The sequence below is a fragment of the Enterobacter sp. Tr-810 genome (assembly GCF_011752765.1).
GTDB lineage: Bacteria > Pseudomonadota > Gammaproteobacteria > Enterobacterales > Enterobacteriaceae > Enterobacter > Enterobacter soli.
On record NZ_VWWW01000002.1, the window covers coordinates 625,848 to 683,518 of the forward strand.

Annotated in this window: 43 protein-coding genes (2 of these 43 cut by a window edge); 19 read left to right on the forward strand and 24 right to left on the reverse strand. The window is 53.8% G+C overall.

Annotated elements, in window-relative coordinates; genetic code table 11:
• The 7 genes from F3J30_RS09565 to F3J30_RS09595 form a co-directional block, all read right to left on the reverse strand.
• A protein-coding gene (locus F3J30_RS09565) for a ComEC family protein (RefSeq protein ID WP_166717077.1) crosses the window boundary here: on the reverse strand, positions 1–2,208 show its 5' portion. 57 nt of this gene lie to the left of the window's left edge; the window shows 2,208 of its 2,265 coding nt (coding positions 1–2,208); its start codon is at positions 2,206–2,208; its stop codon lies off the left edge, out of view.
• Between the two features lie 212 nt (positions 2,209–2,420).
• Positions 2,421–2,708, reverse strand: a complete 288-nt coding sequence (gene ihfB / locus F3J30_RS09570) for an integration host factor subunit beta (protein WP_014069584.1) — start codon at positions 2,706–2,708, stop codon at positions 2,421–2,423.
• 169 nt (positions 2,709–2,877) lie between these two features.
• The gene (gene rpsA / locus F3J30_RS09575; protein ID WP_014069583.1) at positions 2,878–4,551 is read right to left on the reverse strand and encodes a 30S ribosomal protein S1; all 1,674 of its coding nucleotides are present in this window, start codon (positions 4,549–4,551) and stop codon (positions 2,878–2,880) included.
• A 112-nt stretch (positions 4,552–4,663) separates the two neighbouring features.
• A complete protein-coding gene (gene cmk, locus F3J30_RS09580) occupies positions 4,664–5,347 on the reverse strand; it encodes a (d)CMP kinase (RefSeq protein ID WP_014069582.1) in 684 nt (227 codons plus the stop codon).
• A 185-nt stretch (positions 5,348–5,532) separates the two neighbouring features.
• Positions 5,533–6,816 carry a 3-phosphoshikimate 1-carboxyvinyltransferase gene (gene aroA, locus F3J30_RS09585; RefSeq protein WP_166717078.1) on the reverse strand — a complete coding sequence of 428 codons (1,284 nt, stop codon included), beginning with the start codon at positions 6,814–6,816 and terminating at the stop codon, positions 5,533–5,535.
• 69 nt (positions 6,817–6,885) lie between these two features.
• On the reverse strand, positions 6,886–7,974 hold the full coding sequence (gene serC, locus F3J30_RS09590; protein ID WP_166717079.1) for a 3-phosphoserine/phosphohydroxythreonine transaminase: 1,089 nt from the start codon (positions 7,972–7,974) through the stop codon (positions 6,886–6,888).
• Between the two features lie 161 nt (positions 7,975–8,135).
• Positions 8,136–8,828, reverse strand: a complete 693-nt coding sequence (locus F3J30_RS09595) for a DUF421 domain-containing protein (protein WP_166717080.1) — start codon at positions 8,826–8,828, stop codon at positions 8,136–8,138.
• Positions 8,829–8,955: 127 nt separating this feature from the next.
• Between F3J30_RS09595 and ycaO the strand changes: the two genes are divergently transcribed.
• The 4 genes from ycaO to pflA all read left to right on the forward strand — a co-directional run bounded on the left by ycaO (position 8,956) and on the right by pflA (position 15,256).
• Entirely contained in the window at positions 8,956–10,716 is a 1,761-nt protein-coding gene (ycaO, locus tag F3J30_RS09600; RefSeq protein ID WP_166717081.1) for a 30S ribosomal protein S12 methylthiotransferase accessory factor YcaO, read from the forward strand.
• 406 nt (positions 10,717–11,122) lie between these two features.
• Positions 11,123–11,980 carry a formate transporter FocA gene (gene focA / locus F3J30_RS09605; protein WP_014069576.1) on the forward strand — a complete coding sequence of 286 codons (858 nt, stop codon included), beginning with the start codon at positions 11,123–11,125 and terminating at the stop codon, positions 11,978–11,980.
• A 51-nt stretch (positions 11,981–12,031) separates the two neighbouring features.
• Positions 12,032–14,314, forward strand: a complete 2,283-nt coding sequence (gene pflB / locus F3J30_RS09610; protein ID WP_014069575.1) for a formate C-acetyltransferase — start codon at positions 12,032–12,034, stop codon at positions 14,312–14,314.
• A gap of 201 nt (positions 14,315–14,515) precedes the next feature.
• Positions 14,516–15,256: a pyruvate formate lyase 1-activating protein gene (gene pflA / locus F3J30_RS09615; RefSeq protein WP_014069574.1), complete on the forward strand. Its 741-nt coding sequence runs from the start codon at positions 14,516–14,518 to the stop codon at positions 15,254–15,256.
• A gap of 33 nt (positions 15,257–15,289) precedes the next feature.
• Here the strand turns inward: pflA and F3J30_RS09620 are convergent, their stop codons facing one another.
• The 9 genes from F3J30_RS09620 to lrp all read right to left on the reverse strand — a co-directional run bounded on the left by F3J30_RS09620 (position 15,290) and on the right by lrp (position 28,659).
• Positions 15,290–16,438: an MFS transporter gene (locus F3J30_RS09620; protein ID WP_166717082.1), complete on the reverse strand. Its 1,149-nt coding sequence runs from the start codon at positions 16,436–16,438 to the stop codon at positions 15,290–15,292.
• Between the two features lie 274 nt (positions 16,439–16,712).
• Positions 16,713–17,576: a dimethyl sulfoxide reductase anchor subunit family protein gene (locus F3J30_RS09625; RefSeq protein WP_166717083.1), complete on the reverse strand. Its 864-nt coding sequence runs from the start codon at positions 17,574–17,576 to the stop codon at positions 16,713–16,715.
• A 1-nt stretch (position 17,577) separates the two neighbouring features.
• A complete protein-coding gene (locus tag F3J30_RS09630; protein WP_166716714.1) occupies positions 17,578–18,195 on the reverse strand; it encodes a DMSO/selenate family reductase complex B subunit in 618 nt (205 codons plus the stop codon).
• 10 nt (positions 18,196–18,205) lie between these two features.
• Positions 18,206–20,650 (reverse strand): dimethylsulfoxide reductase subunit A, encoded by a 2,445-nt coding sequence (dmsA, locus tag F3J30_RS09635; protein WP_014069570.1) that lies wholly within the window; start codon positions 20,648–20,650, stop codon positions 18,206–18,208.
• Positions 20,651–20,858: 208 nt separating this feature from the next.
• Complete coding sequence (gene serS, locus F3J30_RS09640) at positions 20,859–22,151, reverse strand: serine--tRNA ligase (RefSeq protein WP_014069569.1); 1,293 nt, start codon at positions 22,149–22,151, stop codon at positions 20,859–20,861.
• Between the two features lie 92 nt (positions 22,152–22,243).
• The gene (gene rarA / locus F3J30_RS09645) at positions 22,244–23,587 is read right to left on the reverse strand and encodes a replication-associated recombination protein RarA (protein WP_014069568.1); all 1,344 of its coding nucleotides are present in this window, start codon (positions 23,585–23,587) and stop codon (positions 22,244–22,246) included.
• Between the two features lie 9 nt (positions 23,588–23,596).
• Positions 23,597–24,211: an outer membrane lipoprotein chaperone LolA gene (lolA, locus tag F3J30_RS09650; RefSeq protein WP_014069567.1), complete on the reverse strand. Its 615-nt coding sequence runs from the start codon at positions 24,209–24,211 to the stop codon at positions 23,597–23,599.
• A 128-nt stretch (positions 24,212–24,339) separates the two neighbouring features.
• On the reverse strand, positions 24,340–28,029 hold the full coding sequence (locus tag F3J30_RS09655; RefSeq protein ID WP_166717084.1) for a DNA translocase FtsK 4TM domain-containing protein: 3,690 nt from the start codon (positions 28,027–28,029) through the stop codon (positions 24,340–24,342).
• Positions 28,030–28,164: 135 nt separating this feature from the next.
• Positions 28,165–28,659, reverse strand: coding sequence for a leucine-responsive transcriptional regulator Lrp (gene lrp / locus F3J30_RS09660; RefSeq protein ID WP_000228469.1), 495 nt, complete (start codon positions 28,657–28,659; stop codon positions 28,165–28,167).
• 544 nt (positions 28,660–29,203) lie between these two features.
• On the opposite strand from lrp, the gene trxB reads away from it, so the two are divergent.
• From trxB to infA, 5 genes are all read left to right on the forward strand, one after another.
• The gene (trxB, locus tag F3J30_RS09665; protein WP_041162025.1) at positions 29,204–30,172 is read left to right on the forward strand and encodes a thioredoxin-disulfide reductase; all 969 of its coding nucleotides are present in this window, start codon (positions 29,204–29,206) and stop codon (positions 30,170–30,172) included.
• Positions 30,173–30,286: 114 nt separating this feature from the next.
• On the forward strand, positions 30,287–32,053 hold the full coding sequence (cydD, locus tag F3J30_RS09670; RefSeq protein WP_166717085.1) for a cysteine/glutathione ABC transporter permease/ATP-binding protein CydD: 1,767 nt from the start codon (positions 30,287–30,289) through the stop codon (positions 32,051–32,053).
• Entirely contained in the window at positions 32,053–33,774 is a 1,722-nt protein-coding gene (gene cydC / locus F3J30_RS09675; protein ID WP_166717086.1) for a cysteine/glutathione ABC transporter ATP-binding protein/permease CydC, read from the forward strand. The genes cydD and cydC overlap by 1 nt, the downstream gene beginning before the upstream one ends.
• Before the next feature lie 46 nt (positions 33,775–33,820).
• On the forward strand, positions 33,821–34,525 hold the full coding sequence (aat, locus tag F3J30_RS09680; RefSeq protein WP_166717087.1) for a leucyl/phenylalanyl-tRNA--protein transferase: 705 nt from the start codon (positions 33,821–33,823) through the stop codon (positions 34,523–34,525).
• A 284-nt stretch (positions 34,526–34,809) separates the two neighbouring features.
• Positions 34,810–35,028: a translation initiation factor IF-1 gene (infA, locus tag F3J30_RS09685; protein ID WP_002211347.1), complete on the forward strand. Its 219-nt coding sequence runs from the start codon at positions 34,810–34,812 to the stop codon at positions 35,026–35,028.
• A gap of 70 nt (positions 35,029–35,098) precedes the next feature.
• Here infA and F3J30_RS09690 read toward each other — a convergent pair whose 3' ends face one another.
• The 3 genes from F3J30_RS09690 to clpS all read right to left on the reverse strand — a co-directional run bounded on the left by F3J30_RS09690 (position 35,099) and on the right by clpS (position 38,565).
• Entirely contained in the window at positions 35,099–35,548 is a 450-nt protein-coding gene (locus tag F3J30_RS09690; RefSeq protein WP_166717088.1) for a hypothetical protein, read from the reverse strand.
• Between the two features lie 389 nt (positions 35,549–35,937).
• The gene (gene clpA / locus F3J30_RS09695; protein ID WP_014069560.1) at positions 35,938–38,217 is read right to left on the reverse strand and encodes an ATP-dependent Clp protease ATP-binding subunit ClpA; all 2,280 of its coding nucleotides are present in this window, start codon (positions 38,215–38,217) and stop codon (positions 35,938–35,940) included.
• 27 nt (positions 38,218–38,244) lie between these two features.
• Positions 38,245–38,565, reverse strand: a complete 321-nt coding sequence (gene clpS / locus F3J30_RS09700; RefSeq protein ID WP_006174393.1) for an ATP-dependent Clp protease adapter ClpS — start codon at positions 38,563–38,565, stop codon at positions 38,245–38,247.
• A 267-nt stretch (positions 38,566–38,832) separates the two neighbouring features.
• On the opposite strand from clpS, the gene cspD reads away from it, so the two are divergent.
• The gene (cspD, locus tag F3J30_RS09705; RefSeq protein WP_014069558.1) at positions 38,833–39,054 is read left to right on the forward strand and encodes a cold shock-like protein CspD; all 222 of its coding nucleotides are present in this window, start codon (positions 38,833–38,835) and stop codon (positions 39,052–39,054) included.
• A gap of 70 nt (positions 39,055–39,124) precedes the next feature.
• On the opposite strand, the gene macB is transcribed toward cspD, so the two are convergent.
• Positions 39,125–41,065 carry a macrolide ABC transporter ATP-binding protein/permease MacB gene (gene macB, locus F3J30_RS09710; RefSeq protein WP_166717089.1) on the reverse strand — a complete coding sequence of 647 codons (1,941 nt, stop codon included), beginning with the start codon at positions 41,063–41,065 and terminating at the stop codon, positions 39,125–39,127.
• Entirely contained in the window at positions 41,062–42,177 is a 1,116-nt protein-coding gene (gene macA / locus F3J30_RS09715; protein WP_014069556.1) for a macrolide transporter subunit MacA, read from the reverse strand. Before macA ends, macB begins: the two co-directional genes overlap by 4 nt.
• A gap of 159 nt (positions 42,178–42,336) precedes the next feature.
• On the opposite strand from macA, the gene F3J30_RS09720 reads away from it, so the two are divergent.
• Positions 42,337–43,293, forward strand: coding sequence for a VirK/YbjX family protein (locus F3J30_RS09720; protein WP_166717090.1), 957 nt, complete (start codon positions 42,337–42,339; stop codon positions 43,291–43,293).
• On the opposite strand, the gene F3J30_RS09725 is transcribed toward F3J30_RS09720, so the two are convergent.
• Positions 43,290–44,948: an ATP-dependent endonuclease gene (locus F3J30_RS09725; RefSeq protein WP_166717091.1), complete on the reverse strand. Its 1,659-nt coding sequence runs from the start codon at positions 44,946–44,948 to the stop codon at positions 43,290–43,292. The genes F3J30_RS09720 and F3J30_RS09725 overlap by 4 nt on opposite strands.
• A 374-nt stretch (positions 44,949–45,322) precedes the next feature.
• On the opposite strand from F3J30_RS09725, the gene aqpZ reads away from it, so the two are divergent.
• The 4 genes from aqpZ (at position 45,323) to hcr (ending at position 49,865) form a co-directional block, all read left to right on the forward strand.
• Complete coding sequence (aqpZ, locus tag F3J30_RS09730) at positions 45,323–46,018, forward strand: aquaporin Z (protein WP_166717092.1); 696 nt, start codon at positions 45,323–45,325, stop codon at positions 46,016–46,018.
• Positions 46,019–46,189: 171 nt separating this feature from the next.
• Positions 46,190–47,089 (forward strand): lysine exporter LysO family protein, encoded by a 900-nt coding sequence (locus tag F3J30_RS09735; RefSeq protein ID WP_014069552.1) that lies wholly within the window; start codon positions 46,190–46,192, stop codon positions 47,087–47,089.
• Positions 47,090–47,233: 144 nt separating this feature from the next.
• On the forward strand, positions 47,234–48,886 hold the full coding sequence (hcp, locus tag F3J30_RS09740) for a hydroxylamine reductase (protein ID WP_014069551.1): 1,653 nt from the start codon (positions 47,234–47,236) through the stop codon (positions 48,884–48,886).
• Positions 48,887–48,896: 10 nt separating this feature from the next.
• Positions 48,897–49,865, forward strand: coding sequence for an NADH oxidoreductase (gene hcr, locus F3J30_RS09745; RefSeq protein ID WP_166717093.1), 969 nt, complete (start codon positions 48,897–48,899; stop codon positions 49,863–49,865).
• A gap of 91 nt (positions 49,866–49,956) precedes the next feature.
• On the opposite strand, the gene F3J30_RS09750 is transcribed toward hcr, so the two are convergent.
• Complete coding sequence (locus F3J30_RS09750; protein ID WP_166717094.1) at positions 49,957–50,391, reverse strand: DoxX family protein; 435 nt, start codon at positions 50,389–50,391, stop codon at positions 49,957–49,959.
• 152 nt (positions 50,392–50,543) lie between these two features.
• Here F3J30_RS09750 and poxB point away from each other — a divergent pair, with 152 nt between their 5' ends.
• The 4 genes from poxB to F3J30_RS09770 all read left to right on the forward strand — a co-directional run bounded on the left by poxB (position 50,544) and on the right by F3J30_RS09770 (position 55,860).
• A complete protein-coding gene (gene poxB, locus F3J30_RS09755; RefSeq protein ID WP_166717095.1) occupies positions 50,544–52,262 on the forward strand; it encodes a ubiquinone-dependent pyruvate dehydrogenase in 1,719 nt (572 codons plus the stop codon).
• A 38-nt stretch (positions 52,263–52,300) separates the two neighbouring features.
• A complete protein-coding gene (gene ltaE / locus F3J30_RS09760; protein WP_166717096.1) occupies positions 52,301–53,302 on the forward strand; it encodes a low-specificity L-threonine aldolase in 1,002 nt (333 codons plus the stop codon).
• A gap of 14 nt (positions 53,303–53,316) precedes the next feature.
• Positions 53,317–54,753, forward strand: a complete 1,437-nt coding sequence (locus F3J30_RS09765; protein WP_166717097.1) for an SDR family oxidoreductase — start codon at positions 53,317–53,319, stop codon at positions 54,751–54,753.
• Between the two features lie 93 nt (positions 54,754–54,846).
• A complete protein-coding gene (locus tag F3J30_RS09770) occupies positions 54,847–55,860 on the forward strand; it encodes an NAD(P)-dependent oxidoreductase (protein ID WP_014069545.1) in 1,014 nt (337 codons plus the stop codon).
• 515 nt (positions 55,861–56,375) lie between these two features.
• On the opposite strand, the gene F3J30_RS09775 is transcribed toward F3J30_RS09770, so the two are convergent.
• Positions 56,376–57,671: the 3' portion of a glycoside hydrolase family 19 protein gene (locus F3J30_RS09775; protein WP_166717098.1), read on the reverse strand. It continues 525 nt past the right edge of the window; 1,296 of the gene's 1,821 nt are visible here — the last part of the coding sequence; the start codon falls outside the window, past its right edge; it ends in the stop codon at positions 56,376–56,378.

The following is a 57,671-nucleotide window of genomic DNA, read 5'->3' on the forward strand; positions in this document are numbered from 1 at the left end:
ATCACGTAAGCGGCGGATTTGCCAGCCATGTTGCGAAAAAGTCACAGAGATTTGTCCAGATTGAGGTGTATCCAGCCAAAAATAGCCCTCTTTCCTGTAACGTCGGACCACTTTGGTCGACGGAAATCGCCATGCGTTATAGCGTGCTGCGGAGGCCAGTGCGACCTTCCCTTCCGTGCGCTGCACCAGTGGCAGTGAAGAAGAGGTGTTACTTCCATGATGAGGCACCTGAATGAGTGTAGACGTAAGATAACGCCAGTGATGGCTTACCATCGCCTGCTCAGCCTTAGCCTCAATATCCCCCGTCAACAGAATGCTCTGCTCGCCATCATCGATTTTTACCACGCATGAGCGATTATTCCCCGCTTCAGACAACGCTTCAGGCGGCCAGTGAACGGTGAAGGTTAACCCTCGCCATCGCCATTGTTGCCCACGAAAACAGGGAAGATGGCCTGCCCAGCGCAGCGGGCTTCTTATCCTTATGGCCGGCCAGGCTTTCTGTAATGAGGGTAGTCCTCCGACATGATCAAGATGCTCATGACTCAGGATAACCCCCTCGGGGACCAGGTGATGCCAGCGTAGCCAGGGAATAATAACCTGCTGGGCACTGTCGCCACCCGGCCAGGCAATCCCGGTATCGTACAGAATCGCCCTCCCGTCACGCTCAACAACCATAGCCAGCCCCTGCCCCACATCGAGCATATGCAGCGTCCAGCTATCATTTTTCACCGTTCTCCAGAGCGGGAATGTCAGTAAAACAGTGCCAGCAAGGCACACCGCCGGCGCTGTTTTCCAGAGTTGCAAGCGCCAGCCAATAACGGCGAACCAGGGAAGCAGTGTTAAATATTGCCAGCGTTCATCGATGTCCTGCCAGCCATCGGGTAAATGCATCAATAACCAGAACAGCAGCGCCAGGGATTTATCCGCCATAATCCAGATAGCCGTTTCCAGTACAGCTAACGGCAGCAAATGCAGCAACATGCCAAGCAGGATCAGCGGAACGGAGATGAACGTCACGAGAGGGACGGCAAACAGATTAGCCACTAACGAAGAGAGACTCATGCCATGGAAAATCAGTACCTGCAATGGCAACAGCAGCAGCAACATGCCCACCTGTAGATACAGCAGCTCCACAAATGGCTTTAGCCAGCGGTTCAGTCGCCAGGACGGCAGCGGTAACCATTGATACCAGAATATCAGTGCCGCTACCGCAAAAGCGGACAATACGAGGCTCTGCGAAAGCACAGCCATCGGGTCAACAACCAGAATAGTGGCCACACAGCACAGCCAGACCTGCCAGGCTGACCATCGTCGCCCGCTGAGTCGTAATACAGCAAAGGTCGCAAGCGAGATAACAGTTCGTAATGCCGGCGGTTGTAGGCCTGTCAGCCACGCATAGAAGGCGGCAAAAAACAGCCCCGCCAGTAAAGGCATCCGCCAGTTAATGACGTGGCTGGGTAAAAAAAACTGTCCCCCCCGGGCCAGTAGCCAAATAACCGATGCGGCAAGCGCAATGTGTAGCCCGGATATGGCCATCAGATGAATTGTGCCTGTCTCGCGCATCAGGTTATTGATTTCCCGGGACACTGCCAGACGCTCTCCCATTCCCAGGCCCAGGATCACCGGCCCCCAGCGATAAGGCGAAAGCGTATTTCGCAAAGAAGCTAGATAGCGTGAACGTAAACTACAGGAACCCTCGACAATTTCTGCCGCTGTAAATCTGCCGGTCAGCGTTTGATGTCGGGCAAATGCGTTTCGCTGCGAATCAAAGCCGCCATCATTTAACTCACCATGTACGGCTCTGAGGCGCAGCGTCATTGCCCAGCGTTGCCCTGCACAGGCTACCTGCGGCAAGTCATTGCCGTATAACACCACGCCCGTTGCGGGCCACCAGCGCTTTCCATTCAGGGAAACAATCGTTCCTTTATGGGTCGTTTCGCCATCCGTTTCAGTAATCACCACCTCAGCCTGTTGTGCTCCACGGGTTAAATGCTGCATCGGCCAGACGTGCTCCATTGCCGACAATACTGCCCAGGAAAAAAAGAGCATCCACAGGCCAGTAAAGCGCAATACCGTTAAGCGTTGTAATGAGAACACAATCCCTGCTGCGATCATCACCCACACCCCATGTATACCCGGCAACACGGGCAACCAGAGCAACGGTATTATTGCCAGAATGACACACGCACCGATCGTCGGTATCCCCATCACAACCTCCCTGTTTTGCAGGAGTATGTGGCTGATAAGGGTGAGAGTCAGGTGGAGAAAGAGAGAACTACAGCGGGCGCTGTAATGATTTTTTCAGTTTGCGGAAAAACAACAACAGAATTGCGGGACGTCTTCAGAAGAGAAAAAATACAAACAAAAAAAGCACCCTAAGGTGCTTTCTTTTTAACCCAGTTTAACCCTGACGGCTAAACTCAGTTGCCATAAATATTGGCGCGATCGCGCAGTTCTTTACCCGGCTTAAAGTGTGGAACGTATTTACCTTCCAGCTCTACTTTATCGCCAGTCTTCGGGTTACGCCCGGTACGTGGAGCACGGTAGTGCAGAGAAAAACTTCCGAAACCGCGGATTTCAATGCGCTCGCCCTGGGCAAGAGTGGTGGCCATATGCTCCAGCATCTCTTTAACAGCATCTTCCACAGCCTTCGCCGGGACATGCGGTTGCTGACTGGCAAGTCTCTCAATCAATTCTGACTTGGTCATGATTCCTCCGGTTCCTTCAAACCAATTAGCTGAACAGCTCATTAAACAAGGGCGGCCGTAGCCGCCCTTTGTTATTGATTACAGGACGAATCCTGCAATCTGTCAAGTCTGCTCCTCATCCTTCTCACTGTAATTGCGTTACAGCTCAAATGATGCAGAGAACTTGATATTACTCGCCTTTAGCTGCTTTGAAAGCTTCAGCCATTGCGTTGTTAGAGAAGTTTGCATCTTCCTGTTTGTTAACAGTTGCGATTGCATCTTTCTCGTCAGCTTCGTCTTTAGCACGTACGGACAGGCTGATAGCACGGTTCTTACGGTCAACACCGGTGAACTTAGCTTCAACGTCGTCGCCAACGCTCAGAACCAGAGTTGCATCTTCAACGCGGTCACGTGAAGCTTCGGAAGCGCGCAGGTAACCTTCAACGCCGTCAGCCAGTTCTACGGTTGCGCCTTTAGCGTCAACTGCAGTCACTTTACCGTTTACGATTGCGCCTTTCTTGTTCAGTGCAACCCAGTTGTTGAACGGATCTTCTGCGAGCTGTTTAACGCCCAGGGAGATACGCTCACGCTCTGCGTCAACTTGCAGAACAACTGCTGCGATTTCGTCGCCTTTTTTGTATTCACGAACTGCTTCTTCGCCTGCAACGTTCCAGGAGATGTCAGACAGGTGAACCAGGCCATCGATGCCGCCGTCCAGGCCGATGAAGATACCGAAGTCAGTGATAGACTTGATTTTACCTTCAACACGGTCGCCCTTGTTGTGGGTTTCCGCGAACTGCTGCCATGGGTTGTTTTTGCACTGTTTCAGGCCCAGGGAGATACGACGACGTTCTTCGTCGATATCCAGAACCATAACTTCCACTACATCACCAACGTTAACAACTTTGGATGGGTGGATGTTTTTGTTGGTCCAGTCCATTTCGGAAACGTGCACCAGACCTTCAACGCCTTCTTCGATTTCAACGAAGCAGCCGTAGTCAGTCAGGTTGGTAACGCGACCAGTCAGTTTAGTACCTTCTGGGTAACGTTTAGCGATAGCAACCCATGGATCTTCGCCCAGCTGTTTCAGGCCGAGGGATACACGAGTACGTTCGCGGTCGAACTTCAGCACTTTAACAGTGATTTCGTCGCCAACGTTCACGATTTCGCTTGGGTGCTTAACGCGTTTCCACGCCATGTCGGTGATGTGCAGCAGGCCATCAACGCCGCCCAGGTCAACGAATGCGCCGTAGTCAGTGAGGTTCTTAACGATACCTTTGACTTCCATGCCTTCCTGCAGGTTTTCCAGCAGCTGATCGCGTTCTGCGCTGTTTTCGGATTCGATAACGGCACGACGGGATACAACAACGTTGTTACGCTTCTGGTCCAGCTTGATAACTTTGAACTCAAGCTCTTTGCCTTCCAGGTGCAGGGTGTCACGAACTGGACGAACGTCTACCAGTGAACCTGGCAGGAACGCACGAATACCGTTCAGCTCAACAGTGAAGCCACCTTTAACTTTGCCGTTGATAACACCGACCACAGTTTCAGCTTCTTCGTAAGCTTTTTCCAGCGTGATCCAAGCTTCGTGACGCTTAGCTTTTTCACGGGACAGCAGGGTTTCGCCGAAGCCGTCTTCTACTGCGTCCAGCGCAACGTCAACTTCGTCACCGACCTGAATTTCCAGTTCGCCGGCTGCGTTTTTGAACTGCTCTGCAGGAATTGCAGATTCAGATTTCAGACCCGCATCAACCAGGACTACGTCTTTGTCGATAGCAACAACAACGCCACGAACGATGGAACCCGGACGGGTTTCGATTGTTTTTAAAGATTCTTCAAATAGTTGAGCAAAAGATTCAGTCATGTTTAATCTTCAGAGTTAGATTTAACGTCCACCTGGCTTCATGCCGGATGGGGTTGTTTCACATACCCGCTCACAATCCATTGCAGCGGGGGTACTACAAATTCTGTCGCGATTACGCGAGTGCCAGTTTTTGGCGCGCATATTGTAGCGCTTTTTCAATCACTTGCTCAATAGTTAAACTGGTTGAATCCAGCACTAATGCATCTTCTGCAGGAACAAGTGGAGCGACGGCGCGGTTACGATCGCGGTCGTCGCGCTCTTTTATCTCGGATAAAAGGCGATCAAAGTTAACACTAAAGCCCTTCTCCTGCAACTGAAGCATACGGCGATGCGCACGTTCTTCAGAGGAGGCATCAAGGAAAATTTTAACAGGTGCATCAGGGAACACCACGGTTCCCATGTCACGCCCATCGGCTATCAGGCCTGGTGCTTCACGGAAGCCGCGCTGACGACGCAACAGCGCCTCACGAACTCGCGGGAACGCAGCAACCTGAGAGGCGGCATTAGCCACTTCCTGAGTGCGGATTTCACCGCTCACATCTTCCCCTTCCAGGATCACTTCAAGGTTGCCGTCGGTCGACACAAAACGCACATCCAGGTGCGCAGCCAGCGGTACCAGCGCTTCTTCAGATGCGACATCCACATGGTGATGCAGCGCAGCCAGGGCCAGCACGCGATAGATTGCTCCCGAATCTAAAAGATGCCATTGCAATGCTTCCGCCATCGCCTTGCACAGAGTACCTTTCCCTGCGCCACTAGGCCCATCAATGGTGATTACCGGGGCAACTGCCGTCATCTTTTTCTCCTTAATAAAGGCATACCGTTAACATAAACGCCGCGCATTATACGCGCCAACGTGCGCAACTGTTACCTTTGCGTGCAAATTACGGATTTAATGAAGCAGAGTGTAGAAGAAATGGGCAGGAATGAACGTCAGGAAGCGTAAGGAAATGCCGCATCGCAGGATGCGGCATAATGTCATCAGGCCAGCGTGCTAATACGCGCCAGCTGTTCGAAGTAGTCCGGGAAGGTTTTCGCCGTACATTTCGGGTCGAGAATAGTGACAGGCGTGTCGGACAGCGCCACCAGCGAGAAACACATCGCCATACGGTGATCGTTGTAGGTGCCAATTTCCGCAACCTGCAATTTGGCCGGAGGCGTCACGCGAATGTAGTCTTCGCCCTCTTCTACCTCTGCGCCCACTTTACGCAGTTCGGTCGCCATCGCAAACAGGCGGTCAGTTTCTTTCACACGCCAGTTATAGATATTACGCAGCGTGGTGGTGCCTTTCGCAAACAGCGCGGCTGTCGCAATAGTCATCGCGGCATCCGGGATATGGTTCATGTCCATATCAATGGCGTTCAGCTCGCCATGCGTACAGGAGATGAAATCATCACCCCAGGTCACAACAGCACCCATTTTTTCCAGTACGTCAGCAAAACGGATATCGCCCTGCACGCTGTTACGGCCGATACCGGTGACTTTCACAGTGCCGCCTTTAATCGCACCGGCCGCCAGGAAGTAAGACGCCGAGGACGCATCGCCTTCAACCAGGTAGTTGCCCGGGGACTGGTACTGCTGTGCGCCACGCACGACAAAGCGCTGGTACGCCTCGTTTTCAACGTCAACACCGAAGGTTTTCATCAGGTGCAGCGTGATATCGATGTAAGGTTTAGAAACCAGGTCACCTTTAATGGTGATAACCGTATCCTGCGGTGCCAGTGGCGCGGTCATCAGCAACGCGGTCAGGAACTGACTTGATACACTACCGTCAACCTCAACGGAACCACCGGTAAAACCACCGCGCAGACGCAGTGGCGGATAATTTTCCTGCTCCAGATAATCAATCTGCGCGCCGCCCTGACGAAGGGCATCCACCAGATGACCGATCGGACGCTCTTTCATGCGCGGCTCGCCGGTCAGCACAATGTTGTTGCTGCCCAGACACAGGGCTGCCGCCAGCGGGCGCATCGCGGTACCAGCGTTCCCGAGAAACAGTTCCAGCTCTTCGCCAGCGTGCAGTGCACCGCCGTTGCCGGTCACTTCGCAACGTGTACGGTCGTCAGACAGCGTGTATTGAACTCCCAACGCTTTCAGCGCATTGAGCATATGGCGAACATCATCGCTGTCCAACAGGTTTGTAAGGACGGTGGTGCCGTTTGCCAGAGCTGCCAGCAGCAGAGCGCGGTTCGAGACACTTTTTGAACCAGGCAGATTAATGGTGCCATCTACCCGCGCGATAGGTTGTAACGTCAGGGATTCCATGAAACTTAACTCTCAACTCAACATAATAAAAACCCCGCAGCATAACTGCGGGGGTGAAAAACAGCGTGATTAACCGCGGCGACGTTCGAAGTCGACCATGAAATCGGTTAACGCTTTTACGCCTTCCAGCGGCATGGCGTTATAAATAGAAGCACGCATCCCACCCACTACGCGGTGGCCTTTCAGCGCGTGCAGACCCGCCGCGAAGGACTCTTCAAGGAAGAGTTTATCCAGGCTGCTGTCGGCGAGCTGGAACGGTACGTTCATGCGGGAGCGGTTAGATTGCGCCACGTCGTTACGGTAAAAATCACTCTTATCAATCACACCGTACAGAAGATCGGCTTTTTGCTGATTGATCTTGTCCATCTGCGCCACGCCGCCATTCTGCTTCAGCCATTTGAAGACCAGGCCTGCCAGATACCAGGCAAATGTTGGCGGGGTGTTGAACATAGAGTCGTTGTCGTTCAGCACGGTGTAATCAAGGATGGACGGGCATGACGTATGGGCTTTGCCCAGCAGATCTTCACGCACGATGACCAGCGTCAGCCCAGCCGGGCCGATATTTTTCTGCGCGCCCGCGTAGATGACACCGAAACGGCTGACATCAATTGGCGCGGAGAGGATTGTTGAGGAGTAGTCGGCAGCCACCACCACATCTTTGCCGAAATTCGGGGTCTCATCGATGGCAATACCGTCGATGGTTTCGTTCGGGCAATAGTGCAGGTATGCAGCGTTGTCAGAAAGCTGCCACTCGCTCATCGGCTTAACAGCGCGCAGGCCATCAACGGTGATTTTGCCGTCGATCACATTCGGTGAGCAGTATTTTTTGGCTTCTTTAACGGCGCTTGCCGCCCAGTAGCCCGCATCAACGTAGTCAGCAGTGGTTTTGTCGCCCAGGATGTTCAGCGGTACGCCAGCAAACTGACCGCGACCGCCGCCGTGGCAGAACAATACTTTGTAGTTCGAGGGAATATTTAGCAGATCACGAAAATCCTTTTCTGCTTCTTCAGCCACCTGAATAAATTCTTTGCCACGGTGACTGATTTCCATCACCGACGTGCCCAGACCCTGCCAGTCACAAAGTTCCTGTTGAGCCTGTTTGAGCACATCCGCCGGTAACATTGCCGGACCTGAACTGAAATTAAAGACTTGAGCCATTTCCCTCACCACGCTAAAAGCAATAAGTTATTACTGTGGATATCGGTTTTATCATTCAGTGACACGCGCCGCAATGTCTAAAACTTATGACCGGCGAAATGTGCCCGTCGTCACACAATACAATCTGCCACCCCACTGTAACAAAACCGACAAAATGGCTGTCAGGTGATGCGTTTGGCCCGGCTAACCTTCGACCATTCTGGATTCGCGCAGCGGGGACATAATTGATGCTCTCCTGCCTGCATCGCTTCGACATGGCTGCATCTTATACAAGCATACTCGCCCGTTTCCGGTATCGTCTTAAACCGCGCCACAAAGCTTTCAGGAAGAATACACAGTCCAGGCTTCACATCATCATCGTGATAGTAATAAATGCTGATTTGTCCGTTCGTTTCCATAATGGCCAGACGCACCTGCCCGAGCTGTTCTACGCTGTTGAGGCGCAGCTCCATAAAGAATTCAAATTCCGTCATATTGGCCCCGCGGACTTTCTCCCAGGCCAGTTGCCCCTCTTCGACGATGACCACCGGCTTCCCTTCGAGCAGGTCTTCCAGCTTTTCGCTTTTTGACATCAGCCACATCACCAGCCGGTACAGCAAGGCCAGCGAGACAAAAACCACGAAGACCGGCACCATCGGCACATCGTCATAAAAAGCAACATCCCCGGCCGCGGATCCCAGCGTCAGGATGATCAGCACTTCAAAAAGCGACATCTGACGAACGCCGCGACGCCCGGTAATTTTGAGGAAAAGAAAGACCAGGACGAAGGTATAAAGACTACGCAGCGCCACCTCCCATAAAAAATCGGGTGGAACTTTGTCAAATGCCATCCGATGAAGATCGAATGCTTTCATTTTTCTATGCCTTAACAGTGGGTTACTGTCACTAAGCATAGCCCAGTCATTTATTTTCGCCGAAGATAGCACCCGTCACGCAAAACCCGTATCATTGCGCGCTTTACGTACGATAAAAGTGAACGCCATGACTCAAACGTTTATCCCCGGCAAAGACGCCGCTCTGGAAGATTCCATCGCTCGCTTCCAGCAGAAACTGACCGACCTGGGCTTTAATATTGAAGAAGCCTCCTGGCTGAATCCGGTTCCTCACGTCTGGTCCGTGCATATTCGCGACAAAGACTGCGCGCTGTGCTTTACCAACGGTAAAGGCGCCACCAAAAAAGCCGCACTGGCCTCTGCGCTGGGTGAGTATTTTGAGCGTCTGTCCACCAACTATTTCTTCGCCGACTTCTGGCTGGGTGACACCATCGCTAACGGCCCATTCGTTCACTACCCGAATGAAAAATGGTTCCCGCTGACCGAAGATGACGAACTGCCGGAAGGCATTCTGGATGCCCGACTGCGCGCGTTTTACGACGCCGATAACGAACTGACCGCCAGTATGCTTATCGATTTGCAGTCCGGTAATGAAGATCGCGGTATCTGCGCCCTGCCGTTTACCCGTCAGTCTGACGAGCAGACCGTATACATCCCGATGAACATCGTCGGTAACCTGTATGTGTCGAACGGTATGTCAGCCGGCAACACCCGCAACGAAGCGCGTGTTCAGGGTCTGTCTGAAGTGTTCGAACGCCACATCAAAAACCGCATTATCGCAGAATCCATCAGCCTGCCTGAAATTCCGGCCGACGTTCTGGCACGTTATCCGGGCGTTGTGGAGTCTATCGCGAAGCTGGAAGCCGAAGGGTTCCCAATCTTTGCCTATGACGGCTCTCTGGGGGGTAAATACCCGGTTATCTGCGTCGTGCTGTTCAACCCGGCGAACGGGACCTGCTTTGCTTCCTTTGGTGCGCATCCTGATTTCGGCGTCGCGCTGGAACGTACGGTCACCGAGCTGCTTCAGGGCCGTAGCCTGAAAGATCTCGACGTGTTTACCCCACCAACCTTCGACGACGAAGAAGTGGCTGAACACGCGAACCTCGAAACCCACTTCATCGATTCAAGCGGTTTGATCTCCTGGGATATGTTTAAACAGGATGCAGACTACCCGTTCGTTGACTGGAGCTTTGCAGGCACCACCGAAGAAGAGTTCGCCACCCTGATGGCTATCTTCAAAGCTGAAGATAAAGAAGTCTACATTGCCGACTACGAACACCTGAGCGTATACGCTTGCCGTATTCTGGTGCCTGGCATGTCTGACATTTATCCGGCAGAAGATCTGTGGCTGGCAAATAACAGCATGGGTGCGCATCTTCGTGAAACGCTGCTGTCACTGCCAGGTAGTGAGTGGGAAAAAGAAGACTATCTGAACCTGATCGCGCAGCTGGACGACGAAGGTCACGATGACTTTACCCGCGTGCGTGAGCTGCTTGGTCTGGCAACCGGTAAAGACAATGGCTGGTACACCCTGCGCATTGGCGAGCTGAAAGCGATGCTGGCCCTGGCGGGTGGTGACCTGGATCAGGCGCTGGCATGGACAGAATGGACGATGGAGTTCAACCAGTCCGTCTTCTCCGCAGAGCGCGCTAACTACTACCGTTGCCTGCAAACCCTGCTGCTGCTCGCGCAGGAAGAAGAACGTCAGCCACTGCAATATCTGAATGCCTTCGTGCGTATGTATGGCGCCGACGCTGTAGAAGCAGCCAGCGCGGCCCTGAGCGGTGAAGAGCCGTTCTACGGCCTGCAAACGGTAGATAACGATCTGAAAGCCTTCCCGGCACATCAGTCACTGCTGAAAGCGTATGAGAAGTTACAGAAGGCAAAAGCCGCTTACTGGTCAAAATAAGCGCATATAACATTACCAACTGTAGGCGGATTCAATCGTCTGGGCTATATTACGGGGCAATTTCATTGCCCCGTTTTTTTATTTCTTTCGCAATGATTTTTGATTGTAATAATAAAGTTAAATACGGGTAAATATAATAATACTTACCCGAGATTAACTGTTACTTTTTATGGTAAATACTCCATTTTAATTAACTGTTTTAAGGGAGCGCGAACGAAAAAATTCAACTCTTTTCATAACTTTTAAAATTTATTTTTATACGGATAATCAAACACTTACTCCGCTTTCGCTGTAAAACCATACGCATTGCGGGCCTATAAGCCAGGCGAGATATGATCTATATCAATTTCTCTTCTATAATGCTTTGTTAGTATCTCGTCGCCGACTTAATAAAGAGAGAGTTAGTGTGAAAGCTGACAACCCTTTTGATCTTTTACTCCCAGCTGCGATGGCCAAAGTTGCCGAAGAAGCGGGTGTCTATAAAGCAACGAAACACCCGATGAAGACCTTTTATCTGGCGATCACCGCGGGTGTGTTCATCTCCATTGCTTTTGTCTTTTACATCACTGCCACGACCGGTACTGCCACAATGCCTTTTGGTATGGCGAAACTGATTGGCGGTATCTGTTTCTCACTGGGACTTATCCTCTGCGTCATCTGCGGCGCTGACCTCTTCACCTCAACGGTGCTGATTGTCGTCGCAAAAGCCAGCGGAAGAATTACCTGGGGCCAACTGGCACGTAACTGGTTAAACGTCTATGTTGGTAACCTGATTGGGTGTCTGCTCTTTGTTTTGTTGATGTGGTTGTCTGGCGAATACATGACCGCCAACGGCGGCTGGGGGCTTAACGTCCTGCAAACCGCAGACCACAAAATGCACCATACATTTATCGAAGCTGTCGCTCTTGGCATTCTCGCAAACCTGATGGTCTGCCTGGCTGTCTGGATGAGCTACTCTGGTCGTAGCCTAATGGACAAAGCCATGATTATGGTTCTGCCGGTTGCGATGTTTGTTGCCAGCGGCTTTGAGCACAGTATCGCAAACATGTTTATGATCCCTATGGGGATTGTAATCCGCAACTTTGCGAGCCCGGAGTTCTGGACTGCAGTTGGTTCAACCCCGGAAAGTTTCTCTCACCTGACTATTATGAACTTCATTACTGATAACCTGATCCCTGTCACTATCGGGAACATTATCGGTGGGGGTCTGTTAGTTGGGTTGACATACTGGGTCATTTACCTGCGTGGCGGCGACCATCATTGATGGTTTTCTCAGGCAGTAAATAAAAAATCCACTTAAGAAGGTAGGTGTTACATGTCCGAACTTAATGAGAAGTTAGCCACAGCCTGGGAAGGTTTTACTAAAGGTGACTGGCAGAATGAAGTAAACGTCCGTGACTTCATTCAGAAAAACTACACCCCGTATGAAGGTGACGAATCCTTCCTGGCTGGCGCAACTGACGCGACCACCAAGCTGTGGGACAACGTAATGGAAGGCGTTAAACTGGAAAACCGCACTCACGCGCCAGTTGATTTTGACACCTCCGTAGCTTCCACCATTACTTCTCACGATGCTGGCTACATCAACAAAGCCCTTGAGAAAATCGTTGGTCTGCAAACTGAAGCTCCACTGAAACGTGCAATCATTCCGTTCGGTGGTATCAAAATGGTTGAAGGTTCCTGCAAAGCGTACAACCGCGAGCTGGACCCAATGCTGAAAAAAATCTTCACCGAATACCGCAAAACCCACAACCAGGGCGTATTCGATGTTTACACCAAAGACATTCTGAACTGCCGTAAATCTGGCGTTCTGACTGGTCTGCCAGATGCATATGGCCGTGGCCGTATCATCGGTGACTACCGTCGTGTTGCACTGTACGGTATCGACTTCCTGCTGAAAGACAAATACGCACAGTTTGTTTCTCTCCAGTCTGACCTGGAAAATGGCGTTAACCTGGAAGCGACAATCCGTCTGCGTGAAGAAATCGCTGAACAGCACCGTGCGCTGGGCCAGATCAAAGAGATGGCTGCTAAATACGGTTGCGATATCTCTGGTCCTGCGACCAATGCTCAGGAAGCTATCCAGTGGACCTACTTCGGCTACCTGGCCGCTGTTAAGTCTCAGAACGGTGCAGCAATGTCCTTCGGCCGCGTATCCACCTTCCTGGATGCGTACATCGAACGTGATATCAAAGCAGGCAAAATCACTGAACAAGACGCTCAGGAAATGATTGACCACCTGGTCATGAAACTGCGTATGGTTCGTTTCCTGCGTACTCCTGAATATGATGAACTGTTCTCTGGTGACCCAATCTGGGCAACTGAGTCTATCGGTGGTATGGGCGTTGATGGCCGTACTCTGGTTACCAAAAACAGCTTCCGCTTCCTGAACACCCTGTACACCATGGGGCCGTCTCCGGAGCCGAACATCACTGTTCTGTGGTCTGAAAAACTGCCTCTGAACTTCAAGAAATTCGCCGCTAAAGTGTCCATCGACACCTCTTCTCTGCAATACGAGAACGATGACCTGATGCGTCCGGACTTCAACAACGATGACTACGCTATCGCTTGCTGCGTAAGCCCAATGGTCGTTGGTAAACAAATGCAGTTCTTCGGTGCGCGTGCAAACCTGGCGAAAACCATGCTGTACGCAATCAACGGCGGCGTTGATGAAAAACTGAAAATGCAGGTTGGTCCTAAGTCTGAACCAATCAAAGGCGACGTGCTGAAATTCGACGAAGTGATGGACCGCATGGATCACTTCATGGATTGGCTGGCTAAACAGTACGTCACTGCACTGAACGTTATCCACTACATGCACGACAAGTACAGCTACGAAGCCTCTCTGATGGCGCTGCACGACCGTGACGTTGTCCGCACCATGGCGTGTGGTATCGCTGGTCTGTCCGTTGCTGCTGACTCCCTGTCTGCAATCAAATATGCGAAAGTTAAACCAATTCGTGACGAAGACGGCCTGGCTGTTGACTTCGAAATCGAAGGCGAATACCCGCAGTTTGGTAACAACGATTCTCGCGTTGATGACATGGCGGTTGACCTGGTAGAACGTTTCATGAAGAAAATTCAGAAACTGACTACTTACCGTAACGCTATCCCGACTCAGTCTGTTCTGACCATCACCTCTAACGTTGTGTATGGTAAGAAAACCGGTAACACCCCAGACGGTCGTCGTGCTGGTGCGCCATTCGGCCCAGGTGCTAACCCAATGCACGGTCGCGACCAGAAAGGTGCGGTTGCCTCTCTGACCTCCGTTGCTAAACTGCCGTTTGCATACGCTAAAGATGGTATCTCTTACACCTTCTCTATCGTTCCAAATGCACTGGGTAAAGACGACGAAGTGCGTAAAACTAACCTCGCGGGTCTGATGGATGGTTACTTCCACCACGAAGCGTCCATCGAAGGTGGTCAGCACCTGAACGTGAACGTGATGAACCGTGAAATGCTGCTCGATGCGATGGAACACCCTGAGAAATATCCTCAGCTGACCATCCGTGTATCTGGCTACGCAGTACGTTTTAACTCCCTGACTAAAGAACAGCAGCAGGACGTTATCACCCGTACTTTCACTCAGTCCATCTAACTGGAATTGACTGAAATCACGCGTTAAAAAGCGTACAATAAAGGCTCCACGCAAGTGGGGCCTTTTTAACACCTTCCTCTCCATAGTCTCTTTTGCCTGCAATCTATACTTTATGGATAACAGCCAAAACAGACTTAACAGCCGGTTTGAGCTGTGCATACAACAGGTCCTGGACGGGCCGAATCTGGAGATATCACCGCAATGTCAACTATTGGTCGTATTCACTCCTTTGAATCCTGTGGCACCGTTGATGGCCCGGGGATCCGCTTTATCACCTTCTTCCAGGGCTGCCTGATGCGCTGCCTGTACTGTCATAACCGTGATACATGGGATACGCACGGCGGCAAAGAAGTCACCGTTGATGATTTAATGAAAGAGGTCGTGACCTATCGCCATTTTATGAATGCATCAGGTGGCGGTGTAACGGCATCCGGCGGTGAAGCCATTCTTCAGGCTGAATTCGTGCGCGACTGGTTCCGTGCCTGCCGTAAAGAAGGTATTCATACCTGCCTCGATACGAACGGCTTTGTGCGTCGTTACGATCCGGTCATCGATGAACTGCTTGAAGTGACCGACCTGGTCATGCTCGATCTCAAACAGATGAACGATGAGATCCACCAGAATCTGGTTGGCGTTTCCAACCACCGAACCCTGGAGTTCGCCAAATACATCTCCGGTAAGGGTATCAACACCTGGATCCGCTATGTGGTTGTGCCTGGCTGGTCAGATGATGATGACTCTGCACATCGACTGGGCGAATTTACCCGCGACATGGGCAACGTAGAAAAAATTGAGCTACTGCCCTATCACGAACTGGGTAAACATAAATGGGTGGCGATGGGTGAAGAATATAAGCTCGATGGCGTTAAACCACCGAAGAAAGAAACCATGGAACGCGTGAAAGGCATTCTTGAGCAGTACGGTCACAAAGTGATGTATTAAAAAAATCCCGGCGAGTAAGCCGGGATTTTTTTATCAGGCATGTGCCACTGGCGTTGGATGTTCGCCTGCTTTACGCAGCAGCATCAGGAGATAAATAAACGATACGCTGGCAATCATGATAAACAGCAGGTTGTCAGAATAGTTCTGCATCAGCATGGCCGTCAGCGTCGGCCCCAGTAAACTGCCGATGGTATAACTCAGGAGCAGTGCCTGGTTCATTGCCACCAACTGATGATGTTCGACTTTCTCACAGGCCCAGGCCATCGCTACCGGATAGAGAGTAAATCCCGCCGCCCCCAGAATAAACAGCGCAGGTGCCATTGCAGCACTGCTGAGCATCGCGAGGCACCCCATGATCACCACGAAGACCTGAACGCGCAGCACCAGGAGGCGGCCAAAGCGATCGGCAAGACGCCCAATCGGCCATTGCCCGACAATCCCCGCACTGACCATCACCGCCATCCAGAAACCGATCCCGGAATCACTAACCCCCTGATGGTTCAAATACAGCGGCATCAGGCCATAAAGCGAACCCAGCACTATCCCGGAAATGATACAGCCATTAACCCCCAGGCGCGCCTGACGCAGCCTCAGCATCGGCCAGACATGGGTCACTTCCTGGTGTTCGCTCTGCTGGTTAACAATGCGGGTAAAGAGCAACGGCAGAATAGCGGCCAGGATCATGCCCGTCACCCACGGCAGAACGCTCATCAGGTCGGTCGGCAATTTACTGACCATCAGTTGCCCAAGCACGGTTCCAACGTAGTAAACCATCATATATGCCGCCAGCAGGCGACCACGATTGCGCGACGTACCGCTACACATCAGGGCGCTTTCAACCACCACCCAGATCATCGCACAGCCCACACCCGCGATAAAACGCCAGACCATCCAGCTCCAGAATCCCACCATCAGGCCTAACCCAGCGCATCCGGCGGCAAAAATCAGCGATGCCAGATAATAGCTACGGTTAAAACCCACACGCTTAATCAGGCTCCCCGTGACCAGCGTTCCCAGGAGGTTACCTGTAAAAAAGGACGAGCTAACCATACCCACCTGCCAGGTCGGTAAGTTTTCATGGGCGAGCCAAAGCGGGACGAGGGTGTTTAACACCGCTATCGCCAGCGTCAGCAAAAGCAGGCCACAGAGCAACAGGAGCACTGGGCGGGTATAGGTGGACATGGATTAAAAACCGTGAGGAAGTTCAGATTTCGTGCGCATCATGCCACTGGCAAAAACAAAGTCAATCCACCGATTCAGGGCGCACGCACAATATGCTCCCTGTCGATTTAAAAAACTAATCCTGCTAATGCAACGCTTGCTATCGATATAAACTATCTGATTGTTTTTATTTACCAATATTCAGAATTAAAACCAAACGACAGTCGAAAAATTTCATGATTGAAAACAAAAAAGCCGGGCGCTATGTCCCGGCTTTATATAACAAAAAACAACGTTAACTGGCGATGGCCATACCAACCGTCATATGCAGGCCATAGAATACACCGCGGCCAATCAACTCACCCACCAGCACCAACACAAAGGCCAGGGACAACAGCGGTACCGTAGGCTGATAACCCTTAAGCTGAGGCACAATCCAGCACACCAGCGCCGCTACCAACAACACCACGCGCCAGGCCATCAGCGAACCGTAATCAGGCACCAGCGCAGACGCCTGCTGAATAGAGCTGTGGATCGTTGCCAGCTCTGCCCCCTGCATCAGGGCTACGATGGCACTCACCACCAGTGCCAGGAGTGAAACAGCCGGCAGCAAACGCATCGCCCAGCCGTCTACGCCCGCCACACGCAGCAACAGGAAGCCCAACAACGGCCCGCCGATGAACATCGTCAGGAAGAAGCTCATTGGCGTCCAGACGCTGTACCAGGTTGGCACGGTGTCGATAGTGTTATAAACCCGCACCATCATCCACACGAACACCACACCCAGAACCATAGTGACGATTAGCCACAGGCTACGCAGCCCTGTTGGCAACTTTTTCAGTGCAGCCAGCAGCCAGCCTAGCCCCCCCACCGCAAAGAAAATAGCGCCACTGGCAATTTCGTTACTGAGTGATGATGCACCCACGCGGTTCAGGGAATTAAACGCCCGCATCGGTGAACCGAGGTGCAGGGTTGAGGCGATAAAGCCAATGCCCATCAACACCCACAGGCCAAACATACTCAGCACCAGGCGTTGTTGCTGTTCCGCATTGAGATTTCCCTTAAGCAGCGCCAGAGCGAGGACGATAAAACCACCCGCAACGCACTGCCCGAAGACCGTGAAGATCATCAGCGGCCATTCATGCCATCCACTTCCCATCTCACACCTCCTTCGGATTTGCCAGGTAGCCGGTGGTATCACCCGTCGGACGGCTGTTGGCATTAGGTTTAATCACAATGCTTGGCTTTGTGAAGTGCGCAGACGGCAGGGGCGCCACTGCCGCAAGCTGGCCGTGCTTTTGGCGCAGCTCTTCAATTGGGCCAAAGTCCAGCGCACGCAGCGGGCAGGACTCCACGCAGATTGGCTTTTTGCCGTCTGCCACGCGGCTGTGGCAACCGTCGCACTTGGTCATATGGCCTTTGGCGGCGTTGTACTGCGGCGCGCCATACGGACAGGCCATGTGGCAGTAACGGCAGCCGATGCAGACATCTTCATCCACCACTACAAAACCGTCGTCACGCTTGTGCATCGCGCCGCTCGGACACACTTTGGTGCAGGCCGGATCTTCGCAGTGGTTACAGGCAATCGACAGGTAGTAGGCAAACACGTTCTGATGCCAGACACCGTTATCTTCCTGCCAGTCGCCGCCGGCGTATTCGTAAATACGGCGGAAGCTGACATCCGGAGTTAAATCTTTGTAATCCTTACAGGCCAGTTCGCAGGTCTTGCAACCGGTGCAGCGGCTGGAATCAATAAAAAATCCATACTGGGTTGTCATCGGTTACTCCTTACACCTTTTCAACCTGAACAAGGTTTGTGTGGGACGGATTACCCTTCGCCAGCGGCGATGGGCGCTGCGTGGTCAGTACGTTAATACTGCCAGCCTGGTCGATGCGATTTGCATCCGGGTTGTACCAGGCCCCCTCCCCCAACGCGACAACGCCAGGCATCATACGCGGTGTAACTTTGGCTTCGATATGCACCTCGCCACGACCATTAAAGATACGTACGCGATCGCCATTTGAAATACCGCGCGCTTTCGCATCCATCGGGTTGATCCACATTTCCTGACGGCAGGACGCTTTCAGTACATCAACGTTGCCGTAAGTCGAGTGAACCCGCGCTTTGTAGTGGAAGCCCGTCAGCTGCAACGGGAATTTCGCAGTCAGCGGATCGTTGTAGTTTTCGAAACCTGGCGTATAAATTGGCAGCGGATCAATCACATCCCCTTCCGGTAGCTCCCAGCTGGACGCAATTTTTGCCAGTTCTTCAGAGTAGATTTCGATTTTCCCTGACGGGGTGGTCAGCGGATTGGCATGAGGATCGTCGCGGAATGCCTTATAAGCAACATGATGCCCTTCCGGGTCGCGTTGCTTGTACATGCCCTGCTGGCGGAAGGTATCGAAGTCAGGCAGGTCAGGGATCGCTTTGCGGGAAAGTTCATGCAGATGACGCATCCATCCTTCCTGAGAACGTCCTTCAGTGAACTGCTGCTCAACGCCGAGACGCTTCGCCAGTTCGGAGGTCATCTGATAGATGGTTTTGCATTCGAATCGCGGTTTAATCGCCTGATCGGTGAAGATCACATAAGACATGTTGCCGCAGGAGGCATCCAGCGCGAAGTCCATCTGCTCTGATGCGGTGCAATCCGGCAGAATGATATCGGCATATTTCGCCGACGAGGTCATGTGACAGTCGATGACCACAATCATCTCGCACTTCTTATCATCCTGAAGGATCTCATGAGTGCGGTTGATCTCGGAATGCTGGTTAATCAGGCAGTTACCGGCATAGTTCCAGATCATCTTAATCGGCACATCCAGTTTATCTTTACCGCGCACACCATCGCGCAATGCCGTCATTTCCGGGCCGCGTTCGATCGCGTCGGTCCACATAAACATGGAAATACTGGTCTGGACCGGGTTATCCAGGGTTGGCATACGTTCAAATGGCACTTCATAAGAGCCTTCGCGCGCGCCCGTATTGCCCCCATTGATACCCACGTTGCCCGTCAGAATAGAGAGCATTGAAATGGCACGGGTGGCGATTTCACCGTTCGCATGACGCTGCGGCCCCCAGCCCTGGCTGATATAGGCCGGTTTCGCCGAACCAATTTCACGAGCCAGCTGAACAATACGTTCTACCGGAATACCGGTGATCGTGGATGCCCACTGAGGCGTTTTTGCCACGCCGTCACTGCCCTGGCCAAGGATGTACGCTTTGTAATGCCCGTTAGCAGGCGCACTGGCTGGCAGAGTTTTCTCGTCGTAGCCAACGCAGTATTTATCAAGGAAAGGCTGATCAACGAGGTTTTCAGTGATCATCACCCACGCCAGCGCACTGACCAGCGCGGCATCGGTACCCGGACGGATAGGGATCCACTCATCTTCACGCCCGGCACCAGTATCAGTGTAACGCGGATCGACGATGATCATGCGGGCATTAGATTTAGCACGAGCCTGTTCGAGATAGTACGTCACCCCGCCGCCGCTCATGCGGGTTTCACCCGGGTTGTTACCGAACAGCACCACCAGTTTACTGTTCTCGATATCAGATGGACTGTTGCCATCTGCCCAGCCACCGTAAGTGTAATTCAGCCCTGCGGCGATCTGCGCGGAAGAGTAGTCGCCATAGTGATTGAGATAGCCGCCGCAGCAGTTCATCAGGCGCGCAACCAGCGTTTTTCCTGGTGGCCAGGAGCGGGTCATGGTGCCGCCAAGCGTACCTGTACCGTAGTTCAGATAGATGGATTCGTTGCCGAACTCTTTGATCAAACGCTGCATGTTGGTCGCGATGATGTCGTAGGCTTCGTCCCAGCTAATGCGCTCGAACTTTCCTTCCCCGCGTTTTCCAACGCGTTTCATCGGGTACTTGAGACGATCCGGGTTATAGACGCGACGGCGCATTGAGCGGCCACGTAAACAGGCACGAACCTGGTGTAACCCGTCGTAGTTATCGTCGCCGGTGTTATCCGTTTCGACATATTTGATTTCGCCATCCACCACATGCATCCGCAGCGGACAACGGCTACCACAGTTAACGGTACAGGCGCTCCACACCATTTTTTCCGGGGCTGAAGCCGGGGACAGCGCATCCGCCGCCGACACCATACGAGAAAAAGGCAGAGTTAACGCACTGCTGGCAACAGCCAGACCGCCTATTGCCGTGGTTTTCATCAACCCACGGCGAGTGACCTCGGCAGCCAGTAAAGCATCAGGCGCTTTGATTTTCATAAAGACTCACTTTGGTTGCTCACAAATAAAAGAGATACGGTAGAAACCGCTATATAGTTTTATATATAACGAATTTCTCCGTTATTAGTTTTTTATGCTGGCTTTCATTCGGAGGAGTATTACTACTTTGGAGGGAGGCGTTATTGTTTCGTGTCAAAGCAGGGGCATAAAAAAAGCGCCCGTAGGCGCTTTTTTAATTTAAGACAAATTAACCGATGTACTGCTGGCCTTTCATGTACGGACGCAGCACTTCCGGGATCTCAATACGACCATCAGCCTGCTGGTAGTTTTCCAGCACCGCAACCAGCGTACGACCCACAGCCAGACCAGATCCGTTCAGGGTATGAACCAGACGGGTTTTCTTGTCTGATTTACTGCGGCAGCGAGCCTGCATACGGCGAGCCTGGAAATCCCAGACGTTAGAGCACGAAGAGATCTCACGGTAAGTGTTCTGTGCAGGAACCCAGACTTCCAGGTCGAAGGTTTTGCAGGCACCAAAGCCCATATCACCCGTACACAGCGCCATACGACGGTACGGCAGACCCAGCAGTTCCAGCACTTTCTCAGCGTGGCCGGTCATCTCTTCCAGCGCGTCCATGGACTCTTCAGGACGGACGATCTGTACCATCTCAACTTTGTCGAACTGGTGCATACGGATCAGACCACGGGTGTCACGACCGTAAGAACCTGCTTCAGAACGGAAGCACGGAGAGTGTGCAGTCAGTTTAATTGGCAGGTCGTCTTCGTCGATGATCTCATCACGCACGAGGTTGGTCAGCGGCACTTCAGCGGTTGGGATCAGCGCGTAGTTGCTGCTGTCTGCTTCTTCGTCCAGAGGACGCGTGTGGAACAGATCGCCGGCAAATTTCGGCAGTTGGCCAGTCCCGTACAGCGTATCGTGGTTGACCAGATACGGTACGTAGGTTTCGCTGTAGCCGTGCTGCTCAGTGTGCAGATCGAGCATGAACTGAGCCAGCGCACGGTGCAGGTGAGCAATCTGCCCTTTCATCACCACAAAGCGAGAACCGGTCAGCTTAACTGCGGCTGCAAAGTCCAGGCCAGCATGCATTTCACCCAGCGTTACGTGATCGCGAACCTCGAAGTCGAACTCGCGAGGCGTACCCCAACGTTTCACTTCAACGTTGTCGTTTTCGTCTTTGCCGACAGGAACGCTGTCGTCAGGAATGTTCGGGATAGCCAGTGCGATATCACGGATTTCGGTCTGAAGAGCGTCCAGCTCGGCTTTCGCCTGATCCAGCTCTTCACCCAGTTTGTTCACTTCCAGGCGTAATGGCTCAATGTCTTCCCCGCGTGCTTTCGCCTGGCCGATGGATTTCGATCGAGAGTTACGCTCTGCCTGCAGATTTTCAGTTTGTACCTGCAGAACTTTACGACGCTCTTCAAGAGCGCGCAGCTTATCTACATCCAGCTTAAAGCCCCGGCGTGCCAGTTTTTCAGCGACTGCGTCTGGCTCATTACGCAGCAGATTGGGATCGAGCATGCTTATCCTGTGCTTATCGAATTAAAATAGGAAAATGTGACCACAGCCTGCGGTCACAAGGATACTATGCCAACATTACCGCAACGATTGAACTAACGGTAGCGTTTTATAGGGCTATTTTGATCCTGTCCGGCGAGCCAGGCGAGCTTTTCGCCAATCTTGCCTTCAAGACCTCTGTTTGTGGGGTGATAATAGCGGGTTTGTGCCATCTCCTGCGGAAAATACTCCTCTCCGGCGGCGTAGGCATTGGGTTCGTCGTGGGCGTATCGGTATTCTTGCCCGTAACCCATCTCTTTCATCAGTTTGGTTGGCGCATTACGCAGATGAACCGGTACGTCATAGTCAGGACGTTCACGTGCATCTGCCAAAGCCGCTTTAAACGCGGTGTAGACAGCATTACTTTTTGGCGCACAGGCCAGGTAAACAATCGCCTGTGCGATTGCACGCTCCCCTTCCGCTGGCCCTACGCGGGTGAAGCAATCCCAGGCTGAAATCGCAACCTGCATCGCGCGCGGGTCGGCATTACCGACATCTTCCGACGCAATGGCCAGACAGCGGCGCGCCACGTACAGGGGATCACCACCGGCGCTAATGATCCGCGCATACCAGTACAGTGCTGCATCCGGTGCACTGCCTCGCACCGACTTGTGCAGGGCAGAGATCAGATCGTAAAAACGATCGCCTTTATTGTCGAAACGCGCGCTGCGTTCACCGGCAATTTCGGTGAGCAGTTCAGGTTTCAGCACACGCTTACCGGAATCATCCACTTCGGCCATATCAGCCATCATTTCCAGCGTGTTTAACGCACGGCGCGCATCCCCATTGACCAGCTCCGCAATCGCAAGCCGTGTTTCGTCCGGCAGGATGATATCCTGCCCGCCATAACCCCGCGCCTTGTCCTCCATCGCCTGAGTGAGAACCTTTTCGATATCGTCGGTTGTCAGCGATTTGAGCAGATAAACACGCGCACGGGAAAGCAGTGCCGAGTTCAGTTCAAAGGAGGGGTTTTCGGTCGTCGCGCCAATGAAGAAAATGGTGCCATCTTCAATGTGCGGCAGGAACGCATCCTGCTGGCTCTTATTGAAACGATGGACTTCATCAACAAAGAGGATAGTACGGCGTCCGGCATTACGGTTCTGTCTTGCGCGCTCGATAGCTTCGCGGATCTCCTTCACGCCGGAGGTCACTGCGGAAATGCGTTCAACATCGGCGTTTGCATAGCGGGCGATCACTTCTGCGAGCGTCGTTTTTCCCGTACCCGGTGGGCCCCACAAAATCATGGAGTGCAGATGCCCGGCTTCGATAGCACGGGGCAACGGTTTACCCGCAGCCAGCAGATGCTGCTGACCGATGTACTGCGCTAAATTTTCTGGCCGCATACGAGCGGCCAGAGGTTGAAACGCATTATCTGAAAAATCGAGCGACAGGTTGCTCACTCACGCCTCTTACTTATTGCGTTGGTCGTCCACCGTTACGCCCTGCGGCGGGGTAAAGGTGAATTTCGATGCATCGACAGCGCCGTTTTGCTGGGATTTGAGCTGGTAGCTGCTACGCTGATCGTCCTGCTCAACCGCACCAAACTGATTGATGGTTCCGTTGGTGCTCACGTTAATGGTGAACTGTTTCAGGTTTCCGTTGCTGCCTTTCGGCGTCAGAACAAACTCATCACCATTCTGTTTGATATTGTACTGCTGCCAGTCGCTGGACTGGTTACGGGCAATCAGCATAAACGGGGTATTGCTGGTGGCATCTTTCAGCCAGGTGGCGGTTGCCTGCTCAACAAACGGGTTGAAGAACCACAAGGTTTTACCGTCTGACACCAGAATGCTTTCATCCGGCTGTGTCATATGCCAGTTAAACAGATTAGGGCGTTTTACCCACAGATCCCCCTGACCTTCCTGCACCGCATTACCGCTGCCGTCAGTCACTTTTTGGGTGAAGCTGGCGTGGAAACTGCTCACTTTATCCAGTCGGCTTTTAAGGTCGCTGGCTGCATCAGCCCAGACGCTGCTGGCAACAAAACTGGTCAGTAATGCACAGGCGATTGCGAATTTTTTCATTGTTATTCCTTAAAATACGTCATCCCGATATGGGGTTCTGCCGTCTATTGTGAACCTGCCCGCAGGCAGGCGACAGAAGAAAATGCTTAATTTTTGCTGATTTACCCTTCTTTGCAATCGGTGAAGGGTCAATCAAACGGCGGCGGAGCCAGCACCTCACGGTTACCGTTATGCCCCTGCTCGCTCACGATACCCTGCGCTTCCATCTGCTCGATGATGCGGGCCGCACGGTTGTAACCGATACGGAACTGACGCTGTACCCCGGAAATGGACGCTTTACGTTTCTCAGTCACGAAGTTAACCGCCTGATCGAATAACGGATCCAGCTCTTCACCACCGTCAAAGCCACCGCCACCGCCTTCACTTTCAGTGTCAGAGGTAATGCCATCCACGTACTGCGGACGACCACGCGCTTTCCAGTCCTGCACAACCGCGTGAACTTCCTCATCGCGGACGAATGCACCGTGGACACGCACTGGCGAGGTGGAGTTCGGGCCGGAGTAAAGCATATCACCCATACCCAACAGCGACTCTGCGCCACCCTGATCCAGGATGGTACGCGAGTCAATTTTACTCGATACGGTAAACGCGATACGCGTTGGGATGTTCGCTTTAATCAGACCAGTGATGACGTCCACGGATGGACGCTGCGTCGCCAGTACAAGGTGAATACCGGCTGCACGCGCTTTCTGCGCCAGACGGGCAATCAGCTCTTCAACCTTCTTACCGACGGTCATCATCAGGTCAGCGAATTCGTCTACCAGCACGACGATATAAGGCAGTTTTTCCAGCACCGGATGCTGAGCATCCATACTGTCACCCGGCTTCCAGTAAGGATCCGGAATCGGGCGCCCCATACGTACTGCTTCAGCGATCTTCTCGTTATATCCCGCCAGGTTACGTACGCCAAGCGCCGACATTAACTTATAGCGACGCTCCATCTCATTAACGCTCCAGCGCAGGGCGTTAGCAGCGTCTTTCATGTCGGTGACCACTTCCGTCAGCAGATGCGGGATACCTTCATAAACAGAGAGTTCCAGCATTTTCGGGTCGATCATGATGAAACGCACATCTTCCGGCTGCGCTTTGTAGAGCATACTCAGGATCATGGCGTTCACACCGACCGACTTACCTGAGCCCGTCGTACCCGCCACCAGCAGATGCGGCATTTTCGCGAGGTCAGCCACCACTGGATCGCCTGCAATATCTTTACCCAGCACCACGCTCAACGGTGATGGATTCTCGCGGAATTTGGCGTTATCCAGCACTTCACGCAGATAGACAGTCTGGCGTTTCTTATTTGGCAGCTCCAGGCCGACATAAGGTTTGCCCGGGATAACTTCTACCACACGCACCGCAACGGTCGACAGCGAGCGCGCCAGGTCACGAGACAGGTTAGAAATTCGCGCGGCTTTAACGCCAGGCGCCAGATTCAGTTCGAAACGGGTGATAACCGGACCTGGGGAATAGTTCACTACGTCCGCCTTAATGCGGAAATCAGCCAGACGCGCTTCCACAAGACGCGCCATCTGTTCCAGCGCAAAGGTATCTACCGGTTCAACTTCTGACGGAGGCGGCGTTAACAGATCCAGCGACGGCAGCGGCGTGCTTGGGCGTTGCAGCGGACGGCTATCACCGTTGCGCATCAGCAGCGGGTGAATCAGACTTTCCTTCGGCTGTGCTGGTGGCTGCTGGAACTGCGGCGCGTGCTGAGGCTGTTGCGGCTGCGCATAAGCCTGTGGCGCTGGCTGCTGCACGTGCGGTGCAGGCTGCTGGTACGCAGTTTGCGTTTCAGGCATCACGCCTGGGGTGAATAACGGCTCACTCGGGCCATCATCAACCAAATCTTTCATTGGCGAGAATTCGAAGTCAGATAACGAGAACGGATTTGCTCCCGCAGGCTGCTCACCGGAATAGCGTTGCTGCTGAGTGGCAGCAAACTGGCGCGCTAACTCTGCTTCGGCTGCGTCGTCTTCATCTTCTTCATGAACATGAGTCGGCCGGGCTTCGTGTTGATATTCTTCACCATAACGCTGCTGCTGTTGTGCAGCAAACTGACGGGCCAGTTCATCCTGCTGCATCTCATCGGCATCATCTTCATACTCAGATTCACGCGCTTTCTCCTCAGCCATACGCTGAGAAGGTAATTTGATGCCATAGGACGCCAGCTCGCGGCGGGTAGGAACACGCACGCGATTAGGACGAGGAAGCTGCGGGCCAATACCCTCTTTCACCTGTGGACGCGGTGCGCCACCGGATGCCAGGCTAAAGACAGGCGCAGCCACTGCCGCCGCCGCGGTAGCGTGCTTCACGCTTTCCGCCACCGGTGTAACAACCGGTGTCGGATCGACTGGCGGTACCGAAACGGAAGGAGCCCTGGTGACGGGTTCTTGTACCGGTTCCGGTACGGGCTGATACCAGGCGGCCAGTTGTTCGCGCTCACGCGCGCGGCGTTCTTCAACTTCTTCAAAATAGTACATTGGTGGGCGAGTCGGTTTGACCTCTTCCACTTCAACCTGTGGTTCAGCTTGTGGCTCAACATACGGCTGAGCAGGCTCAACTGGCGCATATTCCTGATAAGGCTGAGACACCGGCGCGTCATACTCTGCGTATGGCTGTGGCGCGTATTCCGGTTCTGGCTGGTACGGCTGCTGCCACTGTTCCTGCGGCTGTGCTGGCGCATAGCTCTGCGGCTCAGGGGCAATGACAGGCTGATGCGCAGGAATGACAGGCGCTTCTTGCCACTCAACCGCAGGTTGCTGGACAACAGGCTCTGGCTCATACACCGGCGCGGAAGGCATGACTGCCTCAACAGGCGCAGCATAGGCCTGAGCGGCTGTCGTTGCCGCTGCTGCTGCCGCGACAGGTTCGGTAACTGAATGACCATTTAACAACGGGTCATATTCGTCGTAATCACCCGGCATGGCACGACTGCCAGAGAAGAGCACATCATCAGGGTCAACAGGAGTACCCGCGGCACGGTATTCAACCTGCTCATCGTCATCCATGCGTTTGCCGGAGAAGAGCGCGGCATCGGTTTTACGCCCTAACGGATTAGCAAATTTTTCGGCCACGCGTTTGCGGCGCGCCAGCGCGCCACGCATTATACGCGTACGGCGAGATTCTCGATGCTGAGTTGGAGGTGTATCCTCTTCGTCCTCATCTTCGTATTCGTCTTCATCTACCCAGGTATCATCACGACGGGTACGGTTGCTGGCAAACGTCAGAATATTAAGGATCAGACTGCCGAGTTTTTCGGCAATGCTCACCCAGGACCAGCCAGTAAACAGTGTTAACCCCGCCGCCCAGATACAGAGCAGCGTGATGGTGCCGCCGCTGCTGTGCAGCATTGGTTGCAGTGCAGTACTCAGCAAGCTGCCAATCACCCCACCGGAAGCGAAATACCAGATATCGTCGGCGTTAATCGCCGCCAACCCGCAGGAGGTCAGGATCAGCGCCAGGGCGCCAATCAGACGCAGCGAAACCGCGAAATAATCGATGTATTCATCGTTCTGACGATGACGCCAGGCAAACCAGCAGCCACCGATGATGATCACCGGGATGGTATAGGCCATGACACCGAAGATGAAAAACAGGGTGTCCGCAAGCCAGGCGCCGGGCGTGCCACCTAAATTATGGATAGGTTCATGCCATGCGGTTTGCGACCAGCTCGGATCTGAGGGGTTGAAACTGAGTAAGGCTGCCATCAGCCAGACGGCAAAAAGGGCAATAACAATCAGCAACGCCTCAAGGAGTCGACGTCCGCTGCTTAGCTTCGATAGTGTGACTTCTTTGTCTTCAGTATATTCCTGGCTCAAGAAAGGCTCTCCAGGTATCAGGCATGTCCTGCCTGTTTGCTAAAACGGACAACAGCGCCGGGTATCCCCGGCACTGTTGCTGTATGGATTAACAGGAGTGTAATCAAACTACGCTGATTTTGCACCTGTTCCGTGTTAGCGCGTCTTAATAACCAGACGATTGCTCTGTTTGACCTCTTCCATCACCACATAAGTACGGGTGTCGTTCACGCCTGGCAGACGCAGCAGGGTTTCACCCAGCAGCTTACGGTAGGCGGACATATCAGGCACACGGGTTTTCAACAGGTAGTCGAAATCACCGGAAACCAGATGACACTCTTGAATTTCTTCAAGTTTTTGTACAGCGGCGTTAAATTGCTCAAACACATCCGGGGCACCACGATTCAGAGTAATCTCAACAAATACCAGAAGTGAGGCATCCAGATAATGCGGGTTCAGCAGAGCCGTATAGCCCTGAATAAAACCCTGTCTTTCCAGTCGGCGCACACGCTCAAGGCACGGCGTCGGGGAAAGTCCCACACGTTTTGAAAGCTCGACGTTGGAAATACGCCCATCCTTTTGCAATTCATTAAGAATGTTACGATCGATACGGTCGAGATCTTTGCCAGGGCGCTTCTTGCTATCTACCATTATTATTGTCTCTCTGTATTCCTTCCCTACTCCTGCCTGGACCCTGTGCACATCACTGTTCAGAGCCTGTACCCGTTATTCATCACATCGCCTGATTATGTAATATGCGCGATGCGGATTCGGGTTCTACGGTAAGAAGACCGGTGCCTGAAATGGCTGCCACCGACATCACGTATGGCGTCTGTCCACACCATGCGTAGATTTCACTGACCCGGTAAAAATGGCATTTACGTGCATGTCTATGCGACACACTGTTAACGCGGTTTTTTTCTTCCTTCAATGTTTTCGCAAAAGCGCAGGGGATTGTCAAAGCAAAACATCGATTTTTAGTACAACATGCCGGATATTCATAACGACTGGCCATTAATCCTCATTTTATTGCCTTATAATCGACCGGTTTTCAGTAGAAAGCGTTATGTTATAGCGCTCAATCCATCGCCAGCGTCTATTGCACATATCGATATCAAAATTTCTGCGCTCTTTTTTTACGGCAACAAATTCCCTACAATCCTGCCAAATGTCTGCCAACAACAATGGGGATCTCATGGGCACGGCCAAACACAGTAAGCTGCTAATTCTTGGTTCTGGACCTGCGGGATATACCGCGGCCGTCTATGCTGCGCGCGCTAACCTGCAACCGGTTTTGATTACCGGTATGGAAAAAGGCGGTCAGTTGACCACCACGACTGAAGTAGAAAACTGGCCAGGCGACCCGAACGACCTGACCGGGCCGCTGCTGATGGAGCGCATGCACGAACATGCGACCAAATTCGACACCGAAATTCTGTTCGATCACATCAACAAGGTTGACCTGCAAAATCGTCCGTTCCGCCTGACAGGCGACAGCGGTGAGTACACCTGTGATGCGCTGATTATCGCGACAGGTGCTTCTGCGCGTTACCTCGGACTGCCGTCTGAAGAAGCGTTCAAAGGCCGTGGCGTTTCTGCCTGTGCAACCTGCGACGGTTTCTTCTACCGTAACCAGAAAGTCGCGGTTATCGGTGGCGGTAACACCGCAGTAGAAGAAGCGCTGTATCTGGCGAACATCGCCTCTGAAGTGCACCTGATCCATCGCCGCGACACCTTCCGCGCAGAGAAGATCCTGATCAAACGTCTGATGGATAAAGTGGCGAGCGGCAATATCGTGCTGCACACCAACCGCACTCTGGAAGAAGTTACGGGCGATCAGATGGGCGTTGCTGGCCTGCGCATCCGCGATACGCAGAACACCGACAACGTAGAATCACTGGAAGTGGCGGGTCTGTTTGTGGCTATCGGCCATAGCCCGAATACCGCTATCTTTGACGGTCAGCTTGAACTGGAAAACGGCTACATTAAAGTGCAGTCTGGTATCCACGGCAACGCGACCCAGACCAGCATCCCGGGCGTCTTCGCTGCGGGCGACGTGATGGACCATATTTACCGTCAGGCGATCACCTCTGCCGGTACCGGCTGTATGGCCGCGCTGGACGCTGAACGTTACCTTGATGGGCTGGCTGAAACAGGTAAATAATCTTTACAAGTCAGTAACAAACGTAAATAAAGGCGGCGATAAGTCGCCTTTATTGTCTCTCCGTTGTAACATTGCCGTGCCCAATTTCTAATAACGTCACCTGCAAAGTACGCAATGGAAAAAACCCGTCAACAAGAGTTAACTCGCTGGCTTAAAAAGCAAAGCGTTATTTCCCGCCGCTGGCTGAATATTTCCCGTTTGCTGGGACTTATCAGCGGTCTGTTGATTGTTGCCCAGGCATGGCTGCTGGCCCGCATTCTCAATCATATGATCATGGAGAACATCCCGCGCGAAGCGCTTCTGATGCCCTTTATCGTATTAGTCCTGATCTTTGTTCTGCGCGCCTGGGTGGTCTGGCTGCGTGAACGTGTCGGGTTCCACGCCGGACAGCATATACGCTTCGAAATTCGCCGCCAGGTGATCGACAGGCTCCAGCAAGCGGGTCCCGCCTGGATACAGGGCAAGCCTGCCGGAAGCTGGGCGACGCTTATCCTTGAGCAGATTGACGATATGCACGACTATTACGCGCGCTATATTCCGCAGATGGCGCTGGCCGTATGCGTGCCGTTGCTGATTGTGGCCACCATTTTCCCGTCTAACTGGGTTGCCGCCCTTATTCTGCTCTGCACCGCTCCGCTTATTCCGCTGTTTATGGCGATGGTAGGGATGGGTGCGGCAGATGCTAACCGCCGTAACTTCCTGGCGCTTGGCCGCTTAAGCGGCCATTTCCTGGATCGCCTGCGCGGGATGGAAACCTTGCGTATTTTTGGCCGCGGTGAAGCCGAAACCGAAAATATCCGCGTGGCGTCGCAAGATTTCCGTCAACGGACAATGGAAGTGTTGCGTCTGGCGTTTCTGTCGTCTGGCGTACTGGAATTCTTCACCTCCCTGTCGATTGCGGTGGTGGCGGTGTACTTTGGTTTCTCTTATCTTGGCGAACTCGATTTTGGCCACTACGGCACCGGCGTTACGCTTTCAGCCGGTTTTCTTGCCCTGATCCTGGCGCCTGAGTTTTTCCAACCGCTTCGCGATCTTGGTACCTTTTACCACGCCAAAGCACAGGCAGTGGGTGCCGCTGACAGCCTGAAAACTTTCCTTGAAACGCCGCTTGCTCACCCGGAGCGCGGTGAAATTACGCTGAACAGCAAAGAGCCTGTTACCGTTGAAGCAGTCGATTTCTCTGTTTTATCACCTGAAGGTAAGGTGCTGGCCGGGCCGCTGAACTTTACGCTTTCGGCGGGTCAACGCGTTGTTCTGGTTGGAACCAGCGGTTCAGGTAAAAGCTCACTGCTGAATGCGTTATCAGGTTTTATGGCGTATACCGGCTCGCTGCGAATTAATCATGCCGAACTGCGCGAGCTTGACCCTGACGCATGGCGCAAACAACTCAGTTGGGTGGGGCAGAATCCACAATTACCTGCCGCCACACTGCGTGAGAACGTGCTGCTTGCACGCCCTGATGCGCGTGAAGATGAGCTGCAATCGGTTCTTGACCGTGCGTGGGTCAGTGAGTTTCTGCCTTTGCTTGCGCAAGGTGTTGATACCGTTGTGGGCGACCAGGCGGCAGGCTTATCCGTCGGTCAGGCGCAGCGTGTCGCCCTTGCCCGCGCCCTGCTGAATCCATGCCAGTTAATGCTGCTGGATGAACCCGCGGCCAGCCTTGATGCTCACAGCGAACAACGGGTGATGCACGCCCTGAACGCAGCGTCATTGCAACAAACCACACTCATGGTCACGCACCAGCTGGAAGGTATCACCGACTGGGATCAGATTTGGGTCATGGAGAATGGCCATATTGTCGAGCAAGGCGATTACGCCTCTCTCGTTGCTGCGCAGGGGCCATTTGCCACCCTGCTGGCTAACCGTCAGGAGGATATCTGATGCGCGCCCTGCTCCCTTATCTTGCCCTATATAAACGTCACAAATGGATGCTGACGCTCGGGATTGTTCTGGCGATTGTGACTCTGCTTGCCAGTATCGGGCTGCTCACGCTTTCCGGCTGGTTCCTGTCGGCCTCTGCTGTGGTGGGTGTTGCCGGGCTGTACAGCTTTAACTATATGCTGCCCGCTGCGGGCGTTCGCGGTGCGGCGATTACCCGTACGGCCGGACGTTATTTTGAGCGTCTGGTCAGCCACGATGCGACATTCCGTGTGCTTCAGCATCTGCGTATTTACACCTTCAGCAAATTACTGCCCCTGTCCCCTGCCGGGCTGGCGCGTTTTCGCCAGGGTGAATTGCTCAACCGCGTGGTTGCAGATGTCGATACCCTGGACCACCTCTACTTGCGCGTGATTTCTCCGCTGGTGGGGGCGTTTGTGGTGATTGTGGTGGTTACCCTTGGGCTTTGTACGCTCGATGTCACTATCGCTCTGACACTGGGCGGCATTATGCTGCTGACGCTGTTCCTCCTGCCGCCGCTGTTTTACCGCGCAGGCAAGCCAACCGGAGAAAATCTGACGCGTCTGCGCGGCGAATACCGCCAGCAGCTGACATCATGGTTACAGGGACAAGCTGAACTCACCATCTTTGGTGCCAGCCAGCGCTACCGCGCCCGGATGGAAAGCACAGAGCTGAACTGGCATGAAGCCCAGCGCAGGCAATCTGAACTGACCGCCTTTTCACAAGCGCTGATGATGCTCATTGGTGGTTTTGCCGTCGTGGCGATGCTGTGGATGGCATCCGGCGGTGTGGGTGGCAATACACAGCCTGGTGCGCTCATCGCACTGTTTGTCTTCTGTGCACTGGCAGCATTTGAAGCGCTGGCCCCGGTCACGGGCGCCTTCCAGCATCTGGGGCAGGTTATCGCCTCCGCAGTGCGTATTACCCAAATCACTGAACAAGAGCCAGAAGTACAGTTCCATGCACAGCAAACTGCCGTTCCGGCGCAGGTTGCTCTTCAGCTCCGGGACATTACCTTCGCCTATGCAGGGCAAACGCAAAACGCGCTGGAAGGCATTAATTTGTCTGTCGCTGCGGGTTCGCGTATTGCACTGCTCGGGCGAACAGGCTGTGGAAAATCAACACTTTTACAGCTGTTAACCCGCGCATGGGATCCGCAGCACGGGAACATTTTGTTTAACGATGTACCGCTACGCGAATTTAGCGAGCACGCCCTGCGTAAGACCGTCAGCGTTGTACCGCAAAGGGTGCACCTGTTCAGTGCCACGTTACGTGAGAACTTGCGTCTGGCAGCACCTGAAGCCAGTGACGACGTGCTCAGTGCCATGCTTGAACGTGTTGGGCTGCACAAGTTGCTCGAAGATGACGGTCTGAATAGCTGGCTGGGTGAAGGTGGTCGTCAGCTTTCTGGAGGGGAGTTACGCCGACTGGCGATTGCACGAGCATTACTGCACGATGCGCCACTGATGTTGCTGGATGAACCAACCGAAGGACTGGATGCCACGACAGAGAGCCAAATCCTTGATTTACTGGCGAATGCTATGGTTGGTAAAACGGTGATTATGGTGACACACCGTCTGCGCGGACTGGCGAGTTTTGATCAGATAATTGTGATGGACAACGGTCACATTATTGAGCAAGGTAGTCACACAGAACTGTTAGCGAAACAGGGTCGCTACTACCAGTTTAAACAGCGTCTGTAGACTATATTTGAACCGATCCTAACTCGCGTATTGGAGTTCTGCTGTCATGCGCCTGGTCCAGCTTTCTCGTCATAATATAGCGTTCCCGTCCCCGGAAGGCGCGCTACGTGAGCCCAACGGATTGCTGGCATTAGGCGGCGATCTCAGCCCTGCTCGGCTATTGATGGCATACCAGCGCGGGATCTTCCCCTGGTTTTCCCCAGGCGACCCCATTTTGTGGTGGTCGCCCGATCCGCGTGCCGTGCTGTGGCCTGCGCATTTTCACCTCAGCCGTAGCATGAAGCGATTTCACGCCAAATCACCTTATCGCGTGACCCTCAACCATGCTTTTGGCCAGGTTATTGAAGGATGCGCCAACGATCGTCACGAAGGGACATGGATCACCCACGATATCATTACCGCTTACCACCGTTTGCATGAGCTGGGTTATGCGCATTCCATCGAAGTCTGGGATAAAAGCGAACTGGTTGGCGGTATGTACGGGGTGGCGCAAGGAACACTCTTCTGTGGCGAGTCGATGTTCTCCCGGGCGGTGAATGCCTCGAAAACCGCGCTGCTGGTTTTCTGCCAGGAGTTTGCCAACCGCGGTGGACAGTTAATGGATTGCCAGGTGCTTAATGAGCATACCGCCTCGCTTGGCGCCGTTGAAATCCCCCGTCGCGACTACATTGAGCATCTGGATATTTACCGTCAGGAGACGCTCCCGCGCGACTTCTGGGTACCAAGAACGCTGTTTCTGCCCAATGTCTAAATGTTTTCCGCATATTTTTTATGAGGGTGTTATAATTACGCCGCAGAGTAGCTTCTGCCTGTTGCCCCGCCGCCGTTTGGGACCCTCGCTTCAGATAACGTCCTGACGTTTATCCTGTTGTCTCCCCTTTACGAATGCGTTTCTCGTTCGGTTGTACCGTGACGCTTGGGCAATGCGCCGAAACTGTTTTGCTGCGTTTTAAACGCGCAATTCTTTACTTAATTGATGAATTTCGGCATTATCTTGCCGGTTCAAAACTTGGTAGTGATACCCCAGAGGATTAGATGGCCAAAGAAGACAATATTGAAATGCAGGGTACCGTACTTGATACGTTGCCTAATACCATGTTTCGCGTAGAGCTGGAAAACGGTCACGTGGTAACTGCGCACATCTCCGGTAAAATGCGCAAAAACTATATCCGCATTTTAACGGGCGACAAAGTGACTGTTGAACTGACCCCGTACGACCTGAGCAAAGGCCGCATTGTCTTCCGTAGTCGCTAATTTTTTCGCCTGTAATGGCAGATGAATATTTAAAAGGTCGGGTAATCCCGGCCTTTTTTATTTAATGAACTTAGTGTTGATGCACGGGAAGACGTATTGTCATCCTGGGCTGCAATGGCATGATTAAATCCCCGGCCATTGAATGCGCCATGTCATGCAGCAACCCCGTCAGATACGGCAACATATCGTGGTCAAAATGCGAAATCAGCAGCACATGATTCAGAGCCCGGCAGTAATCACACTTCGTTTCCGTATCTTCCAGTAGCCACTCCTTTTTGCCCGGCCGTTCTTCTTCCGCCTCAAATTCCACCACCTGAAAATCACGCATTGATTCTGTGAGTCCGGTTTTGACTTCCTCGAGGTACGCCCCCAGACAACGACAAACGGGTTGAGTCTGCGGATGTGATTTGCAGTCCAGAAGGATTTCTGTGAGCAGTTTGCAGCGCTCGGCAAGGGTTGGGAGATCGGGGTTGAGGGAGAGCTCGGTGTAGAGCTGGGTAAAACTAGATTCGTTAATCATAAATAATCCCTTTATGCACAGAAAATGGTCAGTGCACACACTTTCAGGACGCCAATCCTGACACCTGATTTTGCAGGTGCGTCGCCATTTTAATACTGTGGTTTTATCCAGCAATAGACTTCGAAAGAAACTGGAAAGCGCCTCGCAAAGTTCCTCTGCGGCCTGATGCCCTCACCCTAGCCCTCTCCCACAGGGAGAGGGTACAAACACTAAAAACGACAACGCTGTGGTCGTTTTACTTTTACCTTGGCCTGATGCCCTCACCCTGGCCCTCTCCCACAGGGAGAGGGAACAAACACTAAAAACGACAACGCCGTTGCCGTTTTGCTTTTACCTTGCTGGCATAAAAAAACCGGGCAAATGCCCGGTTTTTAAGTTCAACGTTTAATTTAGTGAGCCGCTTCAGGCTTATGCTTCTGCGCACTCTGAAAATCATACGTCAGCTCATTCTTCGCCTGATCCAGCGCCACCGTCACCTGGCCGCCGTCCACCAGCGAGCCAAACAGCAGCTCGTTCGCCAGCGGTTTCTTCAGGTTGTCCTGAATCACACGCGCCATTGGACGCGCTCCCATCGCACGGTCGTAGCCTTTCTCAGCCAGCCAGTTGCGGGCCTCCTGGCTCACTTCCAGCGACACGCCTTTCTGATCCAGCTGAACCTGCAACTCGACGATGAACTTATCCACGACCTGATGGATCACCTCGGTAGACAGGTGATCGAACCAGATAATGTTGTCCAGACGGTTACGGAATTCCGGCGTAAAGATCTTCTTGATCTCTTCCATCGCATCGGTGCTGTTATCCTGGTGGATGAGCCCAATGGATTTACGCTCGGTTTCACGTACCCCGGCGTTGGTGGTCATCACCAGCACCACGTTGCGGAAGTCCGCCTTGCGCCCGTTGTTATCGGTCAGCGTACCGTTGTCCATCACCTGTAACAGGATGTTGAACACGTCCGGGTGCGCTTTCTCGATTTCATCAAGCAGCAATACCGCGTGCGGATGCTTAATGACCGCGTCGGTGAGCAGGCCGCCCTGGTCGAAGCCAACATATCCCGGAGGCGCACCAATCAGACGGCTGACAGTGTGACGCTCCATGTACTCAGACATGTCAAAACGCAGCAGCTCAATGCCCAGTGCTTTAGAGAGCTGAACCGTCACCTCGGTTTTCCCCACACCGGTCGGGCCGGCGAACAGGAAGGAACCCACAGGTTTATGGTCATGCCCCAGTCCGGCACGGGCCATCTTGATAGCCTCAGTTAAGGCCTCAATGGCTTTATCCTGACCAAAGACCAGCATCTTCAGGCGATTGCCGAGCGTACGCAGCGTGTCGCGGTCGCTCTGAGAAACGCTCTTCTCAGGGATACGCGCGATACGAGCGACTACAGACTCGATATCCGCCACGTTAACGGTTTTCTTACGCTTGCTGGCTGGCATCAGGCGCGCACGCGCACCTGCCTCATCAATCACATCAATCGCCTTATCAGGCAAATGACGATCGTTGATGTATTTCACCGCCAGCTCTACCGCCGCACGTACCGCTTTCGCGGTGTAACGCACGTCGTGGTGCGCTTCGTACTTCGGCTTCAGGCCGTTGATGATCTGCACCGTTTCCTCGACGGACGGTTCAGTCACATCGATTTTCTGGAAGCGACGCGCCAGCGCACGGTCTTTCTCAAAGATGTTGCTGAACTCCTGGTAGGTCGTGGAGCCAATCACGCGGATCTTGCCGCTGGAGAGCAGCGGTTTGATCAGGTTAGCAGCATCCACCTGGCCACCAGAGGCCGCACCAGCACCGATGATGGTATGGATTTCATCGATAAACAGAATGCTGTTGGTATCTTGTTCAAGCTGTTTTAACAGCGCCTTGAAGCGTTTTTCGAAATCGCCACGGTATTTGGTGCCCGCCAGCAGCGAACCGATATCCAGCGAATAGATAGTGCAATCGGCAATCACTTCCGGCACATCGCCCTGCACAATACGCCAGGCCAGACCTTCGGCAATCGCAGTTTTACCCACGCCAGACTCACCCACCAGCAGCGGGTTGTTCTTGCGGCGACGGCACAGCACCTGGATCGCGCGCTCCAGCTCTTTATCGCGGCCAATCAGCGGGTCGATACCGCCCACGCGAGCAAGCTGGTTAAGGTTGGTGGTGAAGTTTTCCATACGATCCTCCCCGCCTGCTTGCTCTTCATTGTTATTGACCTGATTGCTGGAATCCGATGCCTGGTTAGGCTCGTCTTTTCGCGTTCCGTGAGAGATAAAGTTAACCACGTCGAGTCGGCTGACTTCGTGTTTGCGCAGCAGATAGGCAGCCTGTGACTCCTGCTCGCTAAAGATGGCAACCAGCACATTAGCGCCAGTCACTTCGCTACGCCCGGAAGACTGGACGTGGAAGACCGCACGCTGCAATACACGCTGGAAGCTAAGCGTCGGCTGCGTGTCGCGCTCTTCTTCACTGGCAGGCAGCACCGGCGTAGTTTGTTCGATGAAGGCTTCGAGTTCCTGACGTAGCGCCACCAGATCCACGGAGCAGGCTTCCAGCGCTTCGCGGGCGGATGGGTTGCTAAGCAGTGCGAGCAGTAAATGCTCGACGGTCATAAACTCATGTCGGTGCTCACGCGCTCTGGCGAAAGCCATGTTTAAACTGAGTTCCAGTTCTTGATTGAGCATAGGCACCTCCCCCAATTTTATGCCTTATCAGGCCTTTTCCAGCGTACACAGCAACGGATGCTCGTTCTCCCTCGCATAGTCGTTCACCATCGCCACTTTGGTTTCTGCCACTTCGGCGGTAAAGATGCCGCAGATAGCTTTGCCACGATAATGAACGGTAAGCATCAGTTGCGTTGCACGTTCTACATCATAAGAAAAGAACTTTTGTAGCACGTCAATAACAAATTCCATCGGCGTGTAATCATCGTTCATTAACATTACTTTATACATGGATGGCGGTTTTAGCGCGTCACGCACTTTGTCTTCCGCCAGCTGGTCAAAATCCAGCCAGTCGTTCGTCTTACCCATTTTGCATAATCACTATGAATCTACCTCAGATGTTAGATAACAATCATCTATTACTGTCATCCGCGATGTCTGTCACAAACTGTTGCAATAGCGTTAACTGCTTCAAATTTTGGTTGATTATTGTCCCAACTCCAACGCCAAACTCTTGACGCCTTGTTTCGTTTATCTAAATTGTACAGGCGTGAGATGGCGAGGTTTTGAACAGCCCCCACTCCACCACCGGTTCATTCCATCTTAATTTATAAGATTTACGAAGGATGTCGAAGCATGGAAATGGGTACTGTTAAGTGGTTCAACAACGCCAAAGGGTTTGGGTTTATCTGCCCCGAAGGCGGCGGCGAGGATATCTTCGCTCACTATTCCACCATTCAGATGGATGGTTACAGAACGCTCAAAGCCGGACAATCGGTTCGGTTCGATGTACACCAGGGTCCGAAGGGCAATCATGCCAGCGTCATCGTGCCCATCGAAGCAGAAGTTGTTGCTTAGCCCTCTGTTTCATTGTGTACATCCCGCAGGCAAAATGCCAGCCCGATCGGCTGGCATTTTTATTTTCGGGCTATTCCCGAGCCAGCGCATCCACCGGATCTAACCGCGCTGCGTTTCGCGCCGGCAGCCAGCCAAACAAGATGCCGGTAAAAGTCGAACACAAAAATGCGGTGAGGATCGCCACTGGCGAGAAGCCAATCTCCCAACCGGGTAAAAAGAGCTTTAAGGTGAAGGCGATAATCATCGATAAGGCAATCCCCATCGCGCCGCCCACCAGGCACACCAGCACCGCTTCTATCAAAAACTGTTGCAGTACATCGCTTGCCCTGGCCCCAACCGCCATGCGAATGCCAATCTCTCGTGTGCGCTCTGTCACCGACACCAGCATGATATTCATCACTCCGATGCCACCCACAACCAGCGAAATCACCGCGACCAGCGTCAGGAACAGCTGAAGAGTATGTGTGGTCTTTTCAGCCGTTTTCAACAGGCCGTCCATGTTCCAGGTAAAGAAATCCTTCTTCCCGTGGCGCAACGTCAGCAGACGCTCAAGCTGCTGTTCGGCGAGCGCACTGTCGTAGCCCTCTTTCACACGAACAGTGATGGAGTTCAGCCAGGACTGTCCCATGATCCGCCCGGAAATCGTGGTGTAGGGCAGCCAGACGCGCAAAATCTTGCTGCTGCCAAACATCGACTGTTTCTCTTCCGCCACCCCGATGACCGTGGCAGGCATGTTTCCTACCAGGATAACCTCACCCACCACATTCGTCTTATCCGGGAAAAGCTGCCTGCGCGAGTTGGCGTCCAGCACAACCACCTGCGCCCGGCCAGCCAGCTGTTCCGCGTTAAAGGTTGCCCCTTCGCTGAAGGTCATCCCGTACACGTTAAAATAGTCACCGTTAACGCCGTTAGCACTGGCCGCCACGTCGATATTGCCGTAGCGCAGGCGTAAATTTTGCGATACCGCAGGCGTGGCGGAGTTAACCCACGGCTGTTTTTGGATCGCCATTAAGTCATCGTACTTCAGCGCCTGCTGATATTGAGGCTCGTCATCGCCAAAATCTTTGCCGGGATAGACATCAATGGTATTGGTGCCTATCGCCCGGATATCCGCCAGCACCATCTGTTTTGCCGCATCACCCACCACCACAATCGACACCACCGAGGCGATCCCGATGATGATGCCGAGCATGGTGAGCAATGTGCGCATCTTGTTGGCCGCCATCGCCAGCCAGGCCATCGTCAGGGCTTCGCGAAAACCGCTGGCAAACTGCCCCCAGCCGCCTGACGCAGGCAATACCTCTTTCGGTGCTGCCGCCTTTGACGGGTTTGGAGGCGGGTTGCTGACCAGCTCGCCATCGTGGATCTCAATGATCCGTTCCGCCTGTGCCGCCACCAGCGGATCGTGGGTGACGATAATTACCGTATGCCCCTGGTCACGCAGCTGATGGAGGATCGCCATCACCTCTTCGCCAGAACGGCTGTCGAGCGCACCAGTCGGTTCATCCGCCAGAATCACCTGCCCGCCGTTCATCAGCGCGCGTGCAATACTCACACGCTGTTGCTGGCCGCCTGAAAGCTGTGACGGCTGGTAATCCACACGCTCCGCCAGCCCAAGACGCGTCAGCAACGCCTGCGCGCGTTCCAGCCGTTTTTTCCGCTCAACACCGGCATACACCGCAGGCACTTCAACGTTCTGCGCCGCACTCAGGTGAGAAAGCAGATGATAACGCTGGAAGATAAACCCAAAGTGTTCACGGCGAAGTTTCGCCAGCGCATCGCCATCCAGCGTGGAGACATCCGTCCCCGCCACGCGATAGGTGCCGCGGGTAGGTTTATCCAGACAGCCAAGGATGTTCATAAGCGTGGATTTACCGGAGCCAGACGCCCCGACAATCGCCACCATCTCACCCGCTTCCACGCGCAGGGAGATCCCCTTTAGCACATCAACCGGCCCGTCACCTGATGGATAGCTACGGTGAATGTTGTTCAGCTCCAGCAATGCCGTCATTTAGCGGCTCCGGGATGGCTTTCGCTGATAACCACTTCTTCGCCCTCTTCCAGCCCTTTGGCAATCACCACATCGGTGTCATTGCGTGCACCAATCGTGACTTCACGTTCGCGGGTTTCACCGGCACGCAGCACTTTGATTTTATAACGGCTGTCGCCTGCCGATTCCCCCAGGGCAGACAACGGAATGGTGAGCACGTTTTTCACCCCGGTCAGTTGAATGTGTACCTGTGCGGTCATGTCCAGACGCAACACACCCTGCGGGTTTGGCACTTCAAAGCGGGCATAGTAGAAGATGGCATCGTTCACTTTTTCCGGCGTCGGCAGGATATCTTTCAGCACGCCTTCATAGCGGGTTTGCGGGTCACCCAGCACCGTAAACCAGGCATTTTGTCCCGGCTTAAGATGGATAACATCCGCTTCAGATACCTGTGCTTTAACCAGCATGGTACTCATATCCGCCAGCGTCAGGATATTCGGTGCCTGTTGCGCGGCGATCACCGTTTGTCCCTGGAGGGTGGTGATTTGCGTCACTTCCCCGGCCATTGGTGCCACGATTTTCGTGTAATCGAGGTTGGTTTTTGCCGTATCCAGCGAGGCCTGATTGCGCTTGATTTGCGCGTCAATGGTGCCAATCTGCGCCTGTTTGACTGCAAGCTCGGTCGCGGCGGTGTCCAGATCCTGTTTTGAGATGGCCTGTGTTTTGGCCAGCGCCTGCTGACGGGTTAACGTCACCTGGGCGAGATTACGCTCCGCCTGTGCCTGGCTACGCTGGGCGCGCAGCTCCATTAGCGTGGCTTCCACTTCACGGATCTGGTTTTCAGCCTGCTCAGGATCAATAACCCCCAGCAACTGACCTTTCTTCACCTTGTCGCCAATCTCAACCGACAGGGTTTTCAACTGACCGCTGACCTGAGCCCCGACATCAACCTTGCGCAGGGCATCCAGTTTGCCTGTCGCCAGGACGTTTTGTTGCAGCTCACCCGGACGTACGATCAGCGTCTGGTATTGCGGCACGGGCGCATTCAGCACCTGCCACAACCAGTACCCGCCCACTAACACGACCACCGCCAGCAGCAGTAACAGCTTTCTGCGTTTTCCCTTGAGGTTCATAAATATTCCAAATAAATGTTCTGGCAATCATAACTGTTGATTCTAACTAAACCACTCCTCAACGAAACCCCTGTTTCCTGGAATCGTCACAATTTGTTTACGAGATGTTGATATACCTCCTGCTGAAATAAAGGTCTGCCAAAAGAAGCGAGATCTATCATGTCTTCCATCGTCGACACACCCTTTTCACATCAGCCGCAACCCAAATCCGGCTGGCAGCTGTTCAAGAGCCTTGCGTCTGGCAATCTCACGCCTGGGCTTGCATGGCAAAATCCCTCTTATCGACGTAAATTCATGTTACGTTCGCTGGCAACGCCATTCAGTACCGCGCGCCTGCTGGCAAACCTGGCAAAACAACCCCGCTTAATGCAAATGCTACAGGTGCAGCCTGGTCTGCCGTGTCGTCTGCATCGCCCGTGGCTGACGGTCAATTTGACCCGCCAGCACGCGCTGGAGTCTATCAACTGGCACTACCAGGCAATGAGCCGCCATCTTCCGGTAACCCTGATGAACGGCTATTTGTCTAAACCGGGTACGACGCTGCTGACCTTATCAGGCAAAGATGATCAGCAATTTACTGTGCGTCTGTGCGCCGATGCCTTCCTTGATAAAGAAGGTGAAGCGACGCTGGCATTTTGCGACCATCAGAACACCGTGCTGGCTGAGATGACCTTTACCCTTTGCCAGTATGAAGGGAAATCCACGCTCTTTATTGGCGGATTGCAGGGTGCAAAAGCGCATGTTCCTCACGAGCTGATCCAGGGCGCGACGAAAGCCTGCCACGGCCTGTTCCCAAAACGTCTGCTGGTCGAAGCCGCAATGACGCTGGGAGCCGCCTTCCCGGTTGAGCAGATTGTTGCGGTGAGTAACGCCACCCACATCTATCGAAGCTGGCGTTATCGCAAGAAAAAAGAGGGCAAACTGCTGGCAGATTACGACAGCTTCTGGCTTTCCATTGGCGGTGAGCAACGTGATAACGGCAACTTCGCTCTGCCGCTCACCATGCCGCGCAAACCGATGGAAGAGATTGCGAGCAAAAAGCGCTCTGAGTATCGCCGCCGTTATGAACTGCTGGATAGCCTGATCGCTCAGGTTACCCAGGCAACCCGCAGTTAATCGGCTCTCCCGCGTGCCAGCCACAGCACGCGGGAGAACATTTTCCGCAGTAACGTCGGCACCGACTCCACGCCCCTTCTTCCCGCCTCTGCCGCCACTTCAATGGCTAAATCCGGTTTTGACGAACGATGAATCGCCTTGGCGATCACCCGGCGCAAATTCATCGGTACATCAACCGGCACCATGGCGACGCGGTGGAAAACGTCATCAAATCCCTGACGATACATAAAGTGTTCCATGTCCATGGCCGGAAGCATGGTCAAATGGTCACGCTCTTCTTCCCGCTCGTTATTCAGCAGGCTGCGAACGGTGGCGGCGTATTTTTTCCCCGCTTCGTCACCGTCCACCAGAACGTACCATTCAATTCCCATGCGACGGGCAAACTTGATGAGTGGCTTTAGCCCCGACTGGGCAAACTCAATCACCTTAATGCCTTCGGCATCGAAATGGTGCCCACACTGGCGCGCCAGCTCGTTAATGACCCAGGTCTCCGTTTCCCCTTCCACCAGCAGCCAGCAGCGTGCGAAGAGCGACGAAGCGCGATTAAAACGGATATGGAATGCGATGCGGCGACCATCTTCCGCATTTAAGCCACCCGGCCCTAACCGATAAGCAGAAACGCGTGAGGACTCACGCACCAGACGACAGACGTACTCAACAGGTGTGAGCGACAGCAGTTCCCCGGAGTTGGTGGTCGTTATGCGTTGCAACGGCAGCAGATTCAGCAAATGCCAGGCAACGGAAAGCATAATGGGATGCAGACGGGTTTCAGGATCCTCCACCAGTAGCAACGGGCGGGCGTCCCTGTCCAGCCGGACAGTCCCCTTCGCCTGCAACAGTGTGGAAAACAGCCCCAGCAGGATCACCCGGTGGCTGCGCCCGCCGGGTTTGTCGATCATCCGGTTGATGATGTCGAGATACCGCCAGCTTCGCTGTTCATCATGAGAGCGGCGACGCATCAGGCGGTTGCGGGATTGCGATGTCCCCTGCTCGGAAAAGTAGTGTTCCAGCAGCTGTACCATCGCCGAGAGCCCCTGGCGGATCTGACCGTCGGTTAAATTTTGCGGGCGGGAAACCAGTTCGCGCGCCAGAAAATCCAGTTCGCGTGCGGTGACTTCCGCTTCCGGCATATTCGGTACGGTGCCGTTACGGATACGGCGCATAAATCGCGCATCACGCAAACGCAGCACCGGGGTCAGGCGAATAAGGTGGCGGGCCAGTTCGTCGATGTTGTCCAGAGGAATGGGGTTGCCTTTCTCATCCAGGAATTCTCGCAGGGTTAACACGCTGTCGTTTTCTCCCAGCTCGCCTTCCAGGCGGTAGAAGATACGGTGGAAATCGTCATCGCAGGGAACCCAACACGGTGACATCGGGCGAAAGCGCCGCACACGGTGCCGGCCCGGTTCAGACTCGCGGAACGTCAGAATAATATGCAGATGTTTTTCACGCCCCATCACGTCGCCCGGCGGAAACCAGAAGTCATCATGCACAAAGTGGTACAGATCATCTTCCGGTGACAGCAGCAACGTAAGCGCATCCAGCAGGCTGGACTTACCCCAGGCGTTCTCCCCGATCAGAACGTTGTTCTGCTCAAGCGTCAGCGACAGGCGGTTAATACCGCGAAATCCCACAATCTCCACACGTTCGAGAAGCATAAATCCCCCGCGAAAAGGTCGCTTTTTCCTTCAAGTTATCAGCAGTATAGCGGGCGGAAGCCCTGCATAACACAGGAATACACCTCGGTTATTCCGAAGCCGCACGAAAAAATCAGAATTTCCCCTCTACGTTTTGTTTGAAATAGGGATAACCAGACAAGATACTACCGCCCGAGAATTGGACTATGCTGTATTAACCTCCAGTTTGAACAAGGATTGACATCACATTGCCTTAAATCAAATTTATCGAATTTATTTAAGTGGCGAAGGGGTGTTGTTGGTTTCTAAAATAATGACTCTTTGAGTCGTCATCCCTTTATGACGATATAACCCGTACGCGGGAAAGTGTGCGGAAATTTATTTTTGAGGTGGTTATGTTCAGAAAATTAGCGGCAGAATGTTTTGGTACATTCTGGCTGGTGTTTGGTGGCTGCGGTAGCGCGGTTTTGGCAGCAGCATTCCCGGAATTAGGGATTGGTTTTGTTGGTGTGGCTCTGGCATTTGGCTTAACCGTATTAACAATGGCGTTTGCGGTCGGACATATTTCTGGCGGTCATTTTAACCCGGCGGTGACATTAGGTCTGTGGGCGGGCGGTCGCTTCCCGGCAAAAGAAGTTATTGGCTATATTGTTGCGCAGGTTATTGGCGGCATTATTGCGGCGGGCGTTCTGTATGTTATTGCCAGCGGTAAAGCAGGCTTTGATGCAGCAGCCAGCGGCTTTGCGTCTAACGGCTTTGGTGAGCACTCTCCGGGCGGTTACTCCATGACGTCTGCCATCGTGATTGAAATTGTGCTGACAGCAGGCTTCCTGCTGGTTATTCACGGCGCAACAGACAAACATGCACCAGCCGGTTTCGCGCCCATTGCCATTGGTCTGGCGCTGACGCTTATCCACCTGATCTCCATTCCGGTCACCAACACCTCGGTCAACCCGGCGCGCAGTACCGCTGTAGCGATTTTCCAGGGTGGCTGGGCGCTTGAGCAGCTGTGGCTGTTCTGGGTGATGCCAATCATCGGGGGTATTCTGGGCGGTGTGCTTTACCGCACCCTGCTGGAAAAACGCGATTAACTGAGTGTGGTGTCGGGTGGCGCTAACGCTTACCCGACCTACGTCACAGTGCCATTTGTAGGCCGGGTAAGGCGTAGCCGCCACCCGGCTTTCTTTTGCCGCTTTACTGGGCAGCCTTTATTGGGTAGTGTCTCTGGCGCTCAACAGATACCCATAAGGACCCGGCTGTTCATGTTTTCAGGACTCTTAATCATTCTGCTGCCCCTGATTGTGGGCTACCTTATTCCACTTCATCGTGAATCAGCATTAAGGCTCATCAATCGCTTCCTCAGTTGGATTGTCTACGTCATTCTATTCTTTATGGGAATTAGCCTGGCATTCCTGGATAACCTGGCCGTCAATCTGCTGGCCATCCTTCATTATTCCATCGTGACTGTTGTGGTTATTTTACTGTGCAACATTGCGGCACTGTTTTGGCTCGAACGGACTATTCCGTGGAAAAATCATCACCATCAGGAAAAGTTACCTTCGCGAATTGCAATGGCGCTGGAATCATTAAAACTGTGCGGCGTGGTGGTACTGGGTTTCCTGCTGGGATTAACCGGATGGGCATTTTTACAACACGCCACCGAAGCCAGCGAATATACCCTGATATTCCTCCTGTTCCTGATCGGTATTCAGTTGCGAAATAATGGCATGACGCTGAAGCAGATTGTCCTTAATCGCCGTGGAATGATGGTTGCAGTAGTGGTCATTGCCAGCTCAATGGTCGCAGGTGTCATTAATGCCTTTATTCTCGACCTGCCGCTGAAAACGGGCCTTGCGATGGCTTCCGGGTTTGGCTGGTATTCGCTGTCGGGGATCCTGCTCACTGAATCTTTCGGCCCGGTCATTGGCAGCGCCGCCTTCTTTAATGACCTGGCGCGCGAGCTGATTGCCATTATGCTAATCCCGGGTCTTGTGCGCCGCAGTCGCTCCACCGCGCTGGGTTTGTGCGGTGCAACCTCGATGGACTTTACCCTGCCGGTGTTACAACGCTCCGGGGGGCTGGAGATGGTGCCTGCCGCCATCGTACACGGTTTTATTTTAAGCCTGCTGGTACCTGTTCTGATGGCGGTCTTCTCCGCCTGATACTTCTTTGGCGGTAGCCTGTCTGCCGCCAAAATTGCGCTAAATCAATATCCCTCTATTTTGTAGCAGAAAGAACTTTTCACCGTTCTGGCACAAGCATAACCTTAAACATGTATATCAAATATAACTTTAACAGGTGTGATTATGTTTTGTGTGCAATGTGAACAAACCATCCGTACCCCGGCAGGCAATGGCTGCTCCTACGCGCAGGGTATGTGCGGCAAAACGGCAGAAACGTCAGACCTCCAGGACCTGCTGATTGCTGCCCTGCAAGGCCTCTCTGCATGGGCGTTTAAAGCCCGTGAATACGGCATTATCGACCACTACGTAGACAGTTTTGCACCTCGCGCATTTTTCTCCACGTTAACAAACGTCAACTTTGATTCTCCTCGCATTGTGGGTTATGCCCGTGAAGCCATCGCCCTGCGCGAAGCGCTGAAAGCACAATCCCTGAATGCAGACGCGAATGCCCGTGTTGATAACCCAATGGCCAGCCTTCAGCTGGTGAGCGACGACCTCGGCGATTTGCAGCGTCAGGCGGCAGAATTTACCCCGAACAAAGACAAAGCGGCGATTGGTGAGAACATCCTCGGCCTGCGTCTGCTGTGCCTGTACGGCCTGAAAGGTGCTGCGGCCTATATGGAACACGCACACGTGCTCGGCCAGTACGACAACGATATCTATGCCCAGTACCACAAAATTATGGCATGGCTCGGCACCTGGCCTTCCGATATGAACGCTCTGCTGGAGTGCTCAATGGAAATCGGCCAGATGAACTTCAAAGTGATGAGCATTCTGGATGCCGGTGAAACCAGCACCTACGGTCACCCAACCCCAACTCAGGTCAACGTCAAAGCCACCGAAGGCAAATGTATCCTGATCTCCGGCCATGACCTGAAAGATCTGTACAACCTGCTGAAACAGACCGAAGGCACGGGCGTGAACGTCTACACCCACGGCGAAATGCTGCCTGCTCACGGCTACCCGGAACTGCGTAAATTCAAACATCTGGTCGGGAACTACGGCAGCGGCTGGCAGAATCAGCAGGTTGAATTTGCCCGCTTCCCGGGCCCAATTGTGATGACCTCGAACTGCATCATCGACCCAACCGTTGGCGCGTATGATGACCGTATCTGGACCCGCAGCATCGTCGGCTGGCCGGGTGTAAGCCACCTCGAAGGTGACGATTTTGCGCCGGTTATTGCCCAGGCGCAGCAGATGGCCGGCTTCCCGTACAGCGAAATCGAACACCTGATCACCGTCGGCTTTGGTCGCGAAACCCTGCTGGGTGCAGCCGATTCCCTGATTGATCTGGTCAGCCGTGAAAAACTGCGCCACATCTTCCTGATTGGCGGCTGCGACGGTGCGCGCGGTGAGCGTAACTACTTCACCGATTTCGCCACCAGCGTACCGCAAGACTGCCTGATCCTGACTCTGGCGTGCGGTAAATACCGTTTCAACAAGCTGGACTTCGGCAACATCGAAGGCCTGCCGCGTCTGGTCGATGCCGGTCAGTGTAACGATGCATACTCTGCCATCATTCTGGCGGTAACCCTGGCGGAAAAACTGGGCTGTGGCGTGAACGATTTGCCGCTGTCACTGGTGCTCTCCTGGTTCGAACAGAAAGCGATTGTCATCCTGCTGACCCTTCTCTCTCTGGGTGTGACCAACATCGTGACCGGCCCGACTGCGCCAGGCTTCCTGACGCCAGATCTGCTGGCCGTGCTGAACGAGAAATTCGGTCTACGTTCGGTTACCACCGTTGAAGAAGATATGCAGCAGCTGCTGAGCGCATAAGGAGCCATTCATGACGATGCCAACCTCACAATGTCCGTGGCGGATGCAGGTTCATCACATCCATCAGGAAACGCCGGATGTGTGGACGCTGTCACTGCTGTGCCATGACTACTATCCGTACCGTGCAGGTCAGTATGCGCTGGTCAGTGTCCGCAATTCCGCAGACACCCTGCGCGCCTACACCATCTCCTCTACGCCGGGTGTGAGCGAATACATTACGCTCACCATCCGTCGGATTGATGACGGTGCAGGTTCACAGTGGCTGACCCGCGATGTGAAGCGCGGGGATTATATCTGGCTGTCTGATGCACAGGGTGATTTCACCTGTGATGATAAGACGGAAGATAAATTCCTGCTGCTGGCAGCGGGTTGTGGGGTTACGCCGGTGATGTCGATGCGTCGCTGGCTGGCAAAAAATCGTCCGCAGGCCGATGTGCAGGTGATCTTCAGCGTGCGTTCGCCGGAAGATGTCATTTTTGCCGACGAATGGCGTAACTACCCGGTAACGCTGGTGGCTGAAAATAACGCGACACAGGGTTTTGTTGCCGGTCGCCTGAGCCGTGAGCTGCTGCAAAGCGTGCCGGATATCGCGTCCCGCACCGTGATGACCTGCGGCCCTGCGCCGTACATGGATATCGTGGAAGAGGAAGTGAAAGCGCTGGGCGTGACCCGCTTCTTTAAAGAGCAGTTCTTTACCCCAGTGGCAGAAGCCGCGACCAGTGGCGTGAAGTTCACCAGGCTGCAACCGGCTCAGACCTTCTTCGGCCGCGCAGGCACTACGCTACTGGAAGCACTGGAAAGCAACAAAGTCCCCGTTGTTGCCGCCTGTCGCGCTGGCGTGTGCGGTTGCTGCAAAACAAAAGTGGTGGATGGCAACTATACCGTCACCAGCACCATGACGTTAACGGACGCAGAAATCGCCGAAGGCTACGTGCTGGCGTGTTCCTGCCATCCGCAGGGCGATCTGGTTCTTGCCTAAACGCTAAACGTTCACTTGTAGGCCCGGTAAGCGTCAGCGCCACCGGGCTTTTTTGTCGGGTGGCACTGCGTTTACCCAACCTGTAACGACATTACTGCCAGGCCGGATCTTTCCCCACCGCGTAACGCCCCGCCCCTAAAAATGCCACGGCCAGTGCGCCGATAAAGAAGTACACCAGGCTTTCAATCGCCCATGCGCCAACCGCATCCAGTGCGAAGGTTTTGCCCGTCCCCACCATCAGCCACGCGATCACCATCGTAAACGCCAGTACCAGTGCCGCCGGACGCGTGAAAAGACCGAGAACAATCAGAACCGGGGCCACCACTTCACCAATTAACACACCGTAGGCGATAAACCCTGGTAACCCTTTCTCCACCAGCATTCCGCTAATGAACCCTACTCCACCAAACAGCTTATGCAGGCCGTGAAACAACATCAGCCCTCCCACGGCAAGTCGTAACAAGAGTTTGCCGAGATCGTCGCACGCTAGCTTTCTATTAACAGCAATTAACATTGTTTTAACCATTTGTAATTATTCCTGTTTTTACCCGAGGCATCATCAGATTATGACGAATAGTCACCAATGAAAAGCACCCTTTAATAAGGGGGATCCACCGAGCGTTGCGGCGAGTTTCATCTAAGCTTGTAAGCGGTATCACAAAAAGGAGAAGGATCACCATGAAACAAACCGTGGCTGCATACATTGCAAAAACACTTGAGCAGGCTGGCGTAAAACGTATCTGGGGTGTCACTGGGGATTCACTGAACGGGCTAAGCGATAGCCTCAACAAGATGAAAACCATCGAATGGATGCCAACCCGTCATGAAGAAGTGGCGGCGTTTGCCGCAGGTGCGGAGGCACAGCTGACCGGCGAGCTTGCCGTTTGCGCGGGCTCCTGCGGGCCTGGAAACCTGCATCTGATTAACGGTCTGTTTGACTGTCATCGTAACCATGTTCCGGTGCTGGCGATTGCCGCACATATTCCATCAACAGAGATAGGCAGCGGCTATTTTCAGGAGACGCACCCTCAGGAACTGTTCCGTGAATGCAGCCACTACTGCGAACTGGTTTCCACTCCGGAGCAGATCCCTCAGGTGCTGGCAATTGCCATGCGCAAAGCGGTACTGAATCGTGGGGTATCGGTGGTAGTTTTACCGGGTGATGTTGCGCTGAAAGCCGCGCCTGAAAGTGCCAGTACACACTGGTATCATGCGCCACAGCCCGTCGTTACCCCCACAGAAGAAGAACTCAAAAAACTGGCTCAATTGCTGCGTTACTCCAGCAATATCGCCCTGATGTGCGGCAGCGGCTGCGCGGGCGCGCATAAAGAGTTGCTGGAATTTGCGGGCAAACTTAACGCACCGATTGTCCACGCCCTGCGCGGCAAAGAGCACGTGGAGTACGATAACCCGTACGATGTGGGCATGACCGGGCTGATTGGTTTTTCCAGCGGTTTCCACACCATGATGAACGCCGACACGCTGGTTTTACTTGGCACCCAGTTCCCTTACCGTCCGTTCTATCCGGCTGATGCCAAAATTATTCAGATTGATATCAACCCGGCAAGTATTGGCGCACACAGCAAGGTGGATATGGCGCTGGTGGGTGATATCAAATCGACGCTTGCCGCGCTGCTGCCCCACCTTGAACAAAAAACCGATCGTAAGTTCCTTGATAAAGCCCTGAGTGATTATCGCGATGCGCGTAAGGGGCTGGACGAGCTGGCGAAACCGAGTGACAAAGCCATTCATCCGCAGTACCTGGCGCAGCAGATCAGTCATTTCGCCAGCGACGATGCCATCTTTACCTGTGACGTGGGCACGCCTACCGTCTGGGCAGCGCGCTACCTGAAAATGAACGGCAAGCGGCGTCTGCTGGGCTCGTTTAACCACGGCTCAATGGCCAACGCCATGCCACAGGCGCTGGGCGCCAAAGCCACCGCACCGGAGCGTCAGGTGGTGGCGATGTGCGGCGACGGTGGATTCAGCATGTTAATGGGGGATTTCCTGTCAGTGGTGCAGATGAAGCTGCCGCTCAAAATTGTGGTCTTTAACAACAGCGTACTGGGATTTGTGGCAATGGAGATGAAAGCTGGTGGCTATCTGACGGATGGCACCGAACTGCACGATACCAATTTCGCCCGTATCGCCGAAGCCTGCGGGATTACCGGTATTCGGGTGGAAAAAGCCGCCGACGTGGACGAAGCGCTGCAGCGGGCCTTTTCCCTCGACGGCCCCGTGCTGGTGGATGTGGTGGTCGCCAAAGAGGAGCTGGCTATTCCGCCGCAGATCAAGCTGGAGCAGGCCAAAGGATTTAGTCTCTATATGCTGCGCGCCATCATTAATGGCCGTGGTGACGAGGTAATCGAACTGGCAAAAACCAACTGGCTCAGGTAAAACATCTGGCATCGCCCGTTTAAATATAAGGACTTGCCATGATTGATTTACGCAGTGATACCGTTACCCGCCCGACGCGCGCCATGCTCGAAGAGATGATGGCCGCCCCGGTCGGGGACGATGTTTACGGCGATGACCCGACGGTAAACGAACTTCAGCGCTACGCGGCGGAGTTAAGCGGTAAAGAAGCCGCGCTGTTTCTGCCAACCGGCACTCAGGCAAACCTGGTGGCGCTGCTGAGTCACTGCGAGCGTGGCGAAGAGTATATCGTCGGCCAGGGCGCGCATAACTACCTGTATGAAGCAGGCGGTGCGGCGGTGCTCGGCAGCATTCAGCCGCAGCCGATCGACGCTGCGCCTGACGGCTCTCTGCCGCTCGATAAAGTCGCAGCAAAAATCAAAGCCGACGACATCCACTTCGCACGCACAAAACTGCTCAGCCTGGAAAACACCCATAACGGCAAAGTTCTGCCGCGTGAATACCTGAAAGCGGCGTGGGAATTTACCCGCGAGCGCAAACTCGGCTTGCACGTTGATGGCGCGCGTATTTTTAACGCCATTGTGGAGTATGGCTGCGAACTGAAAGAGGTCGTGCAGTATTGCGACTCGTTCACTATCTGCCTCACCAAAGGTCTGGGCACGCCGGTGGGTTCACTGTTGGTGGGTGATGCGGATTACATTAAGCGTGCAAATCGCTGGCGTAAAATGACCGGCGGCGGAATGCGTCAGGCCGGGATCCTGGCTGCGGCTGGCTTATATGCGCTGAAAAACAACGTTGCGCGTCTGAAAGACGACCACGACAATGCGGCCTGGATGGCATCGCAACTGCGTGAAATTGGCGCAGACGTGATGCGTCATGACACCAACATGTTGTTTGTTCGTGTCGGCGAAGATAACGCAGCCGCGCTGGGCGAATTTATGAAGGCGCGCGGCGTTCTGCTGAATGCCTCCCCGGTTGTACGCCTGGTGATGCATCTTGATGTCAGCCGTGAGCAACTTGCCGAGGTGGTGAGCCACTGGCAGGCATTTTTACAGCGTTAACAAAGGAGCGTAACGTGCCGCAACGTATTCTGGTGCTGGGTGCCAGTGGCTATATTGGCCAGCACCTGACGACGGTATTAAGCCAGCATGGCCATCAGGTGCTGGCTGCGGCACGCAGTATTGAACGGCTGCAAAAGCAAAACCTGCCCAACGTCACCTGCCACAGCGTAGATTTAAACTGGCCGCAAGGTTTGTCTCCGCTGCTGGAAGGTGTCGACACACTCTATTATCTGGTGCACAGCATGGGTGAAGGCGGTGATTTTATCGCCCATGAACGCCAGGTAGCGATGAATGTCCGCGATGCTCTACGACAAACGCCGGTTAAACAGGTGATTTTTTTAAGTTCGCTCCAGGCGCCTTCTCATGAGCAGTCCGATCATCTGCGCGCGCGTCAACTGACCGCAGAAACATTGCGCAGCGCCGGGATCCCCGTGACCGAACTGCGGGCCGGGATCATCGTCGGGGCCGGTTCAGCCGCCTTCGAAGTGATGCGCGATATGGTCTATAACCTGCCGGTGCTGACCCCCCCACGCTGGGTGCGTTCACGTACCACTCCCATTGCGCTGGAGAACCTGCTGCATTATCTGGTGGCGCTGCTGGCGCACCCGACTGACCAGCATCGGGTGCTGGAAGCCGCAGGCCCGGAGGTGTTGAGCTATCAGGAACAATTCGAACATTTCATGCGGGTAAGCGGCCGCCATCGCTGGCTGGTCCCCATCCCCTTCCCGACAAGTTGGATCTCGGTGTGGTTTTTGAATGTCATTACCTCGGTGCCGCCAACCACAGCAAAGGCCTTGATCCAGGGGTTAAAACACGATCTGCTGGCCGACGATCGCGAGCTTCGCGCGCTGATCCCGCAAACGTTGATCCGTTTTGATGATGCGGTACGCAACACCCTCAAGGAAGAAGAGAAATTGGTGAACTCCAGCGACTGGGGCTACGACGCCCAGGCTTTCGCCCGCTGGCGCCCGGAATATGGCTACTACCCGAAACAGGCCGGCTGCACGGTAAAAACCGCCGCCAGCCTGGAAGCCCTTTGGGAAGTGATTAACCAGATTGGCGGCAAAGAGCGCTACTTCTTTGGCAATGTCCTCTGGCAAACCCGCGGCGCAATGGATCTGCTGATTGGGCATAAGCTCGCAAAAGGCCGTCCTGCGCATCCGTACCTTAATGTGGGTGATACCGTGGACAGCTGGAAGGTGATTATCGTTGAACCCGAAAAGCAACTGGCGCTGCTGTTTGGCATGAAAGCCCCCGGGCTTGGGCGGCTCTGTTTTACCCTGAAAGATAAAGGCAGCCACCGGGAACTGGACGTTCGGGCATGGTGGCATCCGCACGGAATGCCGGGTCTGTTCTACTGGTTGTTGATGATTCCGGCGCACCTGTTTATCTTCCGGGGAATGGCAAAACGCATTGCGCAACTTGCAGAACAAAAGAAGGAAAAGATCTAAATAAAACTCTTATTCTTTCACCTTTCCCATTGCATACAGGCGTAATTCACGGAAGAATGCGCACGAAATTCTTTTTCAACACAGTGGATCGATATGAAGGTACTGGTTACCGGTGCAACCAGCGGCTTAGGCCGAAACGCGGTCGAGTTTCTGCGCAACAAGGGCGTTAGCGTCAGAGCTACCGGCCGCAATGAGGCGATGGGCAAGCTGCTGCAAAAAATGGGCGCAGAATTTGTTCATGCCGATCTGACGGAACTGGTTTCCTCGCAGGCGAAAGTGATGCTCGCCGGTATCGATACGCTGTGGCACTGCTCCAGTTTTACCTCCCCGTGGGGCACTCAGGAAGCCTTTGATCTCGCCAACGTGCGCGCCACGCGTCGCCTGGGCGAATGGGCCGTTGCCTGGGGCGTGCGAAACTTTATCCACATCTCTTCGCCATCGCTCTATTTCGATTATCACCATCACCGCGATATTCAGGAAGATTTCCGTCCGGCCCGTTTTGCCTGTGAGTTTGCCCGCAGCAAGGCGGCCAGTGAAGAGGTGATCGACCTGCTGGCGCAGTCTAACCCGCATACACGGTTTACCGTACTGCGCCCGCAAAGCCTGTTCGGACCGCACGATAAAGTGTTTATTCCGCGCCTGGCGCAGATGATGCACCACTACGGCAGCGTGTTGTTACCGCGCGGCGGCGATGCGCTGGTGGACATGACCTACTATGAAAACGCCATTCACGCTATGTGGCTGGCAAGCCAGCCGGATAGCGATAAGCTGGTGTCTGGTCGCGCGTATAACATCACCAACGGCGAGCCCTGCACGCTACGAAGCATTGTGCAGCGTCTGATTGACGAGTTGCAGATCAACTGCCGTATTCGTTCTGTGCCGTACCCGATGCTGGATATGATTGCCCGCAGTATGGAACGTTTTGGGAATAAATCCGCCAAAGAGCCTGCACTGACGCATTACGGCGTGTCGAAGCTGAACTTTGATTTCACGCTGGATATTTCGCGCGCGGAGGCTGAGCTGGGTTATAAGCCGATTGTGACGCTGGATGAAGGGATTACCCGCACGGCGGCATGGTTGCGGGATCATGGGAAGTTGCATCGATAATTAAAAGGGTGCGGCCTGATGCCCTCACCCGCAGGGAGAGGGTTCCCCGCAAAAAATACGGGCACGTACGGCCCCCTCTCCTTTTTGGGGAGAGGGTTGGGGTGAGGGGGAACATACAGCTCAGGTGGTCATTCCGTTCACTTTATGTTCCTTGCTACTTTGTCACCACAATACCGGTGAACGTGCCAGGGTAGCTCACCGCCGCTACCCTGGCAACCCGGGCTCCCGGCAAGAAAATCGCCGCTTCGCGGTACCCTCAGCGTTTGCTCCAGGCTAATCGGGGACGGGCGGATGAAACGTCCCTGTAAAGCCGCCCTCGCCGCGCATCCATGCGCGTCGCCCCGGCCTTCCGTAAACGCTTCGGCGATTTTCAGCCGGACCAGGAAACTGCGGTAAGTCTTTTATTTCAATGGGTTAATGTCATCGCTAAATAAAGAAAAAATGACTGGGGAACCCTCTCCCGCAGGGAGAGGGCGTAGATACGAAAACGGCAACCCGAAGGTTGCCGTTTGCTTTTACAGAGCCGTCCAGGCATCAGCCCACGCCAGGCCAGCACCTGGTTCGTAGTATGCCGGAGCATTGTTACACCAGCCGCTGTACGGGAACGGTTTGCACTGGAACAGTTTACCGTGGTTGTTCACGATATCACCTGCGTTGTACTTGCTGTTCGCGCTCCACGCTGCGTAAGAGCCGGAAGTACCTTCATCCTGAGATGGGGTAGCCGCTTTCGCTTTCACATTCAGCAGGTAGGACGTGGTACTGCTCAGCTCGCCATCGCTGACGGTCAGGCTGATTTCATACTGCTGCGCTGTAGCAGATTCTGGTGCCGTGAAGGTCACAACCGCTTTGTCCTGACCGGTTACAGTCTGGCCATCCTGAGAACGCCAGGTGTAGGTCAGTTTGTTGCCATCAGCGTCGGTAGAACCTTCAGCGCTCAGGGAAACCTGCGCACCCGCTTCCACAGCCCCGATTGGGCCTGCGATCTGCGCCACCGGCGCATGGTTCACCACTGCCGGGGTTTCATCCGGAACTGGCGTTGGAGCCGGCGTTTCATCTTCTGCTGGCGTCGGCGTTGGCGTGACCGGGGTTTCATCCGGCGTGGTGGCAGAGCCGTCGTCGTTGATGATGTTCACGTTATAGAACTTCTTAACGCAGTTAGTGTAGTCACCTTCTTTGAACGCGCTGAATGGCGTCTGGTAACCCACCAGCTGGCAAGAGTAAGTCTTACCGTCTGGCGTATCTGCACTCCATCCCCAGTCCTGTTCCCAGTAGATCTTCAGCGCACCGGAGCCGCCTTCATCGAACTGCTTCATGTTCGCACAGCCCAGCACTTCATTGGCCGGAACAGGCACTTTCAGGTAGTTCGCGAACTCTTTGTAGTACTTGATACGGTTTTCAGACTGAGCAATTTCAGTCGGGCCGCCGCACTCTACGCCGCCGTTAATGATCTGCGTGGTCACCCCGAAGCCCGGTACCAGACCGTTCGCTTTGTCGTGATCGTTTGGCTGCCAGGTGCCGTCAATAACCTGCAACATGCTTGGTTTTGGTGGCTGTGGGTAGGCGAAGAAGAAGATAGCAGAAGCCAGGTTCAGCCAGGTATCCGCTACCAGCTCAGGTTTGTCCAGCAGGGTGCGGACAGTACCGAACATCGCTTCGGAGAACGGACCGTAGTTGTAGTTGTAAGACAACTGTTTAGCCCCGCGGCCAAAGTAGCTCACGAAATCGCCGTCTTTGTCTTTACCGCATGGCCAGGTCTGCCCCTGCCAGATGTCAGGATTACATTCGCCGTTATAGCCGCCTTTCTGACCCTC

Excerpts from the sequence above, each read along its gene's own strand:
- ihfB (WP_014069584.1), bottom strand. The coding sequence starts at position 2,708 with ATGACCAAGTCAGAATTGATTGAGAGACTTGCCAGTCAGCAACCGCAT.
- rpsA (WP_014069583.1), bottom strand. The coding sequence starts at position 4,551 with ATGACTGAATCTTTTGCTCAACTATTTGAAGAATCTTTAAAAACAATC.
- cmk (WP_014069582.1), bottom strand. The coding sequence starts at position 5,347 with ATGACGGCAGTTGCCCCGGTAATCACCATTGATGGGCCTAGTGGCGCA.
- aroA (WP_166717078.1), bottom strand. The coding sequence starts at position 6,816 with ATGGAATCCCTGACGTTACAACCTATCGCGCGGGTAGATGGCACCATT.
- serC (WP_166717079.1), bottom strand. The coding sequence starts at position 7,974 with ATGGCTCAAGTCTTTAATTTCAGTTCAGGTCCGGCAATGTTACCGGCG.
- F3J30_RS09595 (WP_166717080.1), bottom strand. The coding sequence starts at position 8,828 with ATGAAAGCATTCGATCTTCATCGGATGGCATTTGACAAAGTTCCACCC.
- ycaO (WP_166717081.1), top strand. The coding sequence starts at position 8,956 with ATGACTCAAACGTTTATCCCCGGCAAAGACGCCGCTCTGGAAGATTCC.
- pflB (WP_014069575.1), top strand. The coding sequence starts at position 12,032 with ATGTCCGAACTTAATGAGAAGTTAGCCACAGCCTGGGAAGGTTTTACT.
- pflA (WP_014069574.1), top strand. The coding sequence starts at position 14,516 with ATGTCAACTATTGGTCGTATTCACTCCTTTGAATCCTGTGGCACCGTT.
- F3J30_RS09620 (WP_166717082.1), bottom strand. The coding sequence starts at position 16,438 with ATGTCCACCTATACCCGCCCAGTGCTCCTGTTGCTCTGTGGCCTGCTT.
- F3J30_RS09625 (WP_166717083.1), bottom strand. The coding sequence starts at position 17,576 with ATGGGAAGTGGATGGCATGAATGGCCGCTGATGATCTTCACGGTCTTC.
- F3J30_RS09630 (WP_166716714.1), bottom strand. The coding sequence starts at position 18,195 with ATGACAACCCAGTATGGATTTTTTATTGATTCCAGCCGCTGCACCGGT.
- dmsA (WP_014069570.1), bottom strand. The coding sequence starts at position 20,650 with ATGAAAATCAAAGCGCCTGATGCTTTACTGGCTGCCGAGGTCACTCGC.
- serS (WP_014069569.1), bottom strand. The coding sequence starts at position 22,151 with ATGCTCGATCCCAATCTGCTGCGTAATGAGCCAGACGCAGTCGCTGAA.
- lolA (WP_014069567.1), bottom strand. The coding sequence starts at position 24,211 with ATGAAAAAATTCGCAATCGCCTGTGCATTACTGACCAGTTTTGTTGCC.
- lrp (WP_000228469.1), bottom strand. The coding sequence starts at position 28,659 with ATGGTAGATAGCAAGAAGCGCCCTGGCAAAGATCTCGACCGTATCGAT.
- trxB (WP_041162025.1), top strand. The coding sequence starts at position 29,204 with ATGGGCACGGCCAAACACAGTAAGCTGCTAATTCTTGGTTCTGGACCT.
- cydD (WP_166717085.1), top strand. The coding sequence starts at position 30,287 with ATGGAAAAAACCCGTCAACAAGAGTTAACTCGCTGGCTTAAAAAGCAA.
- cydC (WP_166717086.1), top strand. The coding sequence starts at position 32,053 with ATGCGCGCCCTGCTCCCTTATCTTGCCCTATATAAACGTCACAAATGG.
- aat (WP_166717087.1), top strand. The coding sequence starts at position 33,821 with ATGCGCCTGGTCCAGCTTTCTCGTCATAATATAGCGTTCCCGTCCCCG.
- infA (WP_002211347.1), top strand. The coding sequence starts at position 34,810 with ATGGCCAAAGAAGACAATATTGAAATGCAGGGTACCGTACTTGATACG.
- F3J30_RS09690 (WP_166717088.1), bottom strand. The coding sequence starts at position 35,548 with ATGATTAACGAATCTAGTTTTACCCAGCTCTACACCGAGCTCTCCCTC.
- clpA (WP_014069560.1), bottom strand. The coding sequence starts at position 38,217 with ATGCTCAATCAAGAACTGGAACTCAGTTTAAACATGGCTTTCGCCAGA.
- clpS (WP_006174393.1), bottom strand. The coding sequence starts at position 38,565 with ATGGGTAAGACGAACGACTGGCTGGATTTTGACCAGCTGGCGGAAGAC.
- cspD (WP_014069558.1), top strand. The coding sequence starts at position 38,833 with ATGGAAATGGGTACTGTTAAGTGGTTCAACAACGCCAAAGGGTTTGGG.
- macB (WP_166717089.1), bottom strand. The coding sequence starts at position 41,065 with ATGACGGCATTGCTGGAGCTGAACAACATTCACCGTAGCTATCCATCA.
- macA (WP_014069556.1), bottom strand. The coding sequence starts at position 42,177 with ATGAACCTCAAGGGAAAACGCAGAAAGCTGTTACTGCTGCTGGCGGTG.
- F3J30_RS09720 (WP_166717090.1), top strand. The coding sequence starts at position 42,337 with ATGTCTTCCATCGTCGACACACCCTTTTCACATCAGCCGCAACCCAAA.
- F3J30_RS09725 (WP_166717091.1), bottom strand. The coding sequence starts at position 44,948 with ATGCTTCTCGAACGTGTGGAGATTGTGGGATTTCGCGGTATTAACCGC.
- aqpZ (WP_166717092.1), top strand. The coding sequence starts at position 45,323 with ATGTTCAGAAAATTAGCGGCAGAATGTTTTGGTACATTCTGGCTGGTG.
- F3J30_RS09735 (WP_014069552.1), top strand. The coding sequence starts at position 46,190 with ATGTTTTCAGGACTCTTAATCATTCTGCTGCCCCTGATTGTGGGCTAC.
- hcp (WP_014069551.1), top strand. The coding sequence starts at position 47,234 with ATGTTTTGTGTGCAATGTGAACAAACCATCCGTACCCCGGCAGGCAAT.
- hcr (WP_166717093.1), top strand. The coding sequence starts at position 48,897 with ATGACGATGCCAACCTCACAATGTCCGTGGCGGATGCAGGTTCATCAC.
- F3J30_RS09750 (WP_166717094.1), bottom strand. The coding sequence starts at position 50,391 with ATGGTTAAAACAATGTTAATTGCTGTTAATAGAAAGCTAGCGTGCGAC.
- poxB (WP_166717095.1), top strand. The coding sequence starts at position 50,544 with ATGAAACAAACCGTGGCTGCATACATTGCAAAAACACTTGAGCAGGCT.
- ltaE (WP_166717096.1), top strand. The coding sequence starts at position 52,301 with ATGATTGATTTACGCAGTGATACCGTTACCCGCCCGACGCGCGCCATG.
- F3J30_RS09770 (WP_014069545.1), top strand. The coding sequence starts at position 54,847 with ATGAAGGTACTGGTTACCGGTGCAACCAGCGGCTTAGGCCGAAACGCG.